This is a genomic window from Flavobacterium sp. JAS, from assembly GCF_020991455.1.
GTDB lineage: Bacteria > Bacteroidota > Bacteroidia > Flavobacteriales > Flavobacteriaceae > Flavobacterium.
On record NZ_JAJMOX010000008.1, the window covers coordinates 230,685 to 288,355 of the forward strand.

The 57,671-nt window shown below is 33.8% G+C and carries 53 protein-coding genes, 1 tRNA gene and 1 pseudogene (2 of these 55 cut by a window edge); 23 read left to right on the forward strand and 32 right to left on the reverse strand.

Annotation, left to right across the window (positions count from 1 at the left end):
- The 5 genes from gldM to topA all read right to left on the reverse strand — a co-directional run.
- Positions 1–383: the start of a gliding motility protein GldM gene (gene gldM, locus LPB88_RS13625; protein WP_230716262.1), read on the reverse strand. The gene continues 1,156 nt to the left of window position 1, outside the view; only the first 383 of its 1,539 coding nucleotides appear in the window; the start codon lies at positions 381–383; the stop codon falls past the left edge of the window.
- Between the two features lie 52 nt (positions 384–435).
- The gene (gene gldL, locus LPB88_RS13630; RefSeq protein WP_230716263.1) at positions 436–1,083 is read right to left on the reverse strand and encodes a gliding motility protein GldL; all 648 of its coding nucleotides are present in this window, start codon (positions 1,081–1,083) and stop codon (positions 436–438) included.
- Positions 1,084–1,146: 63 nt separating this feature from the next.
- Positions 1,147–2,550, reverse strand: a complete 1,404-nt coding sequence (gene gldK, locus LPB88_RS13635) for a gliding motility lipoprotein GldK (RefSeq protein WP_230716264.1) — start codon at positions 2,548–2,550, stop codon at positions 1,147–1,149.
- A gap of 262 nt (positions 2,551–2,812) precedes the next feature.
- A complete protein-coding gene (locus tag LPB88_RS13640; protein ID WP_230716265.1) occupies positions 2,813–3,964 on the reverse strand; it encodes a formimidoylglutamase in 1,152 nt (383 codons plus the stop codon).
- A gap of 3 nt (positions 3,965–3,967) precedes the next feature.
- A complete protein-coding gene (topA, locus tag LPB88_RS13645) occupies positions 3,968–6,484 on the reverse strand; it encodes a type I DNA topoisomerase (RefSeq protein ID WP_230716266.1) in 2,517 nt (838 codons plus the stop codon).
- 573 nt (positions 6,485–7,057) lie between these two features.
- Here topA and miaB point away from each other — a divergent pair.
- From miaB to LPB88_RS13685, 8 genes are all read left to right on the forward strand, one after another.
- Positions 7,058–8,503, forward strand: coding sequence for a tRNA (N6-isopentenyl adenosine(37)-C2)-methylthiotransferase MiaB (gene miaB / locus LPB88_RS13650; RefSeq protein WP_230716267.1), 1,446 nt, complete (start codon positions 7,058–7,060; stop codon positions 8,501–8,503).
- Positions 8,504–8,654: 151 nt separating this feature from the next.
- The gene (locus tag LPB88_RS13655) at positions 8,655–9,911 is read left to right on the forward strand and encodes a sigma-54-dependent Fis family transcriptional regulator (protein ID WP_089353426.1); all 1,257 of its coding nucleotides are present in this window, start codon (positions 8,655–8,657) and stop codon (positions 9,909–9,911) included.
- 130 nt (positions 9,912–10,041) lie between these two features.
- On the forward strand, positions 10,042–10,560 hold the full coding sequence (locus LPB88_RS13660) for an LptE family protein (protein ID WP_230716268.1): 519 nt from the start codon (positions 10,042–10,044) through the stop codon (positions 10,558–10,560).
- 91 nt (positions 10,561–10,651) lie between these two features.
- Positions 10,652–12,169, forward strand: coding sequence for a tetratricopeptide repeat protein (locus tag LPB88_RS13665; protein WP_230716269.1), 1,518 nt, complete (start codon positions 10,652–10,654; stop codon positions 12,167–12,169).
- Positions 12,170–12,172: 3 nt separating this feature from the next.
- Positions 12,173–12,514, forward strand: a complete 342-nt coding sequence (gene secG, locus LPB88_RS13670; protein WP_089353428.1) for a preprotein translocase subunit SecG — start codon at positions 12,173–12,175, stop codon at positions 12,512–12,514.
- A gap of 141 nt (positions 12,515–12,655) precedes the next feature.
- The gene (groES, locus tag LPB88_RS13675) at positions 12,656–12,931 is read left to right on the forward strand and encodes a co-chaperone GroES (RefSeq protein ID WP_012023920.1); all 276 of its coding nucleotides are present in this window, start codon (positions 12,656–12,658) and stop codon (positions 12,929–12,931) included.
- 72 nt (positions 12,932–13,003) lie between these two features.
- Positions 13,004–14,632: a chaperonin GroEL gene (groL, locus tag LPB88_RS13680; protein ID WP_230716270.1), complete on the forward strand. Its 1,629-nt coding sequence runs from the start codon at positions 13,004–13,006 to the stop codon at positions 14,630–14,632.
- Positions 14,633–14,885: 253 nt separating this feature from the next.
- Positions 14,886–16,088 carry an ectonucleotide pyrophosphatase/phosphodiesterase gene (locus LPB88_RS13685; RefSeq protein ID WP_230716271.1) on the forward strand — a complete coding sequence of 401 codons (1,203 nt, stop codon included), beginning with the start codon at positions 14,886–14,888 and terminating at the stop codon, positions 16,086–16,088.
- A 20-nt stretch (positions 16,089–16,108) separates the two neighbouring features.
- Here the strand turns inward: LPB88_RS13685 and LPB88_RS13690 are convergent, their stop codons facing one another.
- The 3 genes from LPB88_RS13690 to LPB88_RS13700 all read right to left on the reverse strand — a co-directional run bounded on the left by LPB88_RS13690 (position 16,109) and on the right by LPB88_RS13700 (position 19,004).
- The gene (locus LPB88_RS13690; protein WP_230716272.1) at positions 16,109–17,638 is read right to left on the reverse strand and encodes a SulP family inorganic anion transporter; all 1,530 of its coding nucleotides are present in this window, start codon (positions 17,636–17,638) and stop codon (positions 16,109–16,111) included.
- Between the two features lie 129 nt (positions 17,639–17,767).
- Entirely contained in the window at positions 17,768–17,980 is a 213-nt protein-coding gene (locus tag LPB88_RS13695) for a hypothetical protein (RefSeq protein ID WP_089353433.1), read from the reverse strand.
- A gap of 40 nt (positions 17,981–18,020) precedes the next feature.
- Positions 18,021–19,004, reverse strand: a complete 984-nt coding sequence (locus tag LPB88_RS13700; RefSeq protein ID WP_230716273.1) for a DUF6268 family outer membrane beta-barrel protein — start codon at positions 19,002–19,004, stop codon at positions 18,021–18,023.
- A gap of 459 nt (positions 19,005–19,463) precedes the next feature.
- Here LPB88_RS13700 and LPB88_RS13705 point away from each other — a divergent pair, with 459 nt between their 5' ends.
- The 4 genes from LPB88_RS13705 to LPB88_RS13720 all read left to right on the forward strand — a co-directional run bounded on the left by LPB88_RS13705 (position 19,464) and on the right by LPB88_RS13720 (position 22,620).
- The gene (locus LPB88_RS13705) at positions 19,464–20,183 is read left to right on the forward strand and encodes a sensor histidine kinase (RefSeq protein WP_230716274.1); all 720 of its coding nucleotides are present in this window, start codon (positions 19,464–19,466) and stop codon (positions 20,181–20,183) included.
- A complete protein-coding gene (locus tag LPB88_RS13710; RefSeq protein WP_230716275.1) occupies positions 20,159–20,869 on the forward strand; it encodes a LytTR family DNA-binding domain-containing protein in 711 nt (236 codons plus the stop codon). Before LPB88_RS13705 ends, LPB88_RS13710 begins: the two co-directional genes overlap by 25 nt.
- A 302-nt stretch (positions 20,870–21,171) precedes the next feature.
- Positions 21,172–21,519 (forward strand): hypothetical protein, encoded by a 348-nt coding sequence (locus tag LPB88_RS13715; protein WP_230716276.1) that lies wholly within the window; start codon positions 21,172–21,174, stop codon positions 21,517–21,519.
- Positions 21,520–21,606: 87 nt separating this feature from the next.
- Positions 21,607–22,620 carry a hypothetical protein gene (locus tag LPB88_RS13720; protein WP_230716277.1) on the forward strand — a complete coding sequence of 338 codons (1,014 nt, stop codon included), beginning with the start codon at positions 21,607–21,609 and terminating at the stop codon, positions 22,618–22,620.
- A 172-nt stretch (positions 22,621–22,792) separates the two neighbouring features.
- On the opposite strand, the gene LPB88_RS13725 is transcribed toward LPB88_RS13720, so the two are convergent.
- Positions 22,793–23,401, reverse strand: a complete 609-nt coding sequence (locus LPB88_RS13725) for a YkgJ family cysteine cluster protein (protein WP_230716278.1) — start codon at positions 23,399–23,401, stop codon at positions 22,793–22,795.
- A gap of 285 nt (positions 23,402–23,686) precedes the next feature.
- Here LPB88_RS13725 and LPB88_RS13730 point away from each other — a divergent pair, with 285 nt between their 5' ends.
- The 7 genes and pseudogenes from LPB88_RS13730 (at position 23,687) to LPB88_RS23875 (ending at position 29,195) form a co-directional block, all read left to right on the forward strand.
- Positions 23,687–24,154, forward strand: a complete 468-nt coding sequence (locus tag LPB88_RS13730; protein WP_230716279.1) for a hypothetical protein — start codon at positions 23,687–23,689, stop codon at positions 24,152–24,154.
- 362 nt (positions 24,155–24,516) lie between these two features.
- On the forward strand, positions 24,517–25,779 hold the full coding sequence (locus LPB88_RS13735) for a TMEM143 family protein (RefSeq protein WP_230716280.1): 1,263 nt from the start codon (positions 24,517–24,519) through the stop codon (positions 25,777–25,779).
- Positions 25,780–25,918: 139 nt separating this feature from the next.
- Positions 25,919–26,383, forward strand: a complete 465-nt coding sequence (locus LPB88_RS13740) for a DUF962 domain-containing protein (protein WP_230716281.1) — start codon at positions 25,919–25,921, stop codon at positions 26,381–26,383.
- 115 nt (positions 26,384–26,498) lie between these two features.
- Positions 26,499–27,179 (forward strand): annotated as a pseudogene (locus tag LPB88_RS13745) (metal-dependent hydrolase).
- A 218-nt stretch (positions 27,180–27,397) separates the two neighbouring features.
- A complete protein-coding gene (locus LPB88_RS13750; protein ID WP_230716282.1) occupies positions 27,398–28,246 on the forward strand; it encodes an alpha/beta fold hydrolase in 849 nt (282 codons plus the stop codon).
- A 218-nt stretch (positions 28,247–28,464) separates the two neighbouring features.
- Positions 28,465–28,929, forward strand: coding sequence for a hypothetical protein (locus LPB88_RS13755; RefSeq protein WP_230716283.1), 465 nt, complete (start codon positions 28,465–28,467; stop codon positions 28,927–28,929).
- 23 nt (positions 28,930–28,952) lie between these two features.
- Positions 28,953–29,195 carry a CPBP family intramembrane glutamic endopeptidase gene (locus LPB88_RS23875; protein WP_370635837.1) on the forward strand — a complete coding sequence of 81 codons (243 nt, stop codon included), beginning with the start codon at positions 28,953–28,955 and terminating at the stop codon, positions 29,193–29,195.
- Between the two features lie 112 nt (positions 29,196–29,307).
- Here LPB88_RS23875 and LPB88_RS13760 read toward each other — a convergent pair.
- The 15 genes from LPB88_RS13760 to mraZ all read right to left on the reverse strand — a co-directional run bounded on the left by LPB88_RS13760 (position 29,308) and on the right by mraZ (position 46,235).
- Positions 29,308–29,381 (reverse strand) — tRNA-Arg (locus tag LPB88_RS13760).
- A gap of 77 nt (positions 29,382–29,458) precedes the next feature.
- Positions 29,459–29,908 carry a GatB/YqeY domain-containing protein gene (locus LPB88_RS13765; RefSeq protein WP_072975278.1) on the reverse strand — a complete coding sequence of 150 codons (450 nt, stop codon included), beginning with the start codon at positions 29,906–29,908 and terminating at the stop codon, positions 29,459–29,461.
- 228 nt (positions 29,909–30,136) lie between these two features.
- Complete coding sequence (ftsZ, locus tag LPB88_RS13770; protein WP_230716284.1) at positions 30,137–32,143, reverse strand: cell division protein FtsZ; 2,007 nt, start codon at positions 32,141–32,143, stop codon at positions 30,137–30,139.
- A gap of 83 nt (positions 32,144–32,226) precedes the next feature.
- Positions 32,227–33,648, reverse strand: coding sequence for a cell division protein FtsA (gene ftsA / locus LPB88_RS13775; RefSeq protein WP_230716285.1), 1,422 nt, complete (start codon positions 33,646–33,648; stop codon positions 32,227–32,229).
- A gap of 6 nt (positions 33,649–33,654) precedes the next feature.
- Positions 33,655–34,377: a cell division protein FtsQ/DivIB gene (locus LPB88_RS13780; protein WP_230716286.1), complete on the reverse strand. Its 723-nt coding sequence runs from the start codon at positions 34,375–34,377 to the stop codon at positions 33,655–33,657.
- The gene (gene murC / locus LPB88_RS13785) at positions 34,364–35,713 is read right to left on the reverse strand and encodes a UDP-N-acetylmuramate--L-alanine ligase (RefSeq protein WP_230716287.1); all 1,350 of its coding nucleotides are present in this window, start codon (positions 35,711–35,713) and stop codon (positions 34,364–34,366) included. Before murC ends, LPB88_RS13780 begins: the two co-directional genes overlap by 14 nt.
- A gap of 195 nt (positions 35,714–35,908) precedes the next feature.
- Positions 35,909–36,997 (reverse strand): undecaprenyldiphospho-muramoylpentapeptide beta-N-acetylglucosaminyltransferase, encoded by a 1,089-nt coding sequence (gene murG, locus LPB88_RS13790; protein ID WP_230716288.1) that lies wholly within the window; start codon positions 36,995–36,997, stop codon positions 35,909–35,911.
- 39 nt (positions 36,998–37,036) lie between these two features.
- Positions 37,037–38,353, reverse strand: a complete 1,317-nt coding sequence (locus tag LPB88_RS13795) for an FtsW/RodA/SpoVE family cell cycle protein (RefSeq protein WP_089353464.1) — start codon at positions 38,351–38,353, stop codon at positions 37,037–37,039.
- Between the two features lie 80 nt (positions 38,354–38,433).
- Entirely contained in the window at positions 38,434–39,765 is a 1,332-nt protein-coding gene (murD, locus tag LPB88_RS13800) for a UDP-N-acetylmuramoyl-L-alanine--D-glutamate ligase (protein WP_230716289.1), read from the reverse strand.
- A 1-nt stretch (position 39,766) separates the two neighbouring features.
- Positions 39,767–40,993 carry a phospho-N-acetylmuramoyl-pentapeptide-transferase gene (gene mraY, locus LPB88_RS13805; RefSeq protein WP_230716290.1) on the reverse strand — a complete coding sequence of 409 codons (1,227 nt, stop codon included), beginning with the start codon at positions 40,991–40,993 and terminating at the stop codon, positions 39,767–39,769.
- 66 nt (positions 40,994–41,059) lie between these two features.
- Positions 41,060–42,523 carry a UDP-N-acetylmuramoyl-L-alanyl-D-glutamate--2,6-diaminopimelate ligase gene (locus LPB88_RS13810; RefSeq protein WP_230716291.1) on the reverse strand — a complete coding sequence of 488 codons (1,464 nt, stop codon included), beginning with the start codon at positions 42,521–42,523 and terminating at the stop codon, positions 41,060–41,062.
- On the reverse strand, positions 42,520–44,526 hold the full coding sequence (locus LPB88_RS13815; protein ID WP_230716292.1) for a penicillin-binding protein: 2,007 nt from the start codon (positions 44,524–44,526) through the stop codon (positions 42,520–42,522). The genes LPB88_RS13810 and LPB88_RS13815 overlap by 4 nt, the downstream gene beginning before the upstream one ends.
- A complete protein-coding gene (locus LPB88_RS13820; protein ID WP_230716293.1) occupies positions 44,517–44,864 on the reverse strand; it encodes an FtsL-like putative cell division protein in 348 nt (115 codons plus the stop codon). The genes LPB88_RS13815 and LPB88_RS13820 overlap by 10 nt, the downstream gene beginning before the upstream one ends.
- Before the next feature lie 14 nt (positions 44,865–44,878).
- Positions 44,879–45,787 carry a 16S rRNA (cytosine(1402)-N(4))-methyltransferase RsmH gene (gene rsmH, locus LPB88_RS13825; protein WP_230716294.1) on the reverse strand — a complete coding sequence of 303 codons (909 nt, stop codon included), beginning with the start codon at positions 45,785–45,787 and terminating at the stop codon, positions 44,879–44,881.
- Positions 45,762–46,235, reverse strand: coding sequence for a division/cell wall cluster transcriptional repressor MraZ (gene mraZ, locus LPB88_RS13830; RefSeq protein WP_089353470.1), 474 nt, complete (start codon positions 46,233–46,235; stop codon positions 45,762–45,764). The genes rsmH and mraZ overlap by 26 nt, the downstream gene beginning before the upstream one ends.
- Before the next feature lie 378 nt (positions 46,236–46,613).
- Between mraZ and LPB88_RS13835 the strand changes: the two genes are divergently transcribed.
- Together LPB88_RS13835 and yihA are read left to right on the forward strand one after the other, a co-directional pair.
- Positions 46,614–47,378, forward strand: coding sequence for an alpha/beta fold hydrolase (locus tag LPB88_RS13835; RefSeq protein ID WP_230716295.1), 765 nt, complete (start codon positions 46,614–46,616; stop codon positions 47,376–47,378).
- Positions 47,379–47,420: 42 nt separating this feature from the next.
- Positions 47,421–48,041, forward strand: a complete 621-nt coding sequence (gene yihA / locus LPB88_RS13840) for a ribosome biogenesis GTP-binding protein YihA/YsxC (RefSeq protein ID WP_230716296.1) — start codon at positions 47,421–47,423, stop codon at positions 48,039–48,041.
- Between the two features lie 261 nt (positions 48,042–48,302).
- On the opposite strand, the gene LPB88_RS13845 is transcribed toward yihA, so the two are convergent.
- The 3 genes from LPB88_RS13845 to gldB all read right to left on the reverse strand — a co-directional run bounded on the left by LPB88_RS13845 (position 48,303) and on the right by gldB (position 50,446).
- The gene (locus LPB88_RS13845; protein WP_230716297.1) at positions 48,303–48,740 is read right to left on the reverse strand and encodes a hypothetical protein; all 438 of its coding nucleotides are present in this window, start codon (positions 48,738–48,740) and stop codon (positions 48,303–48,305) included.
- Between the two features lie 414 nt (positions 48,741–49,154).
- Positions 49,155–49,490 carry a gliding motility protein GldC gene (gene gldC, locus LPB88_RS13850; RefSeq protein WP_230716298.1) on the reverse strand — a complete coding sequence of 112 codons (336 nt, stop codon included), beginning with the start codon at positions 49,488–49,490 and terminating at the stop codon, positions 49,155–49,157.
- Positions 49,490–50,446, reverse strand: coding sequence for a gliding motility lipoprotein GldB (gene gldB / locus LPB88_RS13855; protein WP_230716299.1), 957 nt, complete (start codon positions 50,444–50,446; stop codon positions 49,490–49,492). The genes gldC and gldB overlap by 1 nt, the downstream gene beginning before the upstream one ends.
- Positions 50,447–50,545: 99 nt before the next feature.
- On the opposite strand from gldB, the gene nadE reads away from it, so the two are divergent.
- Together nadE and LPB88_RS13865 are read left to right on the forward strand one after the other, a co-directional pair.
- On the forward strand, positions 50,546–51,352 hold the full coding sequence (gene nadE / locus LPB88_RS13860; RefSeq protein WP_230716300.1) for an NAD(+) synthase: 807 nt from the start codon (positions 50,546–50,548) through the stop codon (positions 51,350–51,352).
- Between the two features lie 93 nt (positions 51,353–51,445).
- Positions 51,446–52,075 (forward strand): response regulator transcription factor, encoded by a 630-nt coding sequence (locus LPB88_RS13865; RefSeq protein WP_026730588.1) that lies wholly within the window; start codon positions 51,446–51,448, stop codon positions 52,073–52,075.
- On the opposite strand, the gene dnaG is transcribed toward LPB88_RS13865, so the two are convergent.
- The 5 genes from dnaG to LPB88_RS13890 all read right to left on the reverse strand — a co-directional run.
- Positions 52,072–54,129 carry a DNA primase gene (gene dnaG, locus LPB88_RS13870; protein ID WP_230716301.1) on the reverse strand — a complete coding sequence of 686 codons (2,058 nt, stop codon included), beginning with the start codon at positions 54,127–54,129 and terminating at the stop codon, positions 52,072–52,074. The genes LPB88_RS13865 and dnaG overlap by 4 nt on opposite strands.
- Before the next feature lie 126 nt (positions 54,130–54,255).
- Complete coding sequence (locus tag LPB88_RS13875; protein WP_230716302.1) at positions 54,256–55,308, reverse strand: hypothetical protein; 1,053 nt, start codon at positions 55,306–55,308, stop codon at positions 54,256–54,258.
- A gap of 186 nt (positions 55,309–55,494) precedes the next feature.
- The gene (locus LPB88_RS13880) at positions 55,495–56,244 is read right to left on the reverse strand and encodes a hypothetical protein (protein ID WP_230716303.1); all 750 of its coding nucleotides are present in this window, start codon (positions 56,242–56,244) and stop codon (positions 55,495–55,497) included.
- Positions 56,231–56,791, reverse strand: a complete 561-nt coding sequence (locus LPB88_RS13885) for an RNA polymerase sigma factor (protein ID WP_230716304.1) — start codon at positions 56,789–56,791, stop codon at positions 56,231–56,233. Before LPB88_RS13885 ends, LPB88_RS13880 begins: the two co-directional genes overlap by 14 nt.
- A 189-nt stretch (positions 56,792–56,980) precedes the next feature.
- Positions 56,981–57,671, reverse strand: partial view of a polyprenyl synthetase family protein gene (locus LPB88_RS13890; protein ID WP_110836668.1) — the 3' portion only. The gene runs 287 nt beyond the window's last position; the window shows 691 of its 978 coding nt (coding positions 288–978); its start codon lies off the right edge, out of view; the stop codon is at positions 56,981–56,983.

Here is a 57,671-nt window from a genome sequence, read left to right on the forward strand (position 1 = left end):
AACCAGTTGTCGATATTATCGCCTTTGTCCATAGACTCATAAGGTAGTTTTCCAGTTTCTTTGTCAGATTCAAATCCTTTTAAAACATCTCCTTTTAAAGATCCGATGTATGCATAAAATTCTTTTGAAGCTGTTTCAACCTGGTGAGCAGTAACTGCAGCAGTTGCGAATTCTCCTTTTGCTTCAGCAGCTTTTTGATCTAAAGACATCAATAAACCTGCATTTGTTTGCTCTGAAGATGTATTAGCACTTTCAAATTTTTCATTCATTAAGCCAAAAGCAGATAATACTTCTTTTGACATATTCATTGCCAACATTGCGATGAAAACCAGATACATCAGGTTAATCATCTTCTGTCTAGGGGTTAATTTTCCTCCTGCCATTTTTTTCTAATTAGTTCTTATTAATAAATTTAATATAATAGTTAAAAACTAATTATCCTTTGTTACTCATTGCAGAAAGCATACCACCGTAAACACTGTTCAAAGAAGCAATGTTTGCAGTCATTGATTGCATTTGTTCTTTTAATTTAGAAGCATTATCAGCAATTTCGCTGTTTGCTTGTGCATTTCTTGAAGCACTTTCTAATTGTACTTTGTATAAGCTGTTTAATGATTCCATTTGTGCAGCAGCCATAGACATTTCTTCAGCATATTTCTTTTGTCCTGCAATAGAATCTACTGTTGGAGAAATTGCTTTTGCAGCTCCTTCGAAATTTTTGATTGAGTTTCCTAAACTTGACATTAATTCTCCGTCAATTTTAGCTTCTTTCAACATAGCGTCTAATTTTTGAGACAACAATCCTTGGGCATCAGATGGAGTTTCAACCTTATCAGCTTTTTTTCTAGCTTGGCCATTAGCTAATTCAGGGTAAACAAGAGTCCAGTCTAACTCCTCATCTACTGGTTCGAAAGCAGAAAGTGCAAAGATTAACGCCTCAGTTACTAATCCAATTGAAAGCATCAATGTACCTGTTAATGGTCCAATTTCAAAGTGAGTAATTTTGAATAATGCTCCAATAATTACTACTGCCGCTCCCATACCATAAGCGAAATTCATTGCTTTTTTACTTAATAATGCCATAATACTTTTTTTTAGGTTTTAATTTTAAATAGATTCGATTTGGTTATTGATATTAATTATAATTTACTTTTTTTTCTTACCGCTTCCAGTTGTTTGAGTTCCCATGTAATCTTGTACAGTTCTGAAACCAATATAACTTCTAGCAGAGTCAGCATATTCGTGATCACGAGTACTTACTTGTAGGAAGTAAGCAACGTCTTTCCAAGATCCACCACGAACAACTTTTCTTTGATTGTTTCCATCAATTACGTTAGGGTTCATTGTAGAAACATATTCATACGCATTTGGGTTGTAAGCTGAATCTGTCCACTCTGAGACGTTTCCTGCCATGTTGTATAATCCATATCCGTTTGGATCATAAGATTTAGCTTCAACAGTATACAAAGCTTCATCAGCAGCATAATCTCCTCTATTAGGTTTAAAGTTTGCTAAGAAACAACCTCTATCACTTTTAGTATAAGGACCTCCCCAAGGATAAGTAGCAGACTCCAGACCACCTCTGGCAGCATACTCCCATTCAGCCTCAGTTGGCAATCTGAAAGCATTAACTAAATCACGCCCTTTTTTCTTAGATTTAATGTAACCGTTTTTATTTAAAGTTCTCCAAGCACAAAATGCTTTTGCTTGTTTCCAGGTAACACCAACTACAGGATAATCTCCATAAGCTTTGTGCCAGAAATAATCATTGTGCATTGGCTCATTGTATGAATAAGCGAAATCTTTAATCCAAACTGTTGTGTCTGGATAAACACTAACTTGTTCTGTTTTAACGAAGTCTTTTCTTTTTCCTACTTTGGCTTTTGCAGCAGCCTGAATATCCATCCAAGAATAACGGAATTTCAATTTATTTACATCAATTGTTCTTAAACCATTATATGATTCTTCAATTGGTAAATACATAGAGTCCATTACCTCAGTATAATACTCATCTGGGTAAGCTTTAGTATCTTTAACTAACTTAACTTTCTTGTTTAATTTTCTTCCAGCATAAGGATCATCTTTAGTCCCTACACTATAGTAGTTATCATACATGTACTTATCATAAGCCGTCATTTTATCTGGCTCAGAATCATTAAATGCATAATCTGCGATGCTACCGCCTTTTTTACCTTTAGCATCACCTGTAGCTTTTTGACCGGTTTCGTCAGCCAAAATAGCTAAACGAACTCTCATCGTAGAGTCTTTTACCCACTCCACAAACTGGCGATATTCGCTGTTTGTAATTTCGGTTTCATCCATATAAAACGAACGAACAGTTACTGATTTAGTTGGAGCATCCTCCACGTTAGCTAAATCGGCATCAGCCTTACCCATTATAAAAGATCCACCTGGAACCAAAGTCATTCCATAAGGTTTTTCAGGATGCCATTTTCCTCCTGTAACACCTACTAATTCACCTTTGTCTCCTGACTTACCACAGCCAATTACCAGTGTTAACATTGCTGCAAATGCAATAAACTTCTTCATATAAATTTGGATTATCTATTCATTATTATAAGTTCGTAAACGTATTTATTATTTATCTAAAAAACAATACTAGTTGCGAAATTTATTTTACCGTTCAAAAATAATGTTAAATAAAATAAAAAAAAAATATTTTATCGATAAACTAACTCAAAAAATCGACGTAAAACGTTAAATTTTATATTATGTAAATCTTGTCTTACTAATTTCTCTTAACTCGATTTTTGAATTTTTAAAAAATTAAGATTTCAGCTAAAATTTTCTGCTACAAAGCATTTTTTCGCTGTGCTTTCCACCACCTTTCTGGCAATTCTTGGTTACATGCGCTCAAATATTCGTCGTATGAACACGGTAATAACGTATTTCTTTTTAATTTATTGTGACCATTTGATTCAAATGGGATCTCGATCCACCAACGATCTGTTTTGTCACTTTTGTAAAAAATAAGCTCCTCATCTTCGAGAGGAACAATATATTTTAAATAGTTTGTTCTGCTTCCAAAAGGATATTCTTTTGATCGGTAATGATAACCCTCAATAAAGTACCAAACAATTTGTGCAATTATACCCGATTCCTGCACTGTACTATTATGGTTAAAAACCCCAAAAGACGAAACTTTATCACTAATTCCAGCGTATCTCGCCAAAGAACAAATCTCTTTTCCGTTGAAACCATTTGGCTCAAAAGTTTTCATATTTCCTGAAGCTGAAGACTTTACTGAGTTCAAATCGATACTAACCAGATCAGCATCTCTAAAAACAGGTTCTGCCAAGGCTATATTATTTGATATTTCGCCCAAACGATAGGCATCAAAGAATAGTTTTTCAATCAAATCAATTTCTTCCTGTGAATTGTAATAAGTCTGATATCCTATATTACAATAGTTAAAAAGATTATTAGGCTCATCAATTATAATTTTAGTCAAAAAAGAATTAGCTGAAACTGTTTCATTTTCTTTACCAAAATCAAATTTATTATCTACAGAGACCATGTTTACCATTTGCTCTAAATCATCGTAAGCGCGATACAAAGCATAGGTCAAATCCTGGGAACCTCCTAGGACTATAGGAATCACTTTATTCTTAATTAATGTAGAAGTTACTTTTTTAAGTGCAAAATAAGTGTCCTCTACAGAATCTCCGGCAAGTATATCTCCTAAATCTGCAATAGAAGCATCCCAATTACCAGGAAACATACTGTAAATCTTTTTACGAATTGCCGTAAGACTAACTTCATTAACTATATCACTGCTGCGGCGGTCTTCTAAAACACCAACTATTGCAATATTTATTTTGCTAATATCCGGAAACTGATCTTGAGTATGCAAAACTATTTTACTACCCAATTCTTGTGAAGACAACGAACTAATGAATTTTAAAACTCCGTCGTTAACTGGTTCTAGAAAATCAAATTCCATTTTTTATTTCTTTTTAGCAGCTGGTTTTTTAGCTGGAGCTTTTTTAGTTGTTGTCGCTTTTTTTGCTGGGGTTTTCTTTGCCGGTGTCTTTTTAGCAATCATTTCCTGAACTTCGGCCAATGTCAATTTTGTAGCATCAACATCTTTACTTAATTCAATTTTGATTTTACCTTTTGTTATAACCGAGCGTCCCCAACGCGCTTTTTCAACCAAAATTCCCTCGTCTTCCCAATTGTGAAGTACTTTGTCTATATTTTTTTGTAATTTATCTTCAATAAGTTCTTCAACATCTTGTTGCGATAAATTATCGAAATTGTATTTTTTGCTCACATTTACAAAAAGACCATTCCATTTGATGAAAGGACCAAAACGTCCCACACCTTTCTGAACTCCTTCGCCTTTGTAAACTGCGATTGGTGCATCGGCAATTGCTTTTTCGTCAATTAGCTCTTGTGCTCTTTCTTTTGAAACTCCAAGTGGATCTTCTCCTTTTGGAAGAGAAATAAATACACTTCCATGACGTACATAAGGTCCGTAACGACCATTACTCACCTCTACTTCTTCTCCTTTATATTCACCTAAGTTTTTAGGCAATAAAAATAAATTCAAAGCTTCTTCAAGCGTAATGTTTCCGATATTTTGATCAGACATTAAACTTGCGAATTTTTTATCTTCGTCATCCGCTTCTCCAATTTGAGCCATTGGTCCAAATTTTCCTAAACGAACAGAAACTTGTCTTCCGTCAGTATCTTTTCCCAGGATTCTTTCTCCGCTTTCACGTTCTGCATTGGCTTCAACCTCTTTTACATTTGGGTGAAATTTATTGTAGAACTCTTGCATCATAACTGCCCAGTCGATATTTCCTTCGGCAATTTCATCAAAATCCTGCTCTACTTTTGCAGTAAAATTATAATCGAGAATGTTTCCGAAATTCTTTACTAAGAAATCTGTAACAATAGTTCCGATATCTGTAGGAACTAATTTTCCTTTATCAGAACCTGTATTTTCTTTAAGTAACTTCTCTCCTACTTTATTGGCTTGCAAAGTAAGTTGTGTATAATTACGTTCCTGACCTTCAAGAGTTCCTTTCTCAACATAATTTCTGTTGATGATAGTCGAAATAGTTGGTGCGTACGTAGACGGACGTCCAATTCCCAGTTCTTCTAATTTTTTCACCAACGAAGCCTCTGTGTAACGAGCCGGAGGTCTTGAATATCGTTCTGTAGCTGTAATATAGTTATTAACCAGCTTTTCGTTTACTTTTAACGCAGGCAACATTCCTTCTTGTTCTTCTTCATCGTCATCATGACCTTCTAAGTACACTTTCAGGAATCCTTCGAAAAGTAAAACTTCTCCAGAAGCTGTAAAAATCTCACTGTGATTATTCGCTTCAATTTTTACGTTTGTTCTTTCTAATTGCGCATCGCTCATTTGAGATGCCAATGTTCTTTTCCAGATCAAATCATATAAACGAGCCTGATCACGATCGATATTTACGGTATGACGCGACATATCTGTCGGACGAATTGCTTCGTGCGCTTCTTGTGCTCCTTTACTTTTGTTCGCAAAAGTTCGAGGCTTAGAAAATTCTTTTCCGTATGATTTTATGATTTCAGCTTCTGCAGCACTCATTGCTTCAGCGGAAAGATTCACACTATCCGTTCTCATATAAGTAATAAGTCCGGCTTCGTACAAACGCTGTGCAAGCTGCATTGTGATTCCAACTGGCAAATACAATTTTCTCGCTGCTTCTTGTTGCAAGGTAGAAGTTGTAAAAGGTGCTGTTGGAGATTTTTTGGTAGGTTTAGTTTCTAAATCTGCTACCTTATATTGTGATCCGATGTTTTTATTTAAAAAATCTTCGGCTTCTTTTTTAGTATTGAAGTTCTTTGGTAATTTGGCTTTGAAAGTTTTTCCTGCCTCATTCACAAATTCTGCTACGATTGAATAACTCGCAACTGCATTAAAGTTCTGAATTTCGCGTTCTCTCTCAACGATCAAACGAACTGAAACTGATTGTACACGTCCGGCAGAAAGTCCGCCTTTGATTTTTCTCCATAAAACAGGAGATAATTCGTAACCCACTAAACGGTCTAAAACACGACGTGCTTGTTGTGCGTTTACTAAGTTATAATCAATTTCTCTTGGATTCTCGATTGCTTTAAGAATCGCTGATTTTGTAATTTCGTGAAAAACAATTCGCTTAGTTTTTTTAACATCTAGTTTTAGTTCTTCCGCCAAGTGCCATGAAATAGCCTCTCCCTCGCGGTCCTCATCGCTTGCTAACCAAACCATTTCGGCATTCTTAGATAGTGTTTTCAGTTTACTTACTAAAGCTTTTTTATCTGGAGAAACTTCATATTTAGGCTTAAAACCATTCTCAACATCTACACCTATTTCCTTTGATGGTAAGTCTGCGATATGTCCGTAACTTGACTCTACTTGAAAATCACTTCCCAGAAATTTCTCTATCGTTTTCGCCTTTGCAGGTGACTCCACTATTACTAAATTCTTTGCCATTGCTCTATTTTTCTGCAACAAAAGTATCTATTTTTTTTAAATATCAGCCTTGCGAATGCATTTTTGAGTTATTTTAATATTATGTTTCTTAAAATTGCAGATTTATCTGTATTCCTACCTATTATATATATAGGTATAATTTTTAAAGGTTCAAGACCGAGAAATGTTCTTTTTTCATCCTAAATCCCTAGCCCAGATTGTACTGTAAAGCCCGGAGTAAAAAATGCAAAAGTTTCTTGTTTTAAAAAAGCGACCAATGGAAGCTCTTTTTAAAACATTAGAAACTTTGCGTTTTTTATGTCCCGATAGCTATCGGGATGAAACGGAAAGCTGGAAATAGCTACAAATTATTTTAGATTTTAGAGTTAAGATTTTAGATTGTTGATTTTAGATTAATCTTCTTTATCTACATTTTTTTTACTTGATCATTATTTACGTCGCTATTATTAAAATCCACAACCAGCAATCGTTAATCAACAATCTAAAATCTTAACTCCAAAATCTAAAATTTCTTTTCTGCCATCTTGTCACATTGACCGCATTTACGTTATCTTTGCACTTTGAAATTATACAATGGAAAAGATTATTGAGGAAAGCAAACAGGGCGAAAGTCTTGTTTTGGAGAATAAACCTGAGAATACTAAGAAACTTTTTATAGAAAGTTACGGTTGTGCGATGAATTTTTCGGACAGTGAAGTCGTAGCTTCTATCTTATCAATAAACGGATATAACACCACACAAACTCTTGAAGATGCCGACTTGGTTCTTGTAAATACCTGCTCGATTCGAGATAAGGCGGAGCAAACTATTCGTAAACGTCTGGAGAAATATAATGCGGTGAAACGTATTAATCCGAAAATGAAAGTGGGCGTTTTGGGCTGTATGGCTGAGCGTTTGAAAAGCCAATTTCTAGAGGAAGAAAAAATAGTCGATCTTGTTGTTGGACCTGATGCTTATAAAGATTTGCCAAATTTATTGGTGGAAGTTGAGGAAGGCCGCGACGCTATTAATGTAATTTTATCGAAAGAGGAAACCTACGGAGATATTTCGCCGGTTCGTTTGATGAGTAATGGAATTACAGCTTTGGTTTCGATCACTCGTGGTTGCGATAATATGTGTACGTTTTGTGTTGTACCTTTTACACGCGGACGTGAGCGTAGTCGTGAACCGCAGAGTATAATGAAGGAAATTCAGGATTTATGGGATAAAGGCTTTAAGGAAATTACACTTTTAGGTCAAAACGTTGACAGTTACCTTTGGTACGGTGGCGGTTTGAAAAAAGATTTTGTAAACGCATCTGAAATGCAAAAAGCAACTGCCGTCGATTTTGATCAATTGCTTGAAATGGTTGCTGTTGGTTTTCCTAAAATGCGTATTAGATTCTCGACTTCTAATCCGCAGGATATGCATGAGAGTATTTTGCACGTTATTGCGAAATATCCAAATATTTGTAAACACGTTCACTTGCCAGTTCAATCTGGAAGTAACAGAATTCTAAAAGAAATGAATCGTTTGCATAGTCGTGAAGAATATATGGCTTTGATTGATAAAATCAAGGCGATTATTCCAAATGCTTCGATTTCCCAAGATATGATTGCTGGTTTCCCAACAGAAACCGAAGAAGATCATCAAGATACAATGAGTTTGATGGAATATGTGAAATATAATTTTGGTTATATGTATTCGTATTCTGAACGTCCTGGAACTTTGGCCGGAAGAAAAATGGAAGATGATGTTCCTGAAGAAACTAAAGCCAGAAGATTACAGGAAATTGTCGATTTACAACAAAAACACGCTTGGTTTAGAAGCGAGGAATTCGTTGGACAAATTGTTGAAGTTTTAGTTGAAAAGGTTTCCAAAAAATCAACCGAAGAATTCTCAGGAAGAAATTCTCAAAGCATTACAGTGGTTTTCCCAAAAGAGAATTATAAAATTGGAGATTTCGTAAATGTAAAAATCACAAGTTGCACCAGCGGAACTTTAAAAGGTGAAGCAGTAGGATATTCCGAGATGAATTAAAAATTGTTTCAGGTTTCAAGTTTCAGGTTATTTACGTAACTTGAAATCTAAACCTTAAATAAAAATATAAGCACGAGGTTAAAAGTTAAATTTCGGTTTCAATGATAAACTTGAAACCTGAAACAAATAAAAACTTGAAACAAAATTACACATGGAAACAGTTCAAGCAATAAAACAGCGATTTGAGATTATTGGAAACGATCCTAAATTAAATCGCGCCATTGAAAAAGCCATTCAGGTTGCTCCTACTGACATTTCGGTAATGGTAACTGGGGAAAGTGGTGTTGGTAAAGAAAACATTCCAAGAATAATCCATTCGCTTTCACACAGAAAGCATGGTAAATATATTGCAGTAAACTGTGGAGCAATTCCGGAAGGAACTATTGATAGTGAGCTTTTTGGTCACGAAAAAGGTGCTTTTACGGGCGCAACAAGTACACGTGAAGGTTATTTTGAAGTAGCCGATGGCGGAACTATCTTCCTTGATGAAGTTGGTGAATTACCCTTAACAACTCAAGTTCGTTTACTTCGTGTACTTGAAAATGGTGAGTTTATAAAAGTAGGTTCATCTCAAGTTCAAAAAACGAACGTGAGAATCGTAGCAGCTACAAACGTGAACTTATTCAATGCTATTGAAAAAGGAAAATTCCGTGAGGATTTGTATTATCGTTTGACAACTGTCGAAATTACTTTACCGCCTTTACGCGAAAGAAACGAAGACATACATTTGTTATTCAGAAAATTTGTTGCTGATTTTGCGCATAAATATAAAATGCCTCCGTTAAAGTTAGACGACGATGCAGTTCAACTTTTGCAAAAATTCAGATGGAATGGTAACATTCGTCAGTTGCGAAATGTAGCGGAACAAATTTCGGTTTTAGAAACCAATCGTGATATTACATTAGCCACTTTACAATCTTATCTTCCTACTAATGAAGGAAGCAATTTACCTTCTGTAATTAGCGACAAGAAAAAAGAAAGTGATTTTAGTACCGAAAGAGACATCTTGTACAAAGTGCTTTTTGATATGAAAAGTGACCTGAATGACTTGAAAAAGCTCACTTTAGAATTGATGAAAAATGGCACAAAAGTACAAGACATCAATCCAAATCTGATTCAGAAAATATATGGTTCGCAGGAAAACGAAAGCGAAATAGATTTTGAAGAAGAGCCAAGAACTGCTGTCATGACGCCTGCAACCCGCGAAGAAAATTATCAGATGCAGGACGATAATTACTTATTCGCAGAAACAATTGAGGAAGAAGAAATTTTACGTTTAGAGCAAAAAGAAATCGAAATGATCAAAAAATCATTAGAAAAAAATAAAGGTAAACGAAAAGCTGCTGCAGATGAATTAGGTATTTCTGAACGAACTTTATATAGAAAAATTAAACAATTTGATCTCTAAATAGAAAATTCCAAAAAATAAATTCCAAATTCCAAATTGTTATATTTGAAAAAAATTAAATTTTAAACCAAAGCACTAACAAATTACGAAGTAATTTTTAAGATTGGAATTTATTACTATAATGATTTTTATGAAAAAAATATATTCTTTACTTGCCCTGATGAGCCTCTTTTTATTAAGCGGTTGCAACGTTTATAATTTTACAGGAACAGGAAAAATTGACGCCAAAACTTTTCAGGTTAATTTCTTTCAGAATAATGCTGATTTAGTTGAACCGGGAATCGACAGACAATTTACGCTCGCGCTACAAGATCTAATTATGGGTCAAACCAATTTAAACTTAGTTAGCAGTGGTGGAGATTTAGTTTATGAAGGCGAAATTGTAGATTACAGAACAACACCAATGACGGCAACCGCTGTGACATCAGGTGGTGATGTGGGAGCAGCACAAAACCGTTTAACAATTCGTGTACAAGTTAGGTTTACCAATAAAAAGAAAGAAACAGATGATTTTGAAAAGTCATTTGAGTTTTACTATGACTTTCCGGGATCAGGTCTTCCAACCGGAGCTATTCTGAATGAAGCCCTCAAAACTATTTTTGAGAGAATTACTCAGGATATTTTTAATGAGTCACTTGCTAAGTGGTAAAATGTTGATTTGTTAAATCGGTTAATCGTCAAATCGATTAAACAAATTCCCGAATAGACAGATAAACAAATAAACGATTAAACAATAAATAATGAACGTAACTGATTATACCTACTTAATGAACAAACCCGATGCTATTACAGAAAAGCAAGCGGATGCATTAGGAAGTGTTTTGAATGAATTTCCATATTTTCAAAGTGCACGTGCATTGCGATTAAAAGGACTTTATGATCAAAACAGCTTTAAGTATAATTATGCTTTAAAAGTTGCGGCCGTTTATACAACAGATCGTTCTGTTTTATTTGATTTTATAACTTCGGAAACTTTTACTTCTATCCAAAGTGAATACTACGACAGAAAGCTGAAAGACCTTTTGAATATCACTGTTTTTGACAGCGAAATCATCTCGGCAGAACAAATTAAAAAAGTCATAGAGGTTCGCATTGATCCAATCGAGAAATCAATTTTAGATTCTATTAAAGAAGCTACAACTGTTACTTTTGAAAAACCTGCAATAATCGAGGAGCCAAAAATTGATCCTGTTGTTGAACAGCCTGTTTTAACTTCTATAAAAGAGGAGACAAACATAACCTTTGAAGAACCTTTAAAAACAGAAGAGCATAAAATTGAACCTATTAGTGAGCAATCAATTTTAGATTCTTTTAAAGAAGTGGCGACAACAACTTTTGAAGAACCTCTAAAAGTAGAAGAGATTAAATTTGAGCCAATTAGTGAGCAATCATTTTTAGATTCTTTCGAAGAAGTAACAACAGCAACTTTTGAAGAACCTGTAATAATCGAGGAACCAAAAACTGATCCTGTTATTGAGCAGTCAATTTTAACGCCTGTTAAAGAAGAAACAAACATAATTTTTGAAGAAGTAATAAAAGTTGACGAACCAAAAGTTGAGCTTATTATTGAACAGCCTGTTAAAATAGCGACTTCAACCTTTTTTGATGAAACAGTTGATGATGATGAAATTCCGGAAGTACGAGTTGATCCAATTGAGAAATCAATCTTAAATTCTATTAAAGAAGCTTCAACAGTCGTTTTTGAGGAAGCAAAAGAAGCTGAAGAGCCTAAAGAAGTCGAGGTTTCGGAAACTGTAAAAATTGCAGAAGAGAATCTGGAAATAGGAAAACCAATAGATTTTTCTGTTAATGAAAAACACTCTTTTCAGGAATGGCTGCAATTGGCCAAAACTGAACCTATTGACCGAACAGAAGAAGCACCAAAAGCTCCCGAAGAGGTAAAACAAATTGAAAAAACTGTTGAACCAAAAGCAGAACCAAAAGCCGTAGTCGAAATAATTGACGAAGAGAAAAAGAAAAAAGCCGAAATAATCGATAAGTTTATTGAGACTAACCCAAAAATTTCTCCTATAAAACAAGTTGCTATAAACCCTACTGTACAATTTGATATCAATCAAGAGGATAATTCCTACTTAATGACAGAGACTTTGGCCAGGGTATATTTGGAACAAAAGAAATATACAAAAGCAATACAAGCATATGAAATATTAATTTTGAAATATCCAGAAAAAATTAGTTTCTTTGCAGACCGTATTTCGGATATAAAGATTTTACAACAAAATAACAATAATAATTAAGCAATGAGCACATTTTCAATTTTTTTAGTTTTAATCACAATAGTTTGTTTTCTATTGATCGTAGTAATCATGGTTCAAAACCCTAAAGGAGGCGGATTGTCGTCTACTATCAGCGGAACTCAAATGTTAGGTGGAGTACAAAAAACAACAGACTTTTTAGATAAAAGTACCTGGACACTAGCTACTATTTTGATTGCTTTAATTTTGCTTTCAAGCTTAAGCTTTACAGGATCATTAAGTGATTCTGATTCTAAAATCATTGAAAAAACTGAAGCTCCTGCTGCTAACACACCAGCCGCTCCGGTTCAACAAACACCTGCTCCGGCAACTCCTGCAGCAAAATAATACTTTAGATATAAATATAAAATGCCAGCCTGTCAAAGCTGGCATTTTTTTTAAGAAATAATGTCAGTTTTAAGAGCATGGCACAATTTCTGAAAGTTCTTTGAACATTAATAAAATATAAACCTATAATAATATAAAATCATGGCATTAAACATTAAACCGCTTTCAGACCGCGTACTTATTGAGCCTGTAGCAGCTGAGACTAAAACTGCGTCAGGGATTTTTATTCCAGATACTGCCAAAGAGAAACCACAAAAAGGAACTGTAGTTGCAGTAGGAAATGGATCTAAAGATCATACTATGACCGTAAAAGTTGGTGATACTGTTCTTTATGGTAAATATGCTGGAACAGAATTAAAACTTGAAGGAACTGATTATTTGATTATGCGTGAGGATGATATTCTTGCAATAATCTAAAAATACATAAGTCTCAAGAATATAAGTATCGAGGAAACTTGAAACAACTCAAACTTTAAACAAAAAAGAAAAATGGCAAAAGATATAAAATTTGATATTGAAGCACGTGACGGATTAAAACGTGGTGTTGATGCATTAGCAAATGCTGTAAAAGTAACTCTTGGACCAAAAGGTCGTAACGTAATTATCGGAAAATCATTTGGTGGACCAACGGTTACTAAAGATGGTGTTTCTGTTGCAAAAGAAATCGAATTAAAAGACCCATTAGAAAATATGGGCGCGCAAATGGTTAAAGAAGTAGCTTCTAAAACTAATGATTTAGCGGGTGACGGAACTACAACTGCTACAGTTTTAGCTCAGGCAATCGTAAAAGAAGGTTTGAAAAACGTTGCTGCAGGTGCAAATCCAATGGATTTGAAACGTGGTATCGATAAAGCTGTTGAAGCTATCGTTGCTGACTTGGCTAAACAAGCTAAAGTGGTTGGAAGTGATTCTGATAAAATCAAACAAATTGCTTCTATCTCTGCAAATAATGACGAAGTTATTGGTGATTTGATCGCTACTGCTTTCGCTAAAGTTGGTAAAGAAGGTGTAATTACTGTTGAAGAGGCTAAAGGAACAGATACATATGTTGATGTTGTTGAAGGTATGCAATTTGACAGAGGATATCTTTCTCCTTACTTCGTAACAAACCCTGAGAAAATGGAAGTTGAATTAGACTCTCCATACATCTTATTATACGACAAAAAAGTATCTTCTTTAAAAGAGTTACTACCTGTTTTAGAGCCAGTTGCTCAATCAGGAAAGCCATTATTAATTATTGCTGAAGATGTTGACGGAGAAGCTCTTTCAACTCTTGTAGTAAACAAATTAAGAGGTGCTCTTAAAATTGCTGCTGTAAAAGCTCCAGGTTTTGGAGACAGAAGAAAAGCAATGTTAGAAGATATCGCAATCTTAACTGGTGGAACTGTAATTTCTGAAGAAAGAGGATATACTCTTGAAAATACAACTATCGAAATGTTAGGAACTGCAAAAAGAGTTTCTATCGATAAAGACAACACTACAATTGTAAGTGGTGCTGGTGAAGCTGATATCATCAAAAACAGAGTAAACCAAATTAAAGGTCAGATGGAAACTACTACATCTGATTATGATAAAGAAAAATTGCAAGAGCGTTTGGCTAAATTAGCTGGTGGTGTTGCTGTTCTTTACGTTGGTGCAGCTTCTGAAGTTGAAATGAAAGAGAAAAAAGACAGAGTTGACGATGCTTTACACGCTACTCGTGCTGCTGTAGAAGAAGGAATTGTTGCTGGTGGTGGTGTTGCTTTATTAAGAGCAAAAGCTGCATTAGCTGGAATCAAAGCTGACAATGCTGATGAAGCAACTGGAATTCAGATTGTTTCTCGCGCTGTTGAATCTCCATTAAGAACTATTGTTGAAAATGCAGGTCTTGAAGGTTCTGTAGTTGTGGCAAAAGTTGCTGAAGGTTCTGGTGATTTTGGATACAATGCTAAAACTGACGAATACGTAGATATGCTTAAAGCTGGAATTATCGATCCTAAAAAAGTAACTCGTGTAGCGCTAGAAAATGCTGCTTCTGTTGCAGGAATGATCTTAACTACAGAATGTGCATTAATTGATATTAAAGAAGAAAGCGCTGGCGGAATGCCAATGGGTGGCGGTATGCCAGGAATGATGTAATCGTTCTAACTTCTTAAAATTTAAAACGCCAGATTTTAATCTGGCGTTTTTTTTTGCCACAGATTTTATAGATTAAAAAGATTTTTTTTCGCCACGAATTTCACGAATTTTCACGAATTAATATTCGAACAACTGTACTTAAAAATTTGTGCAAATTCGTGAAATTCGCTGCAAACTTTCATTTAGTTTAACATTCTCTTTTTCTTTAAAAAATCAGTTATCGATATCTTTGCAGTTCTATTAAAATTGCAAAATGAGAAAATTTACAACTCACCTATTATCTTTTACATTCTTACTTCTTACCGCATTTTCCTATTCACAATCTTCCAAAGACAATTATGTCGTATTAGTTTCTATGGATGGATTTCGTTGGGATTATGCAAAGCATTTTAAACTTCAAAATCTAAATAAAATAGCTAAAGAAGGCGTTCATGCAAAATCTATGCGACCGTCTTATCCAAGTAAAACCTTCCCGAATCATTATGCGATTGTGACCGGACTTTATCCAGATCATCATGGCATTATCAATAATGTTTTTTATGATTCGACTTTAAACGAATCTTTTTCTTTATCGACAAATGCCAAAAACGATTCCCGTTTTTATGGTGGAAATCCTATTTGGAATGTAGCTGAACAACAAGGTGTAAAAAGCGCTTCTTTCTTCTGGCCAGGATCTGATACGGATAAAAAAAGACCTGGTATTTACAAAAATTACGACAATAAAATTCCGTACGGAAATAGAATTGATACCATTATAAAATGGTTGCAACTTCCTGAAAAGCAACGCCCACATTTGGTTACTTTATATTTTGACGAACCAGATCATACTGGTCATAATTTTGGTCCGCTTTCTCCTGAAAACGAAAAAATGGTTCACAAAATGGATTCGGTTATGGGACAATTATCAGCTAAACTGGATCAATTATCCATCGGAAAACAAATCAATCTGATTATTGTTTCAGATCACGGAATGGCCGATATTAGCAATGATAAAAAAGTAGCTATTCTGGATTATCTAAAACCGGAATGGTTGGGTTATAAAGATGTAATCAACCCCATTATGAGTCTTCAGGCAAAACCTGGCTTCCAGGATTCTATCGCAAAAGCTTTAAAAAAAGTTCCACATATTAAATTCTGGAAATCAAGTGAAGTTCCTAAAAGACTGCATTATGGTACAAATCCACGCGTTCATGATTTTGTTATCGAAGCCCAAAAAGGATATAGTTTAGTAACCAAAAAAGGCCAAAACGTAAGAGGCGGAACTCATGGCTATGACAATAAACAAAAAGATATGCAGGCTGTTTTCTATGCAAAAGGTCCCGCTTTTAAAGTAGATAAAGAGGTTGGTTCATTTCAAAATGTTTCCGTTTATCCTTTAATTGCTTATATTCTTGGATTAAAAATCGACGAAGTAGATGGCAAGTTTAGCGAAGTAAAAAACATGCTTACTAATTAGATAATTATCAAATTGACACATTAAGAAACCACTTTGTATGTAGGATCTTCAATTACATTTACTTTGACAACTGCTTCTGCATTTTTTAATAATTCCCGACAATCTGGGCTTAGATGCTGTAGTTCGATCACTTTATCAAGTTGACTGTATTTCTTAGTTAAATTATTCAACGCTTCAATTGCAGACATATCAGCTACACGGCTTTCTTTAAAGTCAATAATGACATGATTTGGATCGTTTGCGATATCAAACTTTTCGACGAAAGCTGTTATAGAACCAAAAAATAATGGACCATAAATTTTATAATGCTTCACTCCTGCTTCATCTATAAAATGTCTTGCACGGATTCTTTTGGCACTTTCCCAAGCAAAAACCAAAGCTGAAACAATCACCCCAATCAGAACCGCCAAAGCCAAATTGTGCAATAGAATTGTAATTACTGCAACCAGAATTCCAACAAAAATATCGTGCTTAGGCATTTTGTTTATGATTCTAAAACTCGCCCATTCAAAAGTAGTAATTGCAACCATCATCATTACACCAACCAAAGCCGCCATTGGCAATTTTCCAATTACCGGCGCTCCAAAAAGTATGATTAACAAAATAGTCAAAGAAGCAATTATGCCTGAAAGTCTGGCTCTTGATCCGGCAGAAAGATTCACCAGAGTTTGAGCAATCATCGGACATCCTCCCATTCCAAAAAAGAAACCGTTTAAGATATTCGAACTTCCCTGAGCAATACATTCTCTGTTACTGTTGCCGCGGGTTCCGGTAATTTCATCGACTAAATTCAGCGTAAGCAAACCTTCAGTCAAACCAACTGCAGCAACAATTACTGAATATGGAAAAATCACTTTAAAAGTCTCAAAAGAAAATGGAATATTTGGAATATGAAATGGAGGAAATCCACCTTGAACTGAAGCAATATCTTCGACTGTTTTGGTTTCAATATTAAATAAAAGTACTACTGCAAACACCACTAAAATTGCTACTAAAGAAGCTGGAATTGTTTTAGTAAGTTTTGGAAAAAGCAAAACAATTGCAATCGTCAACGCAACTAAACCTAACATAATATACAAAGGAGTTCCTTGCAACCAGGAAACCTGACCATTAACTACGGTTTTAAACTGTTCTAACTGCGACATAAAAATCACCACCGCCAAACCGTTTACAAAACCAAACATAACGGATTGGGGAACTAATCGAATAAATTTTCCGAGTTTAAAAAGTCCGATGCAAATTTGCACCACACCGCCTAGCGCGACAGCTGCAAAAACATATTCGATTCCGTGAGATTTCATTAAAGCAATCAAAACAATAACTGTAGCTCCTGCTCCACCAGAAATCATTCCGGGTCTTCCTCCAAAAATAGCAGTGACTAAACCAGCAATAAAAGCAGCATATAAACCCACAAGAGGCGGAAATCCTGCTAAAATAGCAAACGACAACGATTCGGGAATCATCGTCATTGCAACTGTTAAACCGGCTAAAATTTCATTTTTATAATTGACTTTTTGAGTAAAGTCGAAGAGTTGGAAAGCTTTTTTCATAAGAGAACAAATGTAGAAAATTTGTCAATTAGAAAATATGCCAATTGAGATAATGTGTCAATTAGAAAATTAGAAAATTTTATAGATAGCGCATAATAATCATCTCATTTTCTAATTGGCACATTAATTTTACTCTAGTTTTATACATATATACCCGAGACAATTTACGAAATCAATTATACTTTTGGGTTCTAAATCAATGCCTTCAACTCTTAATATCTTGTCGCAGTCTTCTAAATCAAAATTGATTTTATAATTGGGAAATTGATTTTGAATAACAGCAATAACGTAATTTTTGTCTGCTTCTTTTTGAACATTTGTTTTAAAAACTTCAACAATCATAATTGTTAATTTTAATACTTCTTTAATTTAAAATCTACTTTTAAAACGGATTATAGGAAATCCCAAATCTAAAATATCCCTGTGCATCTTCCTTCTGATCATATACATACTCAGACGTTCGCTCCCCTTTTTCTGTTATACGTACACTCATAACATTATTAACACCGCCTTTAATTACTCCAATAATTCTTGGCGTAAAGCGGTATTCATATGTAATTCCCGACTTCAATTCCAACTGATTCAATTCATAAATTCCTTTCAATTTTGAATTGTTTAAATTTAAGTAAAAACTTTCTGTGTTCAATTCAGTTCCTAAGGAAATTCTTCCATTTTCTAACAATTCTCTCCTAAACTGTAAACGTTGTGGCAAAATGAAATCAATATCCCATTTTGAATTTTCAAATTTATGATTATAGGTCAAAAGTGGTGTAACCGGAATAATCGACGAAGGATCTAACATGACCAAAGCTCCAACGGTAAGAGTTGTGTTGGCCGTTCTTTTCAGGACGATATTGGCGGTAAGAAAGCCTTTTACACGCTGAAAATTATCCTGATTTCCGTCTACAGTAACAGTCGCATTGTAAATAACAGGTTTATGAAAAAGCGTCGAAACGTAAGTTGCACTTAAAGCAGCTGCAAAAAAATGAATTTCCTCTTTTTCTCTCGTATGAGTTGTTACTGCATTGTAGTTATAAATATCACCAAATTCATAGGTTTCATATTTATAACGCAGTGAACTTGTTAAAACAAACCTTTTAGATTGTGAACTAAAAAAAGGCACATTGATTGCTACTTTAAATCGGTTATGACTTTCAATTCTTCCTCTTTCAAAACGTTCTCCAAAAAGCTTCGAATCAAAATTAGTTGGCCCTAACTGTTCGTATTGTACGTCCAAAATTCTCGTGGTCGGAAATTTATCAGTTACCACTTTTGCAACCGTTTTTATTGGAGCGTCTTTTTCCTGAGCAACTGTTCGCATAGACGCAAATACAATTAAAACACAAATGATTTTTGTTTTTTTCATAAGCCAATGAAATTTCAACGTTTGATTAAAGAAAGAGGATTAAATCTCGAGGCAAATGTAATTGCGAAGTCCTGACTATAATAGCTTAATTATACCAATGGCGTATTATTTATACCAATGGCGTTTGTATAATTATGGCTCCTAAAAAAGTAAAAACTATACTATTTCGTTAATTTTGCCGTTATGACGATTCTCAAAATATATCAGAACTTTTTTCTCCGAAACCTCATCGTACACACTTTTATATTTTTGGTGATTTTGGCCTGTGTTTATGACGAAATACGATTAGACGGCCATAGTTGGTCGTACATGATCAGTAAAATAACCGTTGGCTATTTTCCTTGTATTGTATGGATTACTATTTTCAATCTTTTTATCATCAAACCTTTCTTATTCAAAAAAAAGATTAAAACATTCTTTACACTTTTCGTCATTTACTGGACTTGTTTTTACTTTTTTATGAATTGGTTTTTCCCTCTTATGGGTTTAGGAAATTTCAAAACACTTCAAATATTATCGCTTATTATCAACGGAATGTTTTTTTATTTTATTCATGTTGTAATCACTAAAAAAATCATGGATACAGATAAAGACATTATGAATTTCAAGTCTGAGCTTTTATTTTTGAAACAACAGCTTAATCCGCATTTTTTACTGAATGCGATGAATAATTTATATGGAGAATCTCTGACAGAACCCGATAAAGTTCCGGACAGGATTTTGAACCTTTCAGACATGTTGCGCTACCAAATTGAAGCTACCAAAAAAGATTATGTTCTGGTTGCCGAAGAAATAGGTTTTATTAAAAAATACATTGAATATTATACTTTTCGAAACGATAGATTAAATGTGACTCAAAATTATACAGGCGATTTTAACAACATCGATATTCCACCTTTGTTTTTTTTGCCTTTGGTAGAAAATGCCGTTAAGTTTTCAGCAGAAACTGCCGAACCATTTATTTCACTGGATTTAAAAGTAAAATCACGATATTTATCGTTTACTCTAAAAAATAATTATTTAGAATCAGGTTCCAGACTTTCGGGTACAGGAATTGGAATCGAAAATCTAAAAAGACGGCTTGAAGTCTACGGCTTGAAACATGAACTGAGCTGCAAAAGAGAAAAAAATACTTTTAGTGTAAAACTGAATATATGGGACTTACCTATCGTTGCCTGATCATTGATGATGAAACGCCTGCACATAAGGCGCTAGCTTCGCACATTGCAAGATGTGACGATCTGGAACATTCCGGAAGTGCGTTCAGCGGCATGGAAGCAGTAAAAATGCTCAATGAAAACAAGTATGATATTATTTTCCTGGACATTAATATGCCTGTAATTTCAGGTATTGAATTGATGGAATTACAACCTAATCGCCCTATAACTATTGTTACCACAGCTTATTCTGACTTTGCCCTTTCAGCGTATCAAAACGATGCGATTGATTATTTACTGAAACCTATTTCGTTTGAAAAATTCTCTAAAGCAATCGAAAAAGCCAAAACTTTTTACTCAGGTAAAAGTCTTAAAAAAGAAAATACTGCCAGCGAAAGAACACTTTCGTACCGCGCCAACGGTCAAATGATTGATACTCTTTTGAGCGATATTCTTTATATTGAAAGTCTGGGCAACTACATGAAATTGTACAGCAAAAAACTAAAATCTCCCCTAATTATTTATGGTTCGCTATCAAGCATTGCCGACGAAATAAATAGTACTGATTTCGTTCAGGTACATCGTTCGTACATTGTAAATACCCGCGAAATATCTTCTAAAACTTTTAAAACGATTACCTTATCTAATCAAGAAATTATTCCTGTGGGGAGAAAATACCAGATTTTATTGGATAGTTTTTTCAAATAGAGATTTCTTAATTATAACTTTATAAAAAGCTCAACTTTAAATTGTTGAGCTTTTTTATTTTTGTAATAAAAAACCGTATAAATACCCATTGTTATTTCTTAAACAATTGTTAATTTTGTTAAAGTTTTTTTTAATCCTTTCTATTTTATCTTCTAAAAATTTTAAAATGCAAGCAAACTCAAAGGACTTTACAAAGTTGGCCCAGTTTTATTTAGATATTAAAAAGACAATTGATTTTTACATTGCCAATATTGAATAAATCAAAAAGTATTCTTAATCATAAACTTAAATACAATTTCAAAATGGACACGTTAAACATTCCAGAGAATACAGTGGTTAAATTACAAGTAAACATAAGTTCTGATGCTGTTGTTGCAACTAATGTTAGTATAAATGATGTAATTGTAAAAAAAAGCACTCAATATAAGTTTACTACAGACTTGGGTACTGTTTCATTATTAACTCATAAAGGACTTTCGGTTGTATCATCATTTTTTGTTTCAACTGGAAATATAGATGCCATTATGAATGTAACTCAGGTTAGCAATAGTCTTTTATATGATAATCAAAAAGTAGAATTACAAGTATATAAACAGAAGATTACACAAAACTTTTTCATTGTATACTCATCTGTTAATCTAACATTTTAAAATATGAAGACGTTATATTCCTTAATAGTATTTATTTTCATAGGGACAACCGCATCCTTTGGACAAGTTAATTTGAATGAGTTTCAGATGTCTAATAATACCAGTCCTTCATTTTTGCTACTTGAAGAAACGGTTACTGACATTTACACACCAGAAAATGTTAAGGCTCTTGCATTGCATGTTCAAAGCAACTTTGGAGAAAGCATGGCAATAGAAGTAGCACCTTATTTCTTTATAAATCCAAAGAGTAAAAATAGGACCTATTATAAATACATTGGTGTTTATGATGACAAGGGAGAACTAAAACAAAATCCCTTTAGTGGACTTAATACTACAACTATATCATTTGCTTATTTAAAAAAAGATTACGAAAATATTGAAGGTGACAGCGAGAACAAAACATTCGCGATTGGAGCGAGAACTACTTTAATCCGTTTCTATAATAAGAAAAAAGTTATGGATAATGCAACTGAACTAGCTAACGCATTATCTCAACTCGCAAGCCCTCCGATGGAAATTTTAACCATGCCTCAAGGGCCAGATAAAGAAGAGGCTTTGAAAAAATTTTACTTAGAAAAGCAGAAAGTTGATGAACGATTTAAAAAATTTCAGAAAACAATAAAACCTATTTTTAAAGTAGATGTTGCCGGAGCATATAGTGATCTTTTTACAGACAATTCCGTAAATTCCGGCACAGTTAATCGTCTGGGAGCATGGCTTACTGGAGAATTTAGTCTTATTATAAATGAAGATGATGAACAAAGCAGTACAAACAATTATATCAACTTACTTATAACTAGCCGCTATATAGAAGATGGATTTAATTCTACTAACGGAATTGACTTTTCAACAAATTACTATAGAGATTTTGGAGGCAAAATTAGTATGGATTTGGGTAAATTTTCCTTTGCATACGAGTACATAAATAGAAATGGCTCTATTTCAAGTAAAAGATCTGTTGGAAATATCAGTTTTGCCATCAACAAGGACATCACTCTTACTGGGGGATTTGGCAAGGATTTTAATACTACTGACAATTTATTGACATTATTTGGAATCAATTGGGGAATGAATTTTGGAAACTCCTCTGCTTCATTATAAGTTGGGTTTAGTACTAATTGCATGAAATATATTTCAAACCTAATAGTAATAACAATATAGATTTTGAAATTTCAACCTTATATAGTCTTTTCATAAAAAGCTGCGCAAATATCTTCGGGTTTCGCGCAGCTTTTTAATTTTCTCATAAATTGTAGACCTAATAAAAATCTTCTTAAGCAATGTTTTCAAGTCCACCCGGAAATGGTCTGTAGGCGTAATAATGTAAAACCTCTTCAATAGCTCTTTTTAGCGCTTCGTTTATAGGCAGTAAAGTCATTCCCATTTTATAATCAATTTGTGCAAGCTGCATATAATAATCAGTAAAAATGGGTACATATTCCCCTTTGTTAATGGCTTCTTCGGCTTCATTAAAGTTTTGTTGTTGTTCTTCTTTAATAATTTTGCAGGTGGCTAATCTTAGTTTCCCGTATTTGTCTGTGTTTGCAGCATAACCAAAAAGACGGCATATTAATCCGCGATAACGGTAATTGCTACAACTTCCTTTATGATGTTCTAATACGGAAAGTGGTCGATATAAAAGGCAGTTTTTAGTAGACGAATTGTTTAATTCTTCTAAGGTTTCCTCGGCTTTGCCATTTAAAAATAAATGAAACGCCCAAGGTAAAAATTCTAAAGGAGAAGCGTCTATGTTTGGTTTAGAACAGCATTTACCACAGCCTGCGTTGCAATACAAATGAGTTTCAGATTTGAAAGCGGTTATTTCAATTTCAAGACGGTCAAACAATTCCTCAACCCGCCTAACTTTCTGTTCTATTCCCATTGTTTTTTTCGTAAGGTAGACTAATAGAAATAGCTCATGCTAGGATCATGGTTTTATTATGAATAGTTTATGTATCCACTCCATAAAGTATAAACCATACAAATGCACACTATGTTTCTCAAAAATTCTTTCAAAAAGTTGTAAAACAAAATTTGTCGTTTTTTAAAAGCTTATAGTTTCCAGTAACCGTAAATCTTTTCTTCAAAAAAAACTTCACCAAAACAATTTTTCCTACATAAATAATTATATTCGCAACGCCACTAATCGTTAAAAAATTGTAGAAAAATGACCATTTTCAAAAAACTATTTAGAAAATCAGATTTAGAATGCCCCAGATGTCTAGGAAAAGCTTTTGTTGATTGGGATGATATAAAACGTTTAAACAGACAATTAAAATGGGTACCTGCACCCTGCGCTTATTGCTACGGCAAGGGAAAAGTTTCTGAAGAAATGCTATCAAAAGTTCCTGTAGATTACACTTACCTAACTATAGATTTACCGGAATCAGAAATGGATAAAATAAAAGAAGGAAACAAAGAAACACTGGAAAAAGGAAGGCAGCGTGATCTTTTTTTAGACAATCTTATAAGCTATGCTGAGCATCATTATACAAACAACAAAATGGACGCTATAAGTATTGCTGATTTATATCTTAGTACCGAAGATGAAACTGCTTTATTTTCGTTAGAAAGAAAAAATCTAATACAATTTATTGAAAAAGTAATTGAGTTAAAAAAACCTGAACTCAATTAACTTAGGTAATATTTTCTGTTTTACCTCGCAAAATACTTACCCTAAAAACTTCATGAATATCTCTGATTTTACGGTTTTCTAAAAACCCGTATAAATACGCATTGTCAAAACTTTATTAAGTGGTAAAATTGCCCTGAATAATTTTACTTTTAAAATATAATTTTCCTTAATGGAAGATTATTTAAATGATGTCATTTTTTTTGGAACAATTAAAGCGAGATTTCTAATCGATTCCTACGATTAAAAGTCTCGCTTTTTTTTTAAAATCTAATTAACCTCTTAGAAACTCAAAACCTTACAGCCTTTTAAAAAAACCTTTGTATCTTTGAACCTTAGTCCCTCAGAACCTACAAAGAAAAAATATGACACGAGAAAATTATATTCCCTTCAACAAGGAATTCTTACTCGAACAACAAATAAATACCTTCGCTGAAGATCCTAAAAAAGTTGATGAATTTAAAAAACTGTTTGATATTATTGAGCATTATTTTCATTACGAAGCTTTTAATTTAAATCGAAATCTTAAACAAAATTATGCTTTGTTTGATCCTGATTTGAGTTTAAAAGAGCGAAAAAGTTTTATGGGTAAAAGTGATTTTTCGGTTTTTAAAGAGACATTGCTTACGGTTTTAAAACAAGGAAATTATACTCACATCGATCAGGATACTTTAAACAAAGCGTTTCAGGATTCTGATTTAATTGGCTTAAAACTATCAATCGATTTTAATGCTTTTCAAGATTATGAATTATATGTTCGCGGACATCATAAATCGAAAGAAAAGGTCAAGAAATATTTCTTTTGGAAGAAAGAAATTGAGATCGAATATTATGATCGTGTCTTGATTTATCTGCATTATAACGACACCCATTTTCTAAAGCAAAAGAAAGTCAAATTGGGTAAAATGCCAATTGAACCAGGATCAGTGGTTTTAAAAATCTTTAAGCGAGTTCCTAAAAATGATCTAGAAACAATTTTTCCAAATGCAATTCCAAGAATGTCAACTACAGACAAACTGCTGTTGTGGGTTCCGGGAATTTTTGGTGGAATTTCACTTTTAAGTGCCAAAGTAATTCCGGCTTTGATCAACATGTACAATGCTTATGAATCTGGTGAAACTATTGATTTATTAAACAGTAAAACATCACTAAATCAAGGTTTAATTGCACTCGGAATTTTGTCACTTTATTTATTTCGCCAATACAACAACTTTGTAAACAAGAAAATTAAATATTCTAAGATACTCTCAGACAGTCTTTATTTTAAGAATCTCGGAAACAATAGCGGTGCTTTTTATTCGCTTTTAAATTCTTCTGAAGAAGAAGTGCTTAAAGAAACAATTCTGGCTTATACTTTTTTGTATAAAAGCAACAAACCTCTTATGGCAGAAGAACTGGACTCACAAATTGAATCCTGGTTTGAAACAAATCTAAAAACCGATCTTGATTTTAATGTAAAAGATGCTTTAGAGAAATTAAAAAACATTGGTCTGGGTATTGAAACCAACGGAAAATGGGACGTTCTTCCGCTTGATCAAGCTTTAATTACAATTGATGAATTGTGGGATGGAGTTTTTGAGTATAATAAGGTTCAAAGTTACAAAGACTTAAACTTACAAAAGAACTAAGAAACTAAAATCTAAAGCTTATTTAGTTTGCAATATCTAACAAAACCTACGCAAATTTAAACCTCTGTACCTTTGCCTCTTTGAACCTTTGCATCTACCAAAAATTTTATTAGATTTACGTATACCTAAATCCAAAACAATGAGAACATTAGAACAATGGTTTGAAGAATATGCAGTAAGTCATCAAAATCCCAAAAATAAGGCCATTCATTATGTTTGTGTGCCTGCAATTTACTTTTCGATAGTGGGTTTGTTAATGAGTATTCCGAGTGGTTTTATTGCTAATATTTTAAAATTAAATGCTCCAATTATTGAAAATTGGGCAGTTGTTGTACTCCTTTTTGTTCTTATTTTTTACATCCGATTATCCGTTGCAATGGCGATTAAAATTGCCATTTTATCTGTAATTTGTCTGGTTGTAAATTATTATATCGGGCAGGTTTTTCCGTTGTGGGCATTTTCAATTGGTGTTTTTGTAATCGCCTGGATCGGACAATTCTACGGACATAATATTGAAGGCAAAAAACCTTCTTTCTTAAAAGACCTTCAGTTTTTAATGATTGGCCCGGCTTGGGTTGTAGAAAATTTGTTTTCAAAAAAATAAGTATTGATCAACTAACGTGGTTTTTTAAATTCTTATTTAAACAAAAATCACTGGCATATCATTTGAATTATAAAAACCTAACTTATAGGCAATTATTAATTCAAAAAGCTTTATTATGAAAGTAACTTATTATGGACATTCATGTTTCTCCGTTTTAGCCAATGGAAAAAACATTCTATTTGACCCTTTTATTACTGCAAACGAATTAGCAAAAAACATTGACGTTGACGCTATAAAAGCGGATTATATTTTGATTTGACATGCACATTACGATCACATTTTAGATGTTGAAAGAATTGCAAAAAATACCGGAGCTAAAGTTCTTGGGAATTTTGAAATCTACAATTGGCTCTTAAAAAAAGGAATCGAAAACGCACATCCTATTAATCCAGGAGGTAAATTTGACTTTGATTTTGGAACTGTAAAATGTGTAATTGCACAACATCCAAGTAGTTTTATGGATGGTTCTTATGGCGGAATTGCCTGTGGTTTTGTATTAACTATCGTCGACGGAAATTTTTATTATAGTGGAGATACAGCTTTGACTCTCGACATGCAAATTATCCCAAAATTCACTAAACTTGATTTTGCTATTTTTCCAATTGGTGATGGGCTAACTATGGGAATTGAAGAAGCTATTGAAGCGTCAAAACTCGTTGGTATTGATAAAATTTTAGGCGTTCATTATGATACTTTTGGTTTCATTGTTATGGATCATCAAAAAGCTTTGAATGCTTTTGCAAAAGAAAATCTAAACTTGTATTTGCCTAAAATTGGTGAAACAATCGAATTGTAATTTTTCTATATTTCGCTAATCATCTTTACTTTAACGAAATAAAACAAAAAACTGAAACCACAGATCAGTTCACTATCTCTAAAATATTAGATTTATAAATGTTTTTAAGCAAGGCATTAAAATTGTTTGTCTGAATTTATCACGAACTAAAAATTCAAAACAATGAGAACATTTGCAACCTCATTTATTTTTTGATGTTAATTTTAAATTTATACATTATGAATGCACAAACGATTAATGCTTTGAATTCGAAAACAGAATATGCTAATGTTTCCGGGCGAAAAATTGCCTATCGTTCTATTGGCAAAGGTGATCCAATCATTTTGGTAAACCGGTTTAGAGGAACTCTTGATACTTGGGATCCATTATTTTTAGATCAGCTTGCCGAAAAATACAGAGTAATTACTTTTGATTATTCGGGTATTGGCTATTCAACCGGAACTTTAGCAACTGATTTAAAAGATGTAGCAAAAGACTTAAAAGATCTGGCCGATTTTCTGAAAATAAAAAAAACAATTATCATGGGCTGGTCTTATGGCGGATTAGTAACTCAGGTTGCCACTTTGCAATACTCTGATCTGATTACTCAAACAGTATTATTAGGGACCGGGCCTCCTGGCGAAAGAGTTGTTCCGCTTGAGCAAGCTTTTCTGGATGTTGCATTAAAACCGGTAAATGATTTTAATGATGAAATCGTACTTTTCTTTGAACCAACTGCTGAAGAAAGCAAAAAACAAGCTAAAGCCTCGCATGACCGAATTGCAAAAAGATTAGATGTTTCTAAAATCCCATCAACGATGGATGTTTTTCAGCTATACTTTCAAGGCAGTACGGGATTAACTGAAGATAAAGAAAATTTTAAAGGAAAACTTGAAAATACTAAAACGCCAATTCTTATTATTTCCGGCGATCATGACATTAGTTTTGCGGTTGAAAACTGGTATCCATTAACCCGAAAACTTTCTACAGCCCAACTGATTGTACTCCCGCAAACAGGGCATGCACCACAACATCAACATGTAACGTTAGTCGTTAATTATATTGATAATTTTCTTCAGAATAAATAAAACTTCTCATGAAAACTGGTGCCCTAGCCCAGACAGGAACGACATCCTTTAATGGTGTCCCGATAGCTATCGGGAGCCATTAAAGATATAGTGGATGGCTGGAAAAGCTCCTGAATAAAAAAAATAGAACAAAAAAGATGTATTCTTCTTTGTTCTATTTTCATTCCTCTAATAAAATTAGCTCTATATTAGTACTTTCTGAGTATAACCATTAAGAGATGATTCTAAAAATATTTTTGGAGAGCGTTGTGCCTGTTTTATTGCTCTTGCCTTTGATTTTGATTTTTATAAAAGATAGAGATCATGTTAAAATAATTAGTCCTTTTATATTAATTTTTACTTGCTATCAGATAATTCTAAAAATTCCATTAGAATATAATGAGTTTGATATTATCAATGGAAAACAAAATTGGACCGGAAAACTGCTGGGTATCTTTTTTGGTTTATTGACATATTCATTATTATATCGAAGATTAGAACCTTTTAATTTCCTGCGTTTTAAACAAGAACCAAAAACATTGCTAAAAACAGTTTTAGCATCTTCAATAATGATTTGCACTGGTTTCTTCTCCTACTTCGACAGCCCTAGAAACTTTGATATAGAAATTCTTGTTTTTCAATTGACAATGCCTGGATTTGATGAAGAAATTATGTTTAGAGGAATTCTTTTGGCGCTTTTATAACTTGCTTACAAGACAAAATTAGAATAAGAGAAAGAACTTTTGGCAATCCAAGTATCTTTATTATTGCTGTTTTGTTTGGTCTCGCACACGGATTTAGTGTAAAAAACAGTCTTGAATTTAGATTTGAATTTTATCCGTTTATATGCACATTTGTGTCTGGTTATGTTTTGAGTTGGATAACTGTAGAAAGTAAAAGTATTTTGCTTCCTGTGCTGTCGCACAACATGATTAATTTTATACAGACTTTAATGAGAATGATAAAATAAAGTCATAATCAACATTGGATGCGTAAATTAAGAGAGTAAACTTGAGTAAAAAAAGAGCATAAAAAGAGCATAAAAAAAACCTATTTCATCTCGAAATAGGTTTTTTATTTTGTGACCGCGGAGGGGTTCGAACCCCCAACCCTCAGAGCCGAAATCTGATATTCTATCCAGTTGAACTACGCGGTCAATATTTTTGAAACTTCAATTTTTAAATTCCAAATTCCAATTGTAAAAGTTAGAATTTGGAATTTATTTATTGGAATTTACACCAATAATTTCTTTACAATTGCTGAGATAGTTTTTCCTTCTGCAGTTCCGCCTAATTGAGCAGATGCTAATCCCATTACTTTTCCCATTGAAGCAATTCCAGAAGCTCCAGTTTCAGCAATGATTTTTGCTATTACTGCTTCTACTTCTTCTTCGCTTAATTGTGCTGGTAAAAACTTCTCGATTACTGCAACCTGAGCCAATTCTGGTTCAGCAAGATCAGGACGATTTTGTTCTGTAAAAATTCTTGCACTTTCTTTACGAGTTTTAACTAATCTTTGAAGTAATTTAACTTCATCGTCTTCTGTTAATTCTTCTTTAGAACCTGAAGCTGTTGCAGCTAATAACATTTCAGATTTAATTGCTCTTAATGCTTCTAATGCTACTGTATCTTTTGCTCTCATGGCGGTTTTAATCTCGTCCATGATTAATGTTTGTAAACTCATTTTTTATTTTATTTAAATAAGCCTAAACTTATTGATTTATATATCGATTTGAAATTTGTTCTTGACTAATCTATCCTAACTGAAGCCAAATGGATTCGAACCGACAATAAGATTCACTTTAAAAGTGTATGAAAGAAGTCAAATTTTAAATTCTGTGCGAAGATAAAAAAAATAACCCGAAAATTAAATCCAATTCTCGGGTTATCCATAATTATTATGATTGTAAAATTAATCTACGTTGTCATGTAAAAATGAATTGTTTGAACGCAACTGTAAATCATTATTACTATCAGTTCCGACTGATATTCTAGAACTGGTGTTATTTGATTGTGAGTTAGACAAATCGATTCCTAATCTTTTGTAAGCAGGCTCTTTTTCCAGTTCGTCAATTCTTGAAACATTATTATGAAATTTATAATTAAATTCTTTTAGTTTCTTTCTTCTTTCTTCAGCTCTTAATCGTAATGTTTCCTCAATTGTTAATTCCATTGGAGAAACATTTGATGTTGTTGAATAGTCAGCTTCAGTAGCAAAATCAACTTTTGGTTTCAAAGTAATGTTTAATTCCTCAGGAACTACATCTTCTATCACTTTTTCAACTGGTTTTGATGCCATTAAATCGTTTTCAACCTCCATATATTCTTCTAAAGAATATTTGATGATTCCGTTTTCAGAAAGTTCAGTTACCGGTACAAATTGTACTGGATCATTTACTTTTATATTACGAGTCTCATTTGATAATTCGAATAAGATTTTAGTCTCTTGTTCAACAACAGGCTCTTTTCTTGCTTCTGGCTCTGATCTGTAAAGTGGCAAATCAAATGAGAAAGTTGTTTGTTCTTCTCTTTCGAAAGTTCTTTGCTGAACAGGTTTTACTTCCTGAAAAGCTTGCACTTCTGGAGTTGCAGCTGTAATCGTAAAATCGATATCTGTAATTGGTGAAACGATCTCAAAAGTTACATCAAGATTCTTGATAAACTCAGACATTACAACCAATTCTTCTTGATTGATAGTTGGAGCAACAGCAACTGGAGCAACCGGAGTTGGTATTACGGGAGCAACCGTATCTGCAAATGATATATCATCCATTAAATCAAAAACAATTTTTTCTTCTGATTTCGTACTAGGTGTCTCAGCATTTAAATCAAAAGAAGTAACTGTTTTATTTGTTAAATTATGAACACTTCTTTGCTCATCTTCTAACGTATGAATGATTTTTTTAGGCTCAGTATTTACAATTTCATTTTGTTGTTCAACATCAAAACCTGTCGCAATAATAGTCACCGCAATAGCATCACCAAGAGTTTCGTCTTCACCAACTCCCATGATAATATTAGCATTATGACCTGCTTCTACCTGAATATGATCGTTGATTTCTCCAATCTCATCCAGTGTAATTTCGTTTGATCCAGAAACGATAAGCAACAATACGTTTTTGGCTCCTGTAATTTTGTTGTCATTTAACAACGGAGAATCCAATGCCGAAACGATAGCATCTTTCGCTCTGTTCTCACCCGCAGCAACAGAAGATCCCATGATAGCTGTTCCACTGTTTGACAAAACAGTTTTAGCATCACGTAAATCGATATTTTGAGTATAGTGGTGCGTAATTACTTCGGCAATACCTCTAGAGGCTGTTGCCAAAACTTCATCCGCTTTAGAGAATCCTGCTTTAAAACCAAGATTTCCGTACACTTCTCTTAACTTATTATTATTAATTACAATTAGCGAATCAACTTGCTTACGCAATTTTTCGATTCCTAAAAGTGCTTGTTCCTGACGAACTTTCCCTTCAAACTGAAACGGAATTGTTACAATACCAACAGTCAAAATTTCTCTTTCTTTCGCCAATTGTGCAATTACCGGAGCTGCACCTGTACCTGTTCCACCACCCATACCAGCGGTAATAAATACCATCTTAGTACCACGGTCTAACATTTTCTCGATATCAGCGATGCTCTCAATAGCAGATTGTTGTCCTACATCAGGATTTGCTCCTGCTCCAAGACCTTCTGTTAAATTCATACCTAACTGAATTTTGTTAGGTACCGAACTGTTCTGTAGTGCCTGTGAATCGGTATTACAAACAATAAAATCTACGCCTTTAATACCTTGTTTAAACATGTGATTGATAGCGTTACTACCACCTCCACCTACACCTATTACTTTGATTACATTTGATTGGTTTTTTGGTAAATCAAATGAAATGCTTCCAAATTCTGAGTTGCTCATCATCTTTTTGGTTTTTGAAATTCTTATTTAATACATTTTTTACTCTTGACTTGGGGCCAATAGTAATTCCTTTTCTCTTTATTATCTTATTCTGCGTTGTCTAAAAAATCTTTGATTTTGTCGACATATCGGTCAAAAAATGATCTTCTAATTTTTGTTTCTGTAGATTCTTCTTTAGACACATTATTTCTAACTTCTCTTGTGTCTTCAATAGTTTCTACTCTTTCAACGTAGTTTTCTTCAACTTCGTATCGTTGTTGAACCGGTTGTTGTGGCTGCTGCGGCACATTTCTGTAAACCACTTTTGGCTGCTCATTTACAATTTCCATTCTAACAGCACTTTGCGTACTATTTTCGATACTATTCATTACTAATCCAACTGCTGTTGCAAATAACGGACTAGAAATTTCTTCGCTAGAGTTTCCTGCTAAATGCTCATTTGGGTATCCAATTCTGGTATCCATACCTGTAATGTACTCTACTAATTGTTTAATATGTTTTAGTTGAGCGCCACCACCTGTAAGAACGATTCCGGCAATTAATTTTTTACGAGGATCTTCGTGTCCATAAGCTTTAATCTCTGCAAAAACCTGCTCAACAATCTCCACAACACGTGCGTGGATAATTTTAGATAAGTTTTTAAGCGAAATCTCTTTTGGCTCTCTTCCTCTTAAACCCGGAATAGAAACAATCTCGTTGTCTTTATTTTCTCCTGGCCAAGCCGATCCGAATTTTATTTTTAAAAGCTCTGCTTGTTTTTCGATAATCGAACAACCCTCTTTAATATCGTCTGTAATTACATTTCCTCCAAAAGGAATAACTGCTGTATGACGAATAATACCATCTTTAAAAATGGCTAAATCTGTTGTTCCACCACCAATATCAATTAATGCAACACCAGCTTCTTTTTCTTCCTGACTAAGAACTGCATCTGCAGAAGCTAAAGGCTCTAATGTCAATCCTGACAATTCGATTCCTGAACTCTGAATACATCTTCCAACATTTCTGATCGAAGAAGCTTGTCCAACTACTACGTGAAAACTAGATTCCAGTCTTCCGCCGTACATTCCGATTGGTTCTTTAATTTCAGATTGTCCGTCGATTTTAAATTCTTGTGGCAAAACGTGAATAATTTCTTCTCCCGGTAACATGGCCAGCTTATTTACCTGGTCAATCAAAAGCTGAATATCTTTTTCGCCAATTACTTCTTCCGGATTATTACGGCTGATGTAATCTGTATGCTGTATACTTCTTATGTGTTGTCCTGCGATACCAACAACAACATCTTTAATTTTATAACCTGAATTATTCTCTGCCTCAAGTATTGCTTGTTGAATGGATTGAATAGTTTGCGTAATGTTGTTCACAACTCCTCTCGCAACTCCCAAACTTTTGGATTTACCAATACCCAAAATTTCCAACTTACCATACTCATTTTTCTTGCCTATCATGGCAACTATTTTGGTTGTTCCAATATCTAGACCTACTGCAATGTTATCTTTTTCCATTTTCTATTATTTTGTGCAAACTACTTGTTCCGTAAACCTAAGGTCAATCTTATTGTATTTATATAACGAACTATCCAAAACTGCTTTTTGAAAAAAAGCTTTATAGTTTCTAAATTTCTTATCAACATTCATCGTTCTGCCAAAATCGATGAAGTAATTATAATTTCGATTAAACATTTTTAGGCTGCCATTCGGCATAATTTCTATTGCAATGATGTTTTTTTTCAAAAACGCATCGTCATAAATTGTGCGAAATAAAGCAGCTAAATCTTCGTTATTTTTTTTATTTATTGCCCCTGAAACAAGAGGAACTCGTGCCGTAAAATTGTCCGACAAAGGCATTTTATTTCCCTCATAGTCAATATAAAAAGATTGATCACCATCATAAACTCTCGCTATTGGTGTCTTCTGTTTTACTACCGCTTTTAGAACGCCATCGATACTTACAAAAACATCTGACTTCTCAATCATGTCTTGCGTATCAAGGGTTTTTTCTATCTTATTCAAATCTAACTCATCTTTTCGGATACTGGAAGCGTCTCTTTTATTTTCTATCAACAATTTATTAACCGTTTCCGGCTTCACAAAAAGCGTATTTTCTCCTACAAAAACAACCATAGATTTCTTTAATTTTCGATCTCCATTTCGATGTTGAGCGAACGAATACAAAAAAAGTACAAGCCCTAAAATGAGAATTAATCGAATATTTGTCCAATTAAATATTTTCATTTAGCATCTTTTTAATTGACGGAACCATTTCTCCAATATCACCAGCTCCTATTGTTACAATTATTGGCGCATCACTGGCTTTGATCTCCGCTAATAAATCATTTTTTGCAACAATTTTTTTGTTCGAATTTGTCATTTTTCCTAGCAGCCAATTAGATGTAATTCCTTCCATCGGTAATTCGCGTGCAGGATAAATATCCATTAAAAATACTTCATCAAATTGAGATAAACTCTCCGCAAATCCATCTGCAAAATCTCTCGTTCTGCTGAATAAATGTGGCTGAAAAATAGCCAAAACTTTACGATTTGGATACAATTCTCTAACCGCTTGATGTACAGCATTTATTTCAGTTGGATGATGTGCGTAATCATCAATATAAACTAACTTTTCAGACTTAATCTGATAAGAAAAACGTCTTCTGATTCCGTTGAATGAAGCAATGGCTTTTGCAATAGAGTCGGTCGGGGTGCCGAAAGTCTTAGCCATTGCAATAGCCATTAATCCATTCATTAAATTATGTTTACCCGGCAATCCAAAATGTAAGTCTTTCATGATTTCTGATGGTGTTTGAACATCAAAAACATAACTTCCATCTTCTATACGAACATTGAACGCCTTATATACAGCATCTTCATTTATAGCACATTGAACGCCTTCAAGCAGCAATTCTTTAGTTATAAAAAGATTATTCTTATCTTCTATTTTCGAAGCAAATTCTACAAATGAAGCCTCAATAGCTTCACTTGTTCCGTAAATATCCAAATGGTCTGCATCCATTGAAGTGATACAAGCAATATTTGGATGTAAATGCAGAAATGAACGATCGAATTCATCTGCTTCTACTACAGTTACAGTTTTTCCGCTTCCAATTAAATTGGAGTTGTAATTTTCAACAATTCCGCCCACAAAAGCAGTAACATCAGCTCCGCTTTCATATAAAATATGCCCCAAAATACTTGAGGTTGTGGTTTTTCCGTGCGTTCCGGCAACTGCAAAACAAAAAGTATCTTTTGTAATGATTCCTAAAACTTCAGCACGCTTTTTAACCACATATTCTCTTTCTACAAAATAATTCCATTCTGAGTGTGTTTTTGGTACCGCAGGCGTAACAATTACCAACGTATTCTCCACATAATAATTACTCGGAATCAAATTAATATTATCTTCAAAATGAATATCAATACCACTTTCAATTAACTCATTTGTCAGCATTGATGGTGTTTTATCGTAACCTGAAACCTGTTTCCCTATATTTTTAAAATAGCGAGCCAGAGCACTCATTCCGATGCCTCCAATACCAATAAAATAAACGTTCTGTATTTGATTTAAATTCATTCTTTCTTAAAATTGATTTGTAAAAGATTCAAAAATTAGATATAAGCCCAAAATAATAGCACCAAATCCACCTAAAAACCCTTTCCAATCGTTATAACTCTTCTTTTTTCTTCTTTTATAAAAAACATAACAAACAATAATAATTCCCATTAAAAGAAAAATCAAACCTCTTGTTATATAATTACTATCCAAATTTTATTTTATCAATTTAACAATCTCCGCCACGATAGCTTGCGTTGCTTTTGGCATTGCCAATCGTTTTATGTTTGCACTTAATTGTTTTTGTTTTCCGTCATCTTTCAATAAGGCTTCAAAAACAATACTGAACTCATTTTCTAACTCTGATTCTTTCAATAAAATAGCTCCTTTTGCATCTACAATTGCCTGCGCATTTTTTGTTTGATGATCTTCGGCTACATTAGGCGACGGAATAAAAATTACTGGTTTCCCAACAATACATAATTCTGAAACCGATGATGCTCCTGCACGTGAAATAATCACATCTGCGGCAGCGTATACAAAATCCATTCTTTCAATAAAATCAACTACTTTAACATTTGGCTGATTGTATTTTTTATAATCTTCAAAATATAATTTTCCGCATTGCCAGATAATCTGAACATCTTGCGAAAGAAAATTTTGCAGTTCTTTTTCAATTAACTGATTGATTCTTCTGGCTCCTAAACTTCCTCCTAAAACCAATAATGTTTTTTTATTTGGGTCTAAACCATAAAAAGCAATTGCTTCATCACGTTTACTTTCAATATCAATTAAATCCTGACGAACTGGATTCCCAGTCAAAACAATTTTTTCTTTCGGAAAAAACCTTTCCAAATTTTCGTAAGCCACGCAAATTGCATTTGCTTTTTTACTTAACAGCTTATTTGTAATTCCCGGAAAAGAATTTTGCTCCTGAACCACTGTCGGGATTCCTGCCGAACCTGCCGCTTGTAATAATGGTCCACTTGCAAAACCTCCTGTACCAATTACTACATTTGGTTTAAACTGTTTGATGATTCGTCTTGACTCTAACAAACTTGTTGCCAATTTTAACGGAAACATTAAATTTTGTAAAGTCAATTTTCTTTGTAAACCAGCTATCCAAAGACCTTTTATTTCGTAACCTGCCTGAGGTACTTTTTGCATTTCCATTTTATCTTTGGCACCTACAAAAAGAAATTCAGCATCAGGGAATTGTAATTTTAACTCATTTGCAATCGCAATTGCAGGATAAATATGTCCTCCGGTCCCACCACCACTTAGTATGAATTTATACTTTGTCATATTTTTTTAAATTATAACGCTTTAAAAATTATCCTATTTCTAAGCTTTATTTAATACTGCATTCATTGGATTTCTGGAATTATCTTCAATTGAATACATCCCTTCTTCTTCATATATTTTTTCGTCAGCCGGCAAATCTTCTTCTGATAATTCTTTATCAATTAATCTCTGAAGCGCTTCTTTACGTCTTTCTTTTTCTTCTTGCTCTTCGGCGATTTCTTCTTCTTTTTTGGTCACGCTAATGATAATTCCGAGCGAGAAACAAGTCATCCAAATCGAACTACCCCCGCTACTTATCAATGGAAGCGTTTGCCCTGTTACCGGCAATAATTCTACAGCAACCGCCATATTAATCATCGCCTGAAATATCATCGGAAACCCGAGACCGACGACGACGAGTTTTCCAAATATTGTAGTTGCTTTATGCGATGCGATCACAAATCGGAACAATAACAATAAATACAAAACCAAGATTGCTACTCCTCCAACTAATCCGTATTCTTCAACAATAATAGCGTAGATAAAATCGGAAGATGATTGTGGTAAAAAGTTTTTCTGAACACTTTTCCCGGGGCCTAATCCTCCTAATTTTCCAGATGCAATTGCAATTTTTGCTTTCTCGATTTGATAATCATCTTCGTCCGGTTTATCAGTTGTAAAGTTCATAATACGACTTTCCCAGGTTGAAACCCTGCTGAAAAATCTTGAATCTGGAAACGCTTTTGCTACCAAAAGAAAGAACGCCAACATCGCAATTCCCGAACCAATGATAAATCCAATATATTTCAATGGATATTTACCAATAAAAGTCAGCATCATTACCATCGAAAATATCAACGCCGTGGTCGAAAAATTTGCTGGCAAAATAAGTGCCAATGTTATAAAAACCGGCAACCAAAGTTGTATTAATGAAGCCTGAAACGGCTCGTTCTCGTCTTTGGTTTTTGACAAATAACGTGCTACAAATATGAATAATATACTGGCTGCCAATGTCGAAGTTTGAAACGTAATACCTATAAACGGTACCTGAATCCAACGACTTGCATTTGCTCCTGCAATTACGGTTCCTTTAAGCAATGTGTAAAGCAATAAAAACCAAACAATTGGCAACGCTATTTTTGAGATCGCTCTAAAATAATGATACGGAACTCTGTGTACCCAATAAATAATCAGAAAACCAATACAAACGTGAGCTAAGTGTTTAACTAAATAACCCAATGTATTCCCGGTTCCGTGACCAATGTATGCCAAATTACTACTCGCACTAAAAACAGGCATAAACGAAAACAGCGCTAATAAAGCCACGAATGACCATATCACCCTATCCCCTTTTAATTTGTTTACTAATTCCTTCATGCCGTTTAGTTTCAAGTTTTCTTGTTTCAAGTTTCAAGTTCCTCCTAACGTGAAACTTGAAACTTGAAACATTTTTTTTACTACAAGTTATGGACTGCTTGCTTAAATTGTTTTCCTCTGTCTTCGTAGTTTTCGAATAAATCGAAACTTGCGCAGGCTGGCGACAATAAAACTGCATCTCCTTTTTCAGTTAAACGTTGTGCTGTTTTTACAGCGTCGTTCATATTATTTACTTCAACCATGATGTCAACAACATTGCCAAAAGCTTCAATAATTTTACGATTATCGATTCCTAAGCAGATAATTGCTTTTACTTTTTCGCGAACTAACGACATCAATTCGTTGTAATCATTTCCTTTGTCAACTCCTCCAACAATCCAAACCGTTGGAACATTCATACTGTCTAAAGCAAAGAAAGTAGCGTTTACATTTGTTGCTTTTGAATCGTTGATATATTGTACATTCTGAATTTTAAGTACTTTCTCTAAACGGTGCTCAACACCTTGAAAATTAGATAAACTTTCGCGAATTGTTGCATTTCTAATTTGCATCAACTTCGCTACTGAGCTTGCTGCCATTGCGTTTTTCATGTTATGTTTTCCTTCTAACGCAATGTGTTCTGTTTCCATTGTAAACTCTTCTTGGTTGATCTTTATTTCCATTTTGTTGTTATTTATAGAAGCCCCTTCATCGAATGTTTTAGACAATGAAAAAGGAATTAATTTTGCTTTTGTTGTGTTGTTCTTTAACCATTCTGTAATTGCCTCATCGTCTGCATCGTAAATAAGATAATCGCTTTCGGTTTGATTCATTGTTATTCGAAACTTTGAATCGATGTAATTTTGATATTTATATTCGTACCGGTCTAAATGATCCGGACTAATATTCGTTATAATTGCAATATCAGGTCTGTAATCTATAATTCCGTCGAGCTGAAAACTACTTAACTCAAGCACATACGCATCGAATTTATTCTCGGCCACCTGCCAGGCAAAACTCTTTCCGATGTTTCCTCCTAAACCAACATTCAAACCAGCCGATTTCAATAAATGAAACGTAAGCATTGTCGTTGTCGTTTTACCGTTACTTCCGGTAATTCCAACCGTTAAGGCTTCAGTAAAAGGTTTTGCAAATTCAATTTCCGAAATCACTTTTACTCCGGCAGCAACCAGTTTTTTTATGATGGGAGATTTCTCTGGAATTCCCGGACTTTTCATTACCACGTCGGCATTCAAAATCAGGTCTTCGGTATGCTGTTCTTCTTCCCAGGCAATTTTATTAATGATAAGAACTTCTTTGTAACTCTCTTTTATCTTTCCAAAATCCGATACAAAAACATCGTATCCCTTTTTCTTTCCGAGAATAGCGGTACCTACACCACTTTCTCCTCCTCCTAAAACTACCAATCTCATGTTATCTTAATTTTAAAGTAACGATTGATAATATGGCTAACATGATGGCAACAATCCAAAAACGAGTTACGATTTTACTCTCATGATATCCTTTCTTTTGATAGTGATGATGCAGTGGCGACATCAAAAATATTCTTCGGCCCTCGCCAAAACGTTTTTTAGTGAATTTAAAATAACTCACTTGCAAAACCACTGAGAAATTCTCTACTAAAAAGATTCCACACAATAACGGAATCAATAATTCTTTTCGAACTGCAATTGCCAAAACCGCAATGATTCCTCCAATAGTCAAGCTTCCTGTATCTCCCATAAAAACAGATGCGGGATAAGAGTTGTACCAAAGAAAGCCGATTAGCGCTCCAACAAATGCTGATATAAAAACTGTCATTTCTCCCGAATTAGGGATATACATAATATTTAGATAATTTGAGAAAATGATATTACCGGAAACAAACGTAAATATTCCGAGCGCTAAGACCGAAACTGCCGAAGTTCCCGCTGCAAGACCATCGATTCCGTCTGTTAAATTAGCTCCGTTTGAAACTGCTGTAATAATAAAAATCACAACCGGAATAAAAATTAGCCAAGCCCATTTTTCATATCCTTCGCCAGTCCAAGCTAATAATTCGGCATAATCAAATTCATTGTTTTTTACAAAAGGAATTGTTGTTGCAGTTGATTTTTCCTCCATTTGAGCAGGTAAAACCACTGTAGTAGCAACTTTAGAATTGGCAATATACCCAGTATCAGTTCTTACCGTAACCGCTGGATTAAAATATAAAACAGTTCCAACGATAAGTCCTAAACCAACTTGCCCAATAACTTTAAAAATTCCTTTAAGACCTTCTTTATCTTTTTTGAATATTTTAATATAATCATCGATAAACCCAATTGTTCCCATCCAAAGCGTGGTTACAATAAGCAATACGATATAAATATTATGCAAACGAGCAAACAACAAAACCGGTAAAAGAGTTGCAAAAATGATAATCAATCCACCCATTGTTGGCGTTCCTGCTTTTTCATTTTGACCTTGAAGACCTAGTTCACGAACCGTTTCTCCAACCTGCTGATTGCGCAAAAAGTTAATAATTCTTTTTCCGTAAATCGTTGACAAAAGCAACGAAAGCATTAACGCTAAAGCCGATCTAAAAGTGATGTATTGAAAAACTCCAGTTCCTGGGATATCTAGTGTTTTGTCGAAATATTCAAATAAATAGTATAGCATATATTTTTATTTTAAACTTCAGATTCTTAAATAATTCTGTGGTATTTAGAAGCTGAAAATGGATAATTATTTGTTTAATTGATCTAAGATTTCTTTTACAGTTTCCATATCATCAAAATGATGACGGACTCCATTTACCTCCTGATAAGTTTCATGGCCTTTTCCTGCAATTAGAATAATATCATTTGGCTGAGCCAATTGACAAGCTGTTTTAATTGCTTGTTTTCTATCGGTAATCCTTAATACTTTTTTATAATTATGAGCTTCAACTCCTTTTTCCATTTCATCTAAAATCACTTCAGGATCTTCGTTTCTTGGATTATCAGAAGTTAAAATTGCTTTATCACTAAGATCTGTAGCAATTTTTGCCATAATTGGTCTTTTGGTTTTATCTCTGTTTCCGCCACAACCAACAACTGTAATCAATTGTTCGTTTTTGGTACGGATATCGTTAATCGTTTTTAATACATTATCCAAAGCGTCCGGCGTATGCGCATAATCTACAATCGCTGTAATGTTTCCTTCTGAAACAATATATTGAAAACGTCCCGAAACACTTTCTAAATCAGACAGTAAGCGTAACGCTTCAAGACTATCCATTCCTAATTCGACAGCAGTTCCGTAAATTGCCAAAACATTGTAAGCATTAAAAGTTCCGATAAGTTTTACCCAAACTTCATTGTCATTTACTTTTAACAATAAACCTGATAATTGACTCTCTAAAATTGTTGCTTTAAAATCAGCATAAGATTTCAAGGCATAAGTAAATTTTCTGGCAACTGTATTTTGCAACATCACAGGTCCGTTTTTATCGTCAATATTCGACAAAGCAAAAGCTGTTTTTGGCAATGAATCAAAAAATGACTTTTTAACGTCTCTGTATTCTGCAAAAGTTGGATGATAATCTAAATGATCGTGCGAAAGATTCGTAAAAACCCCACCCACAAAATGCAAAGCTTCTGTTCTCTTTTGATGAATTCCGTGTGAACTCACCTCCATAAAACAATGCGTTACTCCAGCCTCAACCATTTCATTTAAATAATGATTGATTGTTATAGAATCCGGTGTTGTATGTGTTGCATTATATTCGGTTTCATCAACCATGATTTTCACAGTTGACAATAAACCAACTTTAAAACCTGCTTTTTGAAACAACTGAAACAATAATGAAGCAATCGTTGTTTTTCCGTTTGTTCCTGTAACTCCAACTAATTTTAATTTTTCAGAAGGATTTCCAAAATAATTAGCCGCCATAAAAGCCAATGCTGTATTGGTATCTTTTACTTGTATATAGGTAATTCCTTTTTCAATATTCGCCGGCAAAGTATCGCAAATAATCGCAATAGCCCCTAGCTGAATCGCCTTTTCGATATAGTCGTGACCATCAGAAAGTGATCCGCGAATCGCTACAAAAACATCATTTGCTTCAATTTTTCTTGAATCAAAATCGATTTTATGTATGTCGATTTCTGTCGAACCTGTTACAGATTCGATAGCTACTTTGTATAATATGTCTTTAAGTATTTTCACGATAATTCTAATACTATTGTTGTGTTTTTACTAATATTTTGACCAGCTTGTAAAGACTGTTTTTTTACTTTTCCTACTCCGTTTACTTTTACTTTTAAACCTAAATTCTCTAGCAAAGCAATTGCATCCATTCCCGGCATTCCTTTTAAATCCGGAACCTGATTTGATTTTTTTCTTGATTCTACATCAAACTTATCATAACTAATTTCCTGTTTCGGAATTTTAGAATCAAGTTGTTTAATTTTATTTGTCGAAGGCGCATCTGTAAATATTTTTTGAGCAATTCTCTTGAAAACCGGCCCTGCAACATCTGCTCCGTAATAATTGTTTTTAGCTGTATTTGGTTTGTGAACCACCACAATACAAGAATATTTTGGATGATCTGCTGGAAAATATCCAACGAAAGAAGACGCATAATACATTCCTTCTCTTCCTGCCTTACTATAATTTACCATGGCCGTCCCTGTTTTTCCTGCCATCGAAAAATCTTTCGAATATAACTTAGACCCTGTTCCTTTTTTCACTACATTCTGCAGTACAGCTCTTACTTTATTAAGTGTTTCTTGCGAACAAACTTTCGGATTAATCACTTCAACATCAAATTTCTTAATGGTTTTATTCCATTCTTTAATTTCTGATACAAATTGTGGCCTTACCATTACTCCATTATTCGCAACTGAATTGTAAAAAGCCAGTGTCTGCATTGGTGTTACCGAAACATTATATCCAAAAGCCATCCACGGAAGCGTAGTTCCTGACCAATGTTTGTCTCCAGGTTGTGGAATGTATGGCCTTCCTTCTCCTTTAAAATGCAATCCTAATGTCTTATTTAATCCATAGCTATTAATGTGATCTACAAATTTTGATGGATTGTTTTTATAATTGTTATAAACTGCCTGAACCATTACCGTATTTGACGAAAGTTCGAATCCGCGTGCTAACGAAACCTTACCATAACCTCCTTTGTGTGAATCACGAACAGCACGTCCGTAATATCTTATTTCTCCGCCGTGACTATCATAAACCGTACTTGTATCAGCTACTTTATCTTCTAAAATCGCCATTAAATCAACTAATTTAAAAGTCGAACCTGGCTCGTGAGATTCCGCAATAGCGTAATTTGTGGTTTCGTAATACGATCCGTCTTCTGCTCTTCCCAGATTAGAAATTGCTTTTACACGACCAGTTTCTGTTTCCATAACTACCACACAACCGTGATCAGCCTCGTATTCTTCTAATTGTTTCAATAAAGCGTGATGCGCAATATCCTGAATAAAAACATCAATAGTCGAAATGACATCGTACCCATCAACAGGATCTACTTCGTTAACATCACGGATTGGTTTCCATTGTCCTTTTGCAATTTTTTGCTTTAGAATTTTCCCGTCTTTCCCGTTCAAATAACTTTTAAAAGCCCATTCGATTCCTTTTCCAACTTCGATTCCAGTTGCAGGATCAATACGATCGTAACCAATTGTTCTTTCTGCAATTTTCCCTATCGGATGTTTTCTAACAGTTTCTTGTTCAATTATAATTCCGCCTTTAAAAGCACCTAATTTGAATAATGGAAATCCTTTTATTTTTACATAATCCGTATAGCTCAAATTACGAGCAATCAAATAATAACGATTTTTATTGGCTCTTGCCTTTCTTAATTCCTGCTCGTAATAACCTCCCGGTCTATCCAGAACAGTTGCTAATGAATCTGATAATGCCTTAACATATTTTTCAAATGTTTCCGTTTTTGGCGCTTTAGCATCAAATCTAATTTCATAATTAGGAATTGAAGTTGCCAATAAACTTCCATCAGCAGAATAGATATTTCCTTTATTTGCCGGAATTACAAAATTTCTAACCGTACGCTGTTTTGCCAGTTTTCTATAATAATCCCCTTCAACCCATTGAATATTAGTCAACTTAACAACAATAGCAATTGCCATCACAAAGATGAAAACTGCTACGAGGTAAATTCTGTAGGATATATGTTTATCGTCTACTCCCATATTCTTTTAAAGAAACTTTTTTCTTCTTCTTTTTTAACTTCTATTTTAACTGGAGGAACTGTTGATGGATAAATTTGCTTTTTTTCCATTTCACTTGTTACAGTAGACTCCATTTTTAACTTCTGCAATTCTGAACGTCGATCTACAAATTCAGATCGCAATTCCTTTACTTCATTATTAAGCTTTGCAATTTCAAAGACTTTCTGTTCGTATCGTTGCGTATTTGCAATCATTAAAATCGCCAGCAGAATGATAAAAACAATGAAACGCCAGTTTTTCACTGCATCATCGTTAATCAGAAATCTTGCTTTTAATATGTCAAATACTCCACTTTTCATTTTCTACCTATATATTATATCTTCTCAGCAATTCTTAATTTTGCACTTCTTGCTCTGTTGTTGATCTTAATTTCTGCATCATCCGGAACAATCAGTTTTCCGATAGTTTTAAATGGAACCGAAAAGTTTCCATAAAAATCACGCTCTGGCTCTCCTTCAAACATTCCGTTTTTAATAAATCTTTTTACCAATCTGTCTTCAAGAGAATGATAAGAGATTACTGAGAATCTTCCACCGGGATTTAAAATTTCTAATGATTGCTCAATAAACTCTTTCAACACATCCATTTCCTGATTTACCTCGATACGAATCGCCTGATAGATTTGAGCCAATATTTTATTTTTAACTCTTTCTGGTAAATATTTCGCCAGAACTTCTTTTAATTCGTCTGTAGTTTTTATTGGCCTGTGTTCTCTGGCTTCTACAATTGTTCTTGCCAAAAGTGGTGCGTTCTTCAACTCCCCATAATCAAAAAAAACACGACGTAAATCCTGTTCTTCATACTCGTTAACCACACGATAAGCATTTAAATCATTTTTTTGACTCATCCGCATATCGAGTTCAGCATCAAATCTGGTTGAGAATCCTCGTTCCGGAACATCAAACTGATGTGAAGAAACTCCTAAATCAGCCAAAATTCCATCTACTCCTTTAACACCATGAAAACGCAAAAACCTTTTTATAAACCTAAAGTTCTCATTAATTAAGGTAAACCGTTCATCTGGTAACGCATTTGCCAATGCATCTTCATCCTGATCAAAAGCAAATAATTTTCCGTTTGGCCCTAATCTTCTCAAAATTTCTTTCGAATGCCCTCCGCCACCAAACGTAACATCTACATATATGCCATCTGGTTTAATATTTAAACCATCAACTGTAGGATGAAGCAAAACCGGATTATGATATTCCATTGTCGTCGTCATTAATATTTCCCATTACTTCCTCGGCTAAATCTGCAAAATCCATATCTTCGCCGCTTATTGATTTTTCATATAAATCCTTATCCCAAATTTCCACAATATTAACCGCAGATGAAAAAACGACATCTTTAGAAATACCTGAAAAAGCCACTAAATCCTTTGGCACCAATAATCTCCCTAATGCATCAATTTCTACCACTTTAACACCAGCAGTAAATCTTCGGATGAAATCATTGTTCTTTTTTACAAAGCGATTAAGCTTGTTGATTTTTTGCATCATCAAGTCCCATTCGTCCATTGGATATAACTCTAAACACTGTTGAAAAACCGAGCGCTTCAAAACGAATCCGTTTTGAAGAGAAGAAGTCAATTGCTTTTTTAAAGGTGCAGGCATCATTAGCCTCCCTTTAGCATCGACTTTACACTCATATGTTCCGACAATTGTGTTCAAGAAAAATTCATTAATATGTTATAGGACAAAAATATAAAAAATATTACCACAATTTACCACAATGTACCACTTTGTTAATAAGTTTAACCACTTTGCTACCACCTTTCCTAAAACGTAAACAATCAATACGTTAACTAATTATTAGTCAATTCCTGACAACGCTGATCAATCAAAAAAAATAGACATCATTTTTCTTAAAAAAATAAGTATTATGCTAATTTCTTAACATTTGGGCATTCTTGTAAAAACACCTCTAAAAGCTGATTTTTAATCACTTATAAAATCCTTTAAAATTATGTAGTTAAAAAACGGTGGCAAAAATTCATTTTTATTTATTAAACCCTATATTTGTCCAAATTGAAATTGGCATTAAATTAAATGGACAAACACTACAAAAAAGAAGGCAGATACAGCTATTATGAAGCTGGAGAAGGAACTCCTATCGTTATTTTACATGGCTTAATGGGAGGCCTAAGTAACTTTGATGCTGTAGCCGAATATTTTCCAACGAAAGGATACAAAGTTGTTATCCCTGATTTGCCAATCTATACTCAAAGCATTTTAAAAACAAACGTAAAAAGCTTTGCCAAATACGTAAAAGACTTTATAACTTTTAAAGGTTTTGATCAGGTTATTTTATTAGGAAATTCACTTGGAGGGCACATTGCTCTTTATCATACAAAAATGTATCCTGAAAAAGTAGCCGGACTTGTAATTACCGGAAGTTCTGGGCTTTACGAGAGCGCAATGGGTGACAGTTATCCAAAAAGAGGTGACTATGAATACATCAAAAAGAAAGCTGAAGATGTATTTTATGATCCCGCAATTGCAACTCCTGAACTTATTGACGAAGTTTACGCAACGGTAAATGACCGTATCAAACTAATCAAAACTTTAACGATTGCCAAAAGTGCAATTCGTCATAATATGGCAAAAGATTTACCAAAAATGACAGTGGAAACCTGTATTATTTGGGGTAAAAATGACGCTGTAACACCCCCAAATGTTGCCGAAGAATTTGATAAATTATTGCCTAATTCAACTTTGTATTGGATAGACAAATGTGGACACGCTGCTATGATGGAACACCCTCAGGAATTCAACACAATTCTTGAAGAATGGCTCGTTAAAAAGAATTTATAGCATCTAACTTTCGACTTTTAGGAGGTTTTAAAAACAAAAAACATGAAAATTAATACCGCCGAATTCATTATCAGTAATTCTGAAGTTGCAAAATGTCCACAGGATTTTTTGCCGGAATATGCTTTTATCGGCCGATCAAACGTAGGTAAGTCATCATTGATTAATATGCTTACCAATCACAAAAACTTAGCTAAAACTTCAGGAAGACCCGGAAAGACACAATTGATTAATCATTTTAAGATTAACAACAATTGGTTTCTTGTCGATTTACCTGGTTATGGTTATGCCAAAGTATCTAAAAAAACAAAATCGGTTTTTCAACAATTCATTACAGATTATTTTGAAACTCGCGAACAATTGGTTTGCGCTTTTGTTTTGATTGATATTCGCCACGAAGCTCAAAATATCGATATTGAATTTATGTCGTATATGGGAGAAAGCGAAATTCCGTTTTGCATTATTTTTACTAAAGCAGATAAAATCAGTAAAGTAAAAATCGATTCTCATATTGCAGCTTACAAAAAACAAATGTTTGCCAACAACTGGGAAGAGATGCCTCACTATTTCGTGACTTCTGCTACAGAACAAACCGGAAAAGATGACGTTTTAAATTATATTGACGAAGTAAATCAAGAGGTTTTTAAAAATAACTCACAGTTTTAAAAAATAAATTCCACATTTTAAAATCCCAAATTCCAACTTTAAGATTGGGATTTGGGATTTTTTTATTGGAAATTTAGTTTCTGCTGAGTTGTTTTGTCATTTCGACCGAAGGGAGAAATCACACTCGTAAACCGATAAAGATTGGCAACTCTGCATGCGGAATTTCTAATGTGATTTCTCCCTTCGGTCGAAATGACAAATTAGAGTCATAAAGTTTGAATTTAGAATTCCTTTTGGAATTTGGGGTTTTTTATTTGGAATTTACTTTGCATTTTCAGTATAATCAAGAGTATCCACCGCATCTGATTCACTAATCACCTCTTTATGATTTAAAGCTTTCCATTCTTTAAAAATTAAAAATTGATATAAGATATAGAACAGTGAATTAAAGAACCAAAAATCAAGCACAAATGGCTCAGTAAAGATTACCGAATCACTATTACCACTCAAAAAAATACTCAAACTGCTGGCTAAATAAATAATCAACCCGTTACAGAAATACTGATAACTATGTTTGGCTGTTTTGAAATTCTGAATTAAAAAGACTAACGAGTATAAAATCAGTAACGCAGAAGTTGTTCCTATTTCAAACAAATTGAATCTCCAGTAAAGATCTGGCGTGTTATAATATTGTATTGCTAATAAAGAAAGAACTAGTATCAGAAAAAAAAGTACTGCTCTTTTTAATAGAATATTCAAAAACAAGCTGTAAAAAAATACACTTAAAGCAATGAATTGAAAAATGAAATAATAGTGGGACAGAAAAAAGTTAGATCCAGGATAACAGAATCCGATAATATTACACAATAATTCCTCTATAAACAGAAAAATCAAATAGATCATAATAATGACATATCGAACATCTTTGTTTTTTCGCGTCATAAAAAAATTAATACTGTTTACCAGTAAAAAAAATAATCCAACGAGGCTTACAAAAAATGGAAATAACATATTATTAAATTTTTCTTAGACCATCAACTACGTCAACGACAAATTAATTTTACTTCTCTAAAGTTAATATTAAAATCTCAAATTTTGAAAACCTCCAAATAAAAAATCCCAAACTCCAACTTTAAGATTGGAATTTGGGACTTAAAAAAAATGGAATTTTAACTATTTTGCAAGTTCCAGTTTTTCTGCAAAATAATCACAGAAATCTTTCATTGTATCTGACATCTTTTCGTCGTCTGTTGCACGCTTAAAAGTATCTGCCATTGCTACTAAAGTCTGATGAAAGAAAATTTTCATTTCATCAACCGGCATATCTTTTGTCCACAAATCAATACGCATGGTTTCTTTTACTTTGCTGTCCCAAATCGACAACATAATTGCTTTTGCATCCTGAGCTTGTACTCCGCCATCTTGCGCCGTCCATGTTAATTTTTCCGGAACGCGGTTCTCGTCCAATTCTATATTGAATCTAATTTCTGAGTTTATTGTATCTGACATTATTTCTTCGGTTTATATTTTGACTTTTCGAAAATTTCTTTTGGGTTTGTTTTAAATAATTCCGGCAAGGTTACATTATTATTTTTCATGTATGATCGCACCATTTGCCAGCCAATCCAGGCACCAACTCTTCCGGGTGAATCATTATCTATTTCTAAATAAAATTTAGAAAATGGAGCTGGCGTCATAAAACGCATCGTTAATTTAGGATCTGCATTATACAACATTTCACTTTCTATAAAGTAACGCCACATGTATGCTTCATTTTCCTCACACCATTTTATTTGCTCCGGCGTATAACCCATTTTTTCAGCATCTGAATATTCAGGCAGAAGTAAATCTTTTGCATACAATTGTTTTCCTTCAAAAATCATTTGAGAAAGCAAATCTTTATCTGGAGAAGCCGGAATATTTCTATATGCAAAACTTGAAACTACGTCTGGCATAATTTGCTTTTCTTCGAAGTTTTCCTTTAGATAATTCGGGAATTCATAAAACTTATGATTTTTACCCAAATACAATTCTAATGCAACAATTACTAGACTGTCTGCATAAATTGCTTTGGCATTATAATCCATTTCCCCAATTACTGTAATAACTTTTGGTGTTTTAGTTTTAGGAAAATAATATTTTACATGCTGAAAAAGCGTATTGAATTCCTGACGAACCGGTTCAAAATTGCTGTATTTTTTTTGCACTTCTTCATACACTTCTTTCCAAAGCGGATCCTGCATTTTCTTTAACCAAATATTATCGTCATTTCCTGCCGGAAAAAAGAAAGGGAATTGCTTTTTTACTTTAGTTAAATCTTCGGGTTTGGTTTCAAAAAACACCTTATCAAAACGTTCAACCTTAATGTCAACCGGAATTTCTTCTACTGCTTTTTCGACTTTAGTTTTTTGATCGCAGGACAAAAAAAACAGGCATAGAACCACTACAAAGCGATATATTTTCATTTTATTTTAATTAGATTTGTGTTGCCTATATTTTAAATAAACGTTACTTAAAAATATTTGTGCAAATATACACCCCTGCATCTTAAAACTTGAACTATTATGGCTAAAAAAAGTACTATTCAAACAGAAAAAGTGAATAACCACATTGTAGAGTGGTTGAAAAATTATGCTAACAATGCAAAAGTAAATGGTTTTGTAATTGGAATTTCCGGCGGAGTTGACTCTGCGGTAACTTCTACATTATGCGCCCAAACCGGTTTGAAAGTTTTATGTGTAGAAATGCCAATTCACCAAGCCGAAAGCCAGGTTTCAAGAGGAAGAGAACATATTGAGCAACTAAAGAAACGTTTTCCGAATGTTTCGAATGTAGAAACTGATTTAACAGCCACTTTTGAAGCTTTTAGAAGTTCTGTACCAAAAACAGAAGATGAAGCAAAAGTAAGCTTATCACTGGCCAATACCCGTGCTCGTTTGCGAATGACCTCGTTATATTATTTGGCAGGAATTCACGGGTTATTAGTTGCCGGAACCGGAAACAAAGTTGAAGACTTTGGAGTAGGATTTTACACCAAATATGGAGATGGCGGAGTCGATTTAAGTCCGATAGCTGACCTAATGAAATCAGATGTGTATGCTCTGGGAGAATTTTTAACAATTCCGCAATCAATTTTAACAGCAGCACCAACTGATGGGCTTTTTGGAGATAATCGTACTGATGAGGACCAATTAGGAGCCAGTTATGACGAACTTGAATGGGCGATGTTGGCCGCGGAGTCAGGAAATACGCCAGCTGACTATAGTGGGAGAGAAAAATCTGTCTTTGAAATTTATAAACGTTTAAACACCAGTAACAAGCATAAAATGGATGCAATACCTGTCTGCATTATACCAAAAACGTTAAAATAAAACTTTTTAACATTTGCCTGCAATTAATTACAGAATTTATTTATTAATTTTACAGCTCCAAAAACATGAACAATTCTAAAAAAGGTAAAAATTATGATTAAAGTATGTCTTGCAGACAATCATCCTGTGACTCACTTTGGCGTTAAGTCTTATTTTAAAGACCACGATCAAATTTCAATTGTTGCCAACGTAGGCAATTTTTCAATGGTTAGAGATATTCTTCAAACGAAGGAGATTGACATCCTAATTCTAGATCTAGAGTTAGAAGGTCTTTCAAGTATCTTTGAAGTAAAATCTATCCTGAAAAACTTCCCAAAAACAAAAATTGTAATTTTTAGTGACCTCGCTGAACAAATGTATGCTCCAAATGCAATCAAAGCAGGAGTTTCTGGGTATGTGCACAAAACAGAAAAACTTGAAACTTTAGGTCTTTCTATTATTAAAGTACATGAAGGAAAAATTATCATCAACGAAACTGTACGTAAAAACATGGCTCTAATTGCTAAACAAAGCAAAAGCGAACGTCTGTACAGAAAACTGTCAAATCGCGAGATTGAAGTTTTGCGTTACTTAAGTGATGGTAAAAAGAACAATGAAATCTCTAAAATCTTAAATCTGAACGAAAAAACGATCAGTACTTACAAATTAAGATTATTGACTAAATTAAATGTTACTAATTTAGTAGATCTTGTGAACAAAGCAAAGACTTTAGAAATTATTTAATGGTATCTTGACATTACTCTTCCCAGTTTTTTCGAAAACGTATTAACTAGTTTTGAGTAATCCACCACCATCGATAAAAGCTCTGTATTATCTGAATTATCAGGTTTTATAGAGCTTTTTAATTCTTCGATAATTCGACCAACCAAAAACCAGCGCATAGACATAATTGTTTCAGTAACGTATTGCGCAATCGTTTCGTGTTTCATTTTCGAAAAAATATTCTGTCCTTCCCAATCGTGAAGAGTCAATCGCTCATCTTCCATCAAAATATCAGTAACTTCCTGAGCAAAATCAGGCTGCAAGTGCATTAAATATTTTTCAAGATTAAATTTTTCATTCTGATGATAAAAACCAATTAAATTGGTAAAAATATCTCGAAATAAAGGATTCGAAAGTTCTACCTCATCTTCCTGCAAACTCAAATAAATTCGCTGAAAAACTTTATATTGTCTCATTTCAGAAACCATTACAACCTCACCTTCTCCATTATTTTTTAAGAGCACATCTTCAAATTCTTCGGTCTTATCGCCGTAAAGCAATAAAATCTCAATTACTTTTCGCTCCAGACGATATAATATATCAACCTTTTCCGTTTGTTGTTGCTGTGCCGGATATCCCATATCCCCAGGATAATCCTCCGGCGGTCCTGTTCTTGGATCATCCGGATCTCCTCCTGAATACGTATTATTTTGGTTTCTAAAAACTTCAAAAGGTTTTTGTTCCTGCTTTTGCTTTTTACCAGCTTCTACAAGATCCTTTTGAATCAACTGTGCCAATGTACTTACCAAAACCTGCTCTGAAATATCCATAATCCTTGCACATTCCTGAGTATATACCTCTCGTTGAATACGATCTGGTATCTTGGAAATACTCGTAACCATGTCGCGAATCAAATCGGCCTTTTTTATAGGGTCGTTCTTAGCTTCCTTCATTAAAAGCGATGCTTTGAACTGTATAAAATCTTTACTATTTTCTTCTAAATAAGTAACTAACTCGTCATGAGAATTTTTTCTGGCAAAACTATCCGGATCTTCTCCGTCAGGAAAACCACAAACTCTCACGTTCATTCCTTCTTCCAAAATCAAATCGATTCCTCGAATAGAAGCACGTAATCCTGCAGCATCTCCGTCAAAAAGCACTGTAATATTTCTCGTTAGACGATTTACCAAACGAATCTGATCTGGCGTTAAAGCTGTTCCTGAAGAAGCAACAACATTCTCGATTCCGGCTTGGTTAAACTGAATTACATCGGTATAACCTTCAACCAAATAACAATTATTCTGTTTTGCGATTGCTTGCTTAGCCTGAAAAATTCCGTAAAGGACTTTACTTTTATGGTAAATATCACTTTCAGGCGAGTTTAAGTATTTTGCCGCCTTTTTATCATTGGTTAAAATACGTCCTCCAAATCCTAAAACACGTCCGGACATACTTTCAATAGGAAACATTACACGGCCTTTAAAACGGTCAAAAGGTCGATCTTCTCTTGCAATTGTCAAACCCGTACTTTCCAGAAATTCCAGTTTATATCCTTTACCCAAAGCTTCTTTAGTAAGAGCATCCCAGGTTTCCGGCGAATATCCTAAACTAAACTTTTTAATTGTTTCATTTGTAAAACCTCTTTCCTTGAAATACGAAAGTCCAATTGCTTTTCCTTCTTCTGAATTTAAAAGTATATCATTAAAATATTCCTTTGCAAATTCCGAAACCAAATACATACTTTCACGAACATCAGTCATGGCTTTTTCAGCATCGGACTGTTCTGTTTCTTCAATTTCAATATTGTATTTTCTGGCTAAATATCGAATGGCTTCCGGATAGGTAAACTGTGAGTGCTCCATCAGGAATTTTACAGAATTCCCGCCTTTTCCTGTACTAAAATCTTTCCAGATTCCTTTTGCAGGCGACACCATGAACGATGGAGAACGCTCGTCTGAGAATGGACTCAACCCTTTGAAATTACTTCCGGCACGTTTTAAATTAACAAAATCACCAATAACCTCCTCTACTCGAGCAGTTTCAAAAACAGTATCAATTGTGGCTTGTGAAATCAAAACGTAAAATATTTTAAAAATTTGAAGTCTGTAAAAGTACACAAATCCATCTTGAAATAGGATGATTTCAAATAAAAAAAGCACCTCTTTCGAAATGCTTTCTCTACTAACCAATTAACTAAATTTTTAATTTAAATCAAGTCTTAATCCTAGCGAAATATTATTTTCTTTCACTAAATTATCTTGAAACAGCGGATTCAAATCATATTTCATATACAAACTCACTTCTTTATAACCTATATAAGAGCTCAATCCGTAGATAAAATTATTTACGTTATAATCTCCTTTTATTCTCGTTTTATAATCTAAATCGTCCTGGTCGTATTTTAGAATCTGTTTTGATTTTACGTTGATTCCTGCGTATCCTCCAATTCCAAAACGGAAGCTTTGATGTGTTTTAAAATAAGTTTTTCCGTTAACTATTTTAGGTTTAGAAAAATCAAATTCTAAATGAACTGGCAAAACAATGTAAACGTTTCTAAAACGAGATTCATCAAGATTTATCGCATTTTTCTGTAGCACTGTTTGATCTCCATCTACAACAAAATTGCGATTGTCTGTTGGACGAATATTATTATACATTAATGAAAGTCCGTATTTGGCATGCAACAAGTTGTCGTTTTTCATTAATCTTGAATTATAGGTAAAACCCCATTCATAAAAATGCGAACCTACAAAACTATAATTTGAATCCTGAAGTTTTCCGTCGACCATCATATTATTCAAACCCGCTGCAAACACAAATTGCGATGTAGTTCTTTTTTCGCCACGAATAGAATCTTTTTTCTTTTTATTATCCTTCCATTCTTTATCATTCCAATGAATAACCAATCTATGTTTTTTTATCGAATCTCCTTCTTTGATTTTTCCATCTACTTTTTGCTGTACTAAATCATTAAGTTCATTTTGCGCTTCGGTTACCTTTTGTTCAATAATTGTTGCTCTGACTTCTGCCAGTTCTTTTTTACGCTTATCGGCTTCTTCCTGCGTAATTTTCCCTTCAGACAATTGAACGTTTACGGCTTCAACTTCTTCTTTTAAAGTTCCTTTTTCTTCCTTGGTTATCTTTTCTATTTTATTAGCAATCTGCCTTGCTTTAGATTCAAAAGTTTCCTGTCCCATTACTTTGCTTACAAACAAAAAAATGAGGATAACGAGATAAATAGTAAAATTTTTCATGATTGATTTTTTTAAAAATTGATTATTGATTGATGATTATTTAATTATTAATTGTGATTTGTAAATTCTATATTCCATATCCATCGGATTAAAACCCGACGCTACAATATGGATCGTTCCTCCGGAACTAAAAATCTATCTTCTACATTCTTGCTTCTTTCTTCTATACTCTTTCTTCTATACTCTCTATTCCTGCTGATTTCGATTTGCCAAAGCCACTTTTACGGTTTGATAATTTTTATTGACTTTTGTAATTACTTTTTCTCTAAAAGAAAGTTCTAATTCACCATCGACCTGATTTAGTAAATCGTTGGCATTTACTTTGATTTTTGCTTTCGGTTTAACCGAATTTTCTGCAACTACAGTTTTTTCGGCCGAAAGTAACAACTGATCGACACTTTCTTTTTTAGAAGTTTCAACAGTTGGATTTGCAGTATTGATTGATCGTTTTTCTGGATTGTTTTTGATGATGACTGAAGACTCCGCTACTTGATTTTTTTCGTTTTTGCTTGGTTTATTTGAATTTAACTTTAAAACATCGGGGTGATTATTCCCTTGTTTTTCAGACTCCCGAACAGATTCTTTTTCTGAAGTTGCAACTTCAGTTCTAACTGAATCTATTGTATTTAAAGTTGGTTTTACAACCGAATCTTTCTTTGTATTTTCTTCTATTACAATATTATTTTTTGGAGTTTCAACAACACTTTTCTTCTGATTAAAGTAAAAAGTTCCAACTAATAAGAAACCGACAATACTGGCTGCGATATACAACCATTTTCTTTTTGAAGCTTGCAGTGAGCGAAGTCGAACTGTAGGTTTCTTTTCTTCAGCAACACTCAGCATCGCATCTAATCTGTCCCAGGCTTTATCGCTTGGTTCGATCGTACGTTGATTTAGTTTTTCACGGAAATCCTTTTCAAAATTATTCGGTTCCATTATCTTGTTTTTTTAGAATATTAATTTGTGTTTGTAGCATCTTTCTTGCGTGCGATAATTGCGATTTCGATGTTCCCTCATTAATCCCCAGCATCGTGGCAATTTCATTGTGTTTATATCCTTCTATGGCGTATAAATTGAAAATCATTCTATAACCGTCCGGCAGAGCGTCTATTAAAAACTGAATCTGATCTGTCGAAAATTTGCTGTCAATTGCATTAAAACTTTCTTCGACATAAATTTCATCTTCTGTAAACTTTACTTTTTTCTGAACTCTTAAATAAGAGATACATTCGTTGACCATAATTCGGCGAATCCATCCTTCAAAACTTCCTTTATGCTCAAATTTGTTTAGGTTGGTAAACACTTTCATGAAAGCGGTTATCATTACATCTTCGGCCAATTGAATATCTTTTATATATTGTCGACAAACGCTTAGCATCTTTGGAGAAAACCGAGTATAAATCTGTTGTTGTGCTTGCCGATTATTTTCGACAGCCAACTTTATAATTTCGGTTTCTTCTTGATGTAAATGAATAATTTTCATTAATAAGCATTCAGGTTTTGGTTTACTAACAGACTTCTATTAGCATAGACGAGTTAGGTTGTAAAATGGTTGCATCTGAATTAAAAAAAAACAAAAAATAAATTCCAAATTCCAAAACAAAAAACCAAAATAACTGATATACAGCCAAGTAAATCAATTATCTAATTTTCTAATTGACAAATTATCTAATTATTTTTTTCTTTCAATAACGTAGTTAACCATTAAAATAAGAGCATCTTTGAACTCAGAATCTTCAAAGTTTTGAAGTAATGAAAGTGCTTCCTGCTGGAATTCTACCATTTTATTTTCAGCGTAAGCCAAACCATTATTGTCTTTTACAAAAGCAATAACTTCTTTAACACGTTTTTTGTCTTTATTGTGGTTTTTGATGGAGTTTATCAACCACTTTTTTTCTTGCGGAGTACAAGTATTTAAAACATGAATTAAAGGCAAAGTCATTTTTTGCTCTTTAATATCAATTCCGGTTGGTTTACCGATGGCTTCTTCGCTATAATCGAATAAGTCGTCTTTGATTTGAAAAGCCATCCCGATAAGCTCCCCAAACATGCGCATATTCTCAACCTGAGCATCATCTTCAATTACAGATTTTGCACCAAGCGCACAACAAGCGGCAATAAGTGTCGCTGTTTTTTTTCGGATGATTTCGTAATAAACATCTTCGGTAATATCAAGTCTTCGGGCTTTTTCGATCTGAAGCAATTCACCTTCACTCATTTCACGAACTGCGACAGAAATGATTCGGAGTAAATCGAAATCACCATTATCGATAGAAAGCAATAATCCTTTTGAAAGTAAATAATCACCAACCAAAACGGCAATTTTATTTTTCCAAAGTGCATTGATAGAGAAAAATCCGCGG

Coding starts and splice junctions, on each gene's coding strand:
- LPB88_RS13690 (WP_230716272.1), bottom strand. CDS start 17,638: ATGAAAAAAGCTTTCCAACTCTTCGACTTTACTCAAAAAGTCAATTAT.
- LPB88_RS13765 (WP_072975278.1), bottom strand. CDS start 29,908: ATGAGTTTACAAACATTAATCATGGACGAGATTAAAACCGCCATGAGA.
- LPB88_RS13865 (WP_026730588.1), top strand. CDS start 51,446: ATGATTAAAGTATGTCTTGCAGACAATCATCCTGTGACTCACTTTGGC.
- LPB88_RS13665 (WP_230716269.1), top strand. CDS start 10,652: ATGAACGTAACTGATTATACCTACTTAATGAACAAACCCGATGCTATT.
- LPB88_RS13685 (WP_230716271.1), top strand. CDS start 14,886: ATGAGAAAATTTACAACTCACCTATTATCTTTTACATTCTTACTTCTT.
- murD (WP_230716289.1), bottom strand. CDS start 39,765: ATGAGATTGGTAGTTTTAGGAGGAGGAGAAAGTGGTGTAGGTACCGCT.
- LPB88_RS13705 (WP_230716274.1), top strand. CDS start 19,464: ATGAATTGGTTTTTCCCTCTTATGGGTTTAGGAAATTTCAAAACACTT.
- LPB88_RS13720 (WP_230716277.1), top strand. CDS start 21,607: ATGTCTAATAATACCAGTCCTTCATTTTTGCTACTTGAAGAAACGGTT.
- LPB88_RS13735 (WP_230716280.1), top strand. CDS start 24,517: ATGACACGAGAAAATTATATTCCCTTCAACAAGGAATTCTTACTCGAA.
- LPB88_RS13780 (WP_230716286.1), bottom strand. CDS start 34,377: ATGAAAATATTTAATTGGACAAATATTCGATTAATTCTCATTTTAGGG.
- secG (WP_089353428.1), top strand. CDS start 12,173: ATGAGCACATTTTCAATTTTTTTAGTTTTAATCACAATAGTTTGTTTT.
- LPB88_RS13695 (WP_089353433.1), bottom strand. CDS start 17,980: ATGATTGTTGAAGTTTTTAAAACAAATGTTCAAAAAGAAGCAGACAAA.
- LPB88_RS13710 (WP_230716275.1), top strand. CDS start 20,159: ATGGGACTTACCTATCGTTGCCTGATCATTGATGATGAAACGCCTGCA.
- gldK (WP_230716264.1), bottom strand. CDS start 2,550: ATGAAGAAGTTTATTGCATTTGCAGCAATGTTAACACTGGTAATTGGC.
- ftsA (WP_230716285.1), bottom strand. CDS start 33,648: ATGGAAAAAGATAACATTGCAGTAGGTCTAGATATTGGAACAACCAAA.
- murC (WP_230716287.1), bottom strand. CDS start 35,713: ATGAATTTAAATCAAATACAGAACGTTTATTTTATTGGTATTGGAGGC.
- gldL (WP_230716263.1), bottom strand. CDS start 1,083: ATGGCATTATTAAGTAAAAAAGCAATGAATTTCGCTTATGGTATGGGA.
- LPB88_RS13875 (WP_230716302.1), bottom strand. CDS start 55,308: ATGAAAAATTTTACTATTTATCTCGTTATCCTCATTTTTTTGTTTGTA.
- LPB88_RS13655 (WP_089353426.1), top strand. CDS start 8,655: ATGGAAACAGTTCAAGCAATAAAACAGCGATTTGAGATTATTGGAAAC.
- miaB (WP_230716267.1), top strand. CDS start 7,058: ATGGAAAAGATTATTGAGGAAAGCAAACAGGGCGAAAGTCTTGTTTTG.
- murG (WP_230716288.1), bottom strand. CDS start 36,997: ATGACAAAGTATAAATTCATACTAAGTGGTGGTGGGACCGGAGGACAT.
- gldC (WP_230716298.1), bottom strand. CDS start 49,490: ATGTCAGATACAATAAACTCAGAAATTAGATTCAATATAGAATTGGAC.
- LPB88_RS13730 (WP_230716279.1), top strand. CDS start 23,687: ATGACCATTTTCAAAAAACTATTTAGAAAATCAGATTTAGAATGCCCC.
- yihA (WP_230716296.1), top strand. CDS start 47,421: ATGAAAATTAATACCGCCGAATTCATTATCAGTAATTCTGAAGTTGCA.
- groL (WP_230716270.1), top strand. CDS start 13,004: ATGGCAAAAGATATAAAATTTGATATTGAAGCACGTGACGGATTAAAA.
- LPB88_RS13820 (WP_230716293.1), bottom strand. CDS start 44,864: ATGAAAAGTGGAGTATTTGACATATTAAAAGCAAGATTTCTGATTAAC.
- LPB88_RS13715 (WP_230716276.1), top strand. CDS start 21,172: ATGGACACGTTAAACATTCCAGAGAATACAGTGGTTAAATTACAAGTA.
- LPB88_RS13795 (WP_089353464.1), bottom strand. CDS start 38,353: ATGAAGGAATTAGTAAACAAATTAAAAGGGGATAGGGTGATATGGTCA.
- LPB88_RS13725 (WP_230716278.1), bottom strand. CDS start 23,401: ATGGGAATAGAACAGAAAGTTAGGCGGGTTGAGGAATTGTTTGACCGT.
- LPB88_RS13740 (WP_230716281.1), top strand. CDS start 25,919: ATGAGAACATTAGAACAATGGTTTGAAGAATATGCAGTAAGTCATCAA.
- LPB88_RS13700 (WP_230716273.1), bottom strand. CDS start 19,004: ATGAAAAAAACAAAAATCATTTGTGTTTTAATTGTATTTGCGTCTATG.
- topA (WP_230716266.1), bottom strand. CDS start 6,484: ATGGCAAAGAATTTAGTAATAGTGGAGTCACCTGCAAAGGCGAAAACG.
- LPB88_RS13885 (WP_230716304.1), bottom strand. CDS start 56,791: ATGAAAATTATTCATTTACATCAAGAAGAAACCGAAATTATAAAGTTG.
- mraY (WP_230716290.1), bottom strand. CDS start 40,993: ATGCTATACTATTTATTTGAATATTTCGACAAAACACTAGATATCCCA.
- LPB88_RS13835 (WP_230716295.1), top strand. CDS start 46,614: ATGGACAAACACTACAAAAAAGAAGGCAGATACAGCTATTATGAAGCT.
- ftsZ (WP_230716284.1), bottom strand. CDS start 32,143: ATGATGAGCAACTCAGAATTTGGAAGCATTTCATTTGATTTACCAAAA.
- LPB88_RS13750 (WP_230716282.1), top strand. CDS start 27,398: ATGAATGCACAAACGATTAATGCTTTGAATTCGAAAACAGAATATGCT.
- gldB (WP_230716299.1), bottom strand. CDS start 50,446: ATGAAAATATATCGCTTTGTAGTGGTTCTATGCCTGTTTTTTTTGTCC.
- LPB88_RS13640 (WP_230716265.1), bottom strand. CDS start 3,964: ATGGAATTTGATTTTCTAGAACCAGTTAACGACGGAGTTTTAAAATTC.
- nadE (WP_230716300.1), top strand. CDS start 50,546: ATGGCTAAAAAAAGTACTATTCAAACAGAAAAAGTGAATAACCACATT.
- LPB88_RS13660 (WP_230716268.1), top strand. CDS start 10,042: ATGAAAAAAATATATTCTTTACTTGCCCTGATGAGCCTCTTTTTATTA.
- rsmH (WP_230716294.1), bottom strand. CDS start 45,787: ATGACGACGACAATGGAATATCATAATCCGGTTTTGCTTCATCCTACA.
- LPB88_RS13815 (WP_230716292.1), bottom strand. CDS start 44,526: ATGGGAGTAGACGATAAACATATATCCTACAGAATTTACCTCGTAGCA.
- LPB88_RS13880 (WP_230716303.1), bottom strand. CDS start 56,244: ATGGAACCGAATAATTTTGAAAAGGATTTCCGTGAAAAACTAAATCAA.
- groES (WP_012023920.1), top strand. CDS start 12,656: ATGGCATTAAACATTAAACCGCTTTCAGACCGCGTACTTATTGAGCCT.
- LPB88_RS13755 (WP_230716283.1), top strand. CDS start 28,465: ATGATTCTAAAAATATTTTTGGAGAGCGTTGTGCCTGTTTTATTGCTC.